Source organism: Pseudarthrobacter sp. SSS035 (assembly GCF_023273875.1).
GTDB lineage: Bacteria > Actinomycetota > Actinomycetes > Actinomycetales > Micrococcaceae > Arthrobacter.
Genome location: NZ_CP096882.1, coordinates 2,114,124 through 2,171,794, shown reverse-complemented (window position 1 = coordinate 2,171,794; position 57,671 = coordinate 2,114,124). Strand labels below are relative to the sequence as shown.

At 65.1% G+C, this 57,671-nt stretch carries 40 protein-coding genes and 5 rRNA genes (2 of these 45 cut by a window edge); 16 read left to right on the top strand and 29 right to left on the bottom strand.

Annotated features, from left to right (window positions below):
• Positions 1-3,099, bottom strand: the 5' portion of a protein-coding gene (locus MUN23_RS09940) for a bifunctional proline dehydrogenase/L-glutamate gamma-semialdehyde dehydrogenase (protein WP_248763636.1). The gene continues 399 nt to the left of window position 1, outside the view; 3,099 of the gene's 3,498 nt are visible here — the first part of the coding sequence; the start codon lies at positions 3,097-3,099; the stop codon falls past the left edge of the window.
• Positions 3,100-3,307: 208 nt separating this feature from the next.
• Positions 3,308-4,771, bottom strand: a complete 1,464-nt coding sequence (locus MUN23_RS09935; RefSeq protein ID WP_248763634.1) for an amino acid permease — start codon at positions 4,769-4,771, stop codon at positions 3,308-3,310.
• Positions 4,772-4,925: 154 nt separating this feature from the next.
• Here MUN23_RS09935 and MUN23_RS09930 point away from each other — a divergent pair, with 154 nt between their 5' ends.
• The 3 genes from MUN23_RS09930 (at position 4,926) to MUN23_RS09920 (ending at position 7,362) form a co-directional block, all read left to right on the top strand.
• Positions 4,926-5,852 (top strand): LysR substrate-binding domain-containing protein, encoded by a 927-nt coding sequence (locus MUN23_RS09930; protein ID WP_248763632.1) that lies wholly within the window; start codon positions 4,926-4,928, stop codon positions 5,850-5,852.
• A gap of 106 nt (positions 5,853-5,958) precedes the next feature.
• A complete protein-coding gene (gene panD / locus MUN23_RS09925; RefSeq protein ID WP_248763631.1) occupies positions 5,959-6,384 on the top strand; it encodes an aspartate 1-decarboxylase in 426 nt (141 codons plus the stop codon).
• Positions 6,385-6,435: 51 nt separating this feature from the next.
• Complete coding sequence (locus tag MUN23_RS09920) at positions 6,436-7,362, top strand: AEC family transporter (protein ID WP_248763629.1); 927 nt, start codon at positions 6,436-6,438, stop codon at positions 7,360-7,362.
• A 61-nt stretch (positions 7,363-7,423) separates the two neighbouring features.
• Here the strand turns inward: MUN23_RS09920 and MUN23_RS09915 are convergent, their stop codons facing one another.
• The 8 genes from MUN23_RS09915 to MUN23_RS09880 all read right to left on the bottom strand — a co-directional run bounded on the left by MUN23_RS09915 (position 7,424) and on the right by MUN23_RS09880 (position 19,200).
• Entirely contained in the window at positions 7,424-10,063 is a 2,640-nt protein-coding gene (locus MUN23_RS09915) for a trehalase-like domain-containing protein (RefSeq protein ID WP_248763627.1), read from the bottom strand.
• Positions 10,064-10,377: 314 nt separating this feature from the next.
• Positions 10,378-12,486, bottom strand: a complete 2,109-nt coding sequence (locus tag MUN23_RS09910; protein WP_248763625.1) for a hypothetical protein — start codon at positions 12,484-12,486, stop codon at positions 10,378-10,380.
• A gap of 2 nt (positions 12,487-12,488) precedes the next feature.
• The gene (locus tag MUN23_RS09905; protein WP_248763623.1) at positions 12,489-13,574 is read right to left on the bottom strand and encodes a glycosidase; all 1,086 of its coding nucleotides are present in this window, start codon (positions 13,572-13,574) and stop codon (positions 12,489-12,491) included.
• 3 nt (positions 13,575-13,577) lie between these two features.
• Positions 13,578-14,510, bottom strand: coding sequence for a carbohydrate ABC transporter permease (locus tag MUN23_RS09900; protein WP_371876011.1), 933 nt, complete (start codon positions 14,508-14,510; stop codon positions 13,578-13,580).
• A 2-nt stretch (positions 14,511-14,512) separates the two neighbouring features.
• Positions 14,513-15,478, bottom strand: coding sequence for a carbohydrate ABC transporter permease (locus MUN23_RS09895; RefSeq protein ID WP_248763622.1), 966 nt, complete (start codon positions 15,476-15,478; stop codon positions 14,513-14,515).
• Positions 15,479-15,490: 12 nt separating this feature from the next.
• The gene (locus MUN23_RS09890) at positions 15,491-16,792 is read right to left on the bottom strand and encodes an extracellular solute-binding protein (RefSeq protein WP_248763621.1); all 1,302 of its coding nucleotides are present in this window, start codon (positions 16,790-16,792) and stop codon (positions 15,491-15,493) included.
• 73 nt (positions 16,793-16,865) lie between these two features.
• A complete protein-coding gene (locus tag MUN23_RS09885; protein WP_248763620.1) occupies positions 16,866-17,903 on the bottom strand; it encodes a LacI family DNA-binding transcriptional regulator in 1,038 nt (345 codons plus the stop codon).
• 307 nt (positions 17,904-18,210) lie between these two features.
• Positions 18,211-19,200: an LLM class flavin-dependent oxidoreductase gene (locus MUN23_RS09880; protein WP_248763619.1), complete on the bottom strand. Its 990-nt coding sequence runs from the start codon at positions 19,198-19,200 to the stop codon at positions 18,211-18,213.
• A gap of 274 nt (positions 19,201-19,474) precedes the next feature.
• On the opposite strand from MUN23_RS09880, the gene MUN23_RS09875 reads away from it, so the two are divergent.
• The 6 genes from MUN23_RS09875 to MUN23_RS09850 all read left to right on the top strand — a co-directional run bounded on the left by MUN23_RS09875 (position 19,475) and on the right by MUN23_RS09850 (position 26,677).
• The gene (locus MUN23_RS09875) at positions 19,475-20,458 is read left to right on the top strand and encodes an ABC transporter substrate-binding protein (RefSeq protein ID WP_248763618.1); all 984 of its coding nucleotides are present in this window, start codon (positions 19,475-19,477) and stop codon (positions 20,456-20,458) included.
• 98 nt (positions 20,459-20,556) lie between these two features.
• Entirely contained in the window at positions 20,557-20,997 is a 441-nt protein-coding gene (locus MUN23_RS09870; RefSeq protein WP_248763617.1) for a GNAT family N-acetyltransferase, read from the top strand.
• Between the two features lie 101 nt (positions 20,998-21,098).
• Positions 21,099-21,725, top strand: coding sequence for a TetR/AcrR family transcriptional regulator (locus tag MUN23_RS09865; protein ID WP_248763616.1), 627 nt, complete (start codon positions 21,099-21,101; stop codon positions 21,723-21,725).
• Positions 21,726-21,823: 98 nt separating this feature from the next.
• Positions 21,824-23,341 (top strand): aldehyde dehydrogenase family protein, encoded by a 1,518-nt coding sequence (locus tag MUN23_RS09860; protein WP_248763615.1) that lies wholly within the window; start codon positions 21,824-21,826, stop codon positions 23,339-23,341.
• Positions 23,342-24,985: a GMC family oxidoreductase gene (locus tag MUN23_RS09855; RefSeq protein ID WP_248763614.1), complete on the top strand. Its 1,644-nt coding sequence runs from the start codon at positions 23,342-23,344 to the stop codon at positions 24,983-24,985.
• A 90-nt stretch (positions 24,986-25,075) separates the two neighbouring features.
• Complete coding sequence (locus MUN23_RS09850; protein WP_248763613.1) at positions 25,076-26,677, top strand: APC family permease; 1,602 nt, start codon at positions 25,076-25,078, stop codon at positions 26,675-26,677.
• On the opposite strand, the gene MUN23_RS09845 is transcribed toward MUN23_RS09850, so the two are convergent.
• Genes MUN23_RS09845 through MUN23_RS09810 form a run of 8 tightly spaced genes read right to left on the bottom strand, consistent with a single transcriptional unit; the run spans position 26,674 to position 34,191 of the window.
• Positions 26,674-26,832 (bottom strand): hypothetical protein, encoded by a 159-nt coding sequence (locus MUN23_RS09845; protein WP_248763612.1) that lies wholly within the window; start codon positions 26,830-26,832, stop codon positions 26,674-26,676. The genes MUN23_RS09850 and MUN23_RS09845 overlap by 4 nt on opposite strands.
• Complete coding sequence (locus MUN23_RS09840) at positions 26,829-28,205, bottom strand: NtaA/DmoA family FMN-dependent monooxygenase (RefSeq protein WP_248763610.1); 1,377 nt, start codon at positions 28,203-28,205, stop codon at positions 26,829-26,831. Before MUN23_RS09840 ends, MUN23_RS09845 begins: the two co-directional genes overlap by 4 nt.
• A gap of 10 nt (positions 28,206-28,215) precedes the next feature.
• Complete coding sequence (locus MUN23_RS09835) at positions 28,216-29,307, bottom strand: LLM class flavin-dependent oxidoreductase (protein WP_248763608.1); 1,092 nt, start codon at positions 29,305-29,307, stop codon at positions 28,216-28,218.
• Positions 29,304-30,137, bottom strand: a complete 834-nt coding sequence (locus MUN23_RS09830; protein ID WP_248763606.1) for a DUF1684 domain-containing protein — start codon at positions 30,135-30,137, stop codon at positions 29,304-29,306. The genes MUN23_RS09835 and MUN23_RS09830 overlap by 4 nt, the downstream gene beginning before the upstream one ends.
• Positions 30,121-31,254, bottom strand: a complete 1,134-nt coding sequence (locus MUN23_RS09825) for an LLM class flavin-dependent oxidoreductase (RefSeq protein WP_248763605.1) — start codon at positions 31,252-31,254, stop codon at positions 30,121-30,123. Before MUN23_RS09825 ends, MUN23_RS09830 begins: the two co-directional genes overlap by 17 nt.
• Positions 31,251-32,282 carry a transporter substrate-binding domain-containing protein gene (locus MUN23_RS09820; RefSeq protein WP_248763603.1) on the bottom strand — a complete coding sequence of 344 codons (1,032 nt, stop codon included), beginning with the start codon at positions 32,280-32,282 and terminating at the stop codon, positions 31,251-31,253. Before MUN23_RS09820 ends, MUN23_RS09825 begins: the two co-directional genes overlap by 4 nt.
• An 11-nt stretch (positions 32,283-32,293) precedes the next feature.
• Complete coding sequence (locus MUN23_RS09815) at positions 32,294-33,133, bottom strand: amino acid ABC transporter ATP-binding protein (RefSeq protein WP_305886585.1); 840 nt, start codon at positions 33,131-33,133, stop codon at positions 32,294-32,296.
• A complete protein-coding gene (locus tag MUN23_RS09810; protein WP_248763602.1) occupies positions 33,130-34,191 on the bottom strand; it encodes an amino acid ABC transporter permease in 1,062 nt (353 codons plus the stop codon). Before MUN23_RS09810 ends, MUN23_RS09815 begins: the two co-directional genes overlap by 4 nt.
• Positions 34,192-34,512: 321 nt before the next feature.
• On the opposite strand from MUN23_RS09810, the gene MUN23_RS09805 reads away from it, so the two are divergent.
• From MUN23_RS09805 to MUN23_RS09790, 4 genes are all read left to right on the top strand, one after another.
• A complete protein-coding gene (locus MUN23_RS09805) occupies positions 34,513-36,501 on the top strand; it encodes an FAD/NAD(P)-binding domain-containing protein (RefSeq protein ID WP_248763600.1) in 1,989 nt (662 codons plus the stop codon).
• Positions 36,502-36,504: 3 nt separating this feature from the next.
• Complete coding sequence (locus tag MUN23_RS09800) at positions 36,505-37,062, top strand: GNAT family N-acetyltransferase (protein WP_371876010.1); 558 nt, start codon at positions 36,505-36,507, stop codon at positions 37,060-37,062.
• Between the two features lie 4 nt (positions 37,063-37,066).
• The gene (locus tag MUN23_RS09795; protein ID WP_248763599.1) at positions 37,067-38,788 is read left to right on the top strand and encodes a helicase HerA-like domain-containing protein; all 1,722 of its coding nucleotides are present in this window, start codon (positions 37,067-37,069) and stop codon (positions 38,786-38,788) included.
• A 130-nt stretch (positions 38,789-38,918) separates the two neighbouring features.
• Positions 38,919-39,911: a hypothetical protein gene (locus MUN23_RS09790; protein WP_248764044.1), complete on the top strand. Its 993-nt coding sequence runs from the start codon at positions 38,919-38,921 to the stop codon at positions 39,909-39,911.
• Positions 39,912-40,019: 108 nt separating this feature from the next.
• Here MUN23_RS09790 and MUN23_RS09785 read toward each other — a convergent pair whose 3' ends face one another.
• The 9 genes from MUN23_RS09785 to MUN23_RS09745 all read right to left on the bottom strand — a co-directional run bounded on the left by MUN23_RS09785 (position 40,020) and on the right by MUN23_RS09745 (position 52,783).
• Positions 40,020-42,071: an NHL domain-containing thioredoxin family protein gene (locus MUN23_RS09785; protein WP_248763598.1), complete on the bottom strand. Its 2,052-nt coding sequence runs from the start codon at positions 42,069-42,071 to the stop codon at positions 40,020-40,022.
• Positions 42,071-44,221, bottom strand: a complete 2,151-nt coding sequence (locus MUN23_RS09780) for a cytochrome c oxidase assembly protein (RefSeq protein ID WP_248763597.1) — start codon at positions 44,219-44,221, stop codon at positions 42,071-42,073. Before MUN23_RS09780 ends, MUN23_RS09785 begins: the two co-directional genes overlap by 1 nt.
• 118 nt (positions 44,222-44,339) lie before the next feature.
• Positions 44,340-44,627, bottom strand: a complete 288-nt coding sequence (locus MUN23_RS09775; RefSeq protein WP_056341443.1) for an HU family DNA-binding protein — start codon at positions 44,625-44,627, stop codon at positions 44,340-44,342.
• Between the two features lie 385 nt (positions 44,628-45,012).
• Positions 45,013-45,129, bottom strand: a 5S ribosomal RNA gene (gene rrf / locus MUN23_RS09770).
• Between the two features lie 233 nt (positions 45,130-45,362).
• Positions 45,363-48,498: ribosomal RNA gene (locus MUN23_RS09765) — 23S ribosomal RNA — on the bottom strand.
• Between the two features lie 516 nt (positions 48,499-49,014).
• Positions 49,015-50,540, bottom strand: a 16S ribosomal RNA gene (locus tag MUN23_RS09760).
• Together the 16S, 23S and 5S rRNA genes form the textbook arrangement of a ribosomal RNA operon.
• A gap of 692 nt (positions 50,541-51,232) precedes the next feature.
• On the bottom strand, positions 51,233-51,838 hold the full coding sequence (locus MUN23_RS09755; RefSeq protein ID WP_248763596.1) for a class I SAM-dependent methyltransferase: 606 nt from the start codon (positions 51,836-51,838) through the stop codon (positions 51,233-51,235).
• Positions 51,839-51,888: 50 nt separating this feature from the next.
• Positions 51,889-52,014: a transposase gene (locus MUN23_RS09750; protein WP_371876037.1), complete on the bottom strand. Its 126-nt coding sequence runs from the start codon at positions 52,012-52,014 to the stop codon at positions 51,889-51,891.
• A gap of 184 nt (positions 52,015-52,198) precedes the next feature.
• A complete protein-coding gene (locus MUN23_RS09745; RefSeq protein WP_248763595.1) occupies positions 52,199-52,783 on the bottom strand; it encodes a dihydrofolate reductase family protein in 585 nt (194 codons plus the stop codon).
• A 95-nt stretch (positions 52,784-52,878) separates the two neighbouring features.
• On the opposite strand from MUN23_RS09745, the gene istA reads away from it, so the two are divergent.
• The 3 genes from istA (at position 52,879) to MUN23_RS09730 (ending at position 55,714) form a co-directional block, all read left to right on the top strand.
• Entirely contained in the window at positions 52,879-54,123 is a 1,245-nt protein-coding gene (istA, locus tag MUN23_RS09740; protein ID WP_248763594.1) for an IS21 family transposase, read from the top strand.
• Positions 54,120-54,878, top strand: a complete 759-nt coding sequence (gene istB / locus MUN23_RS09735; protein ID WP_248763593.1) for an IS21-like element helper ATPase IstB — start codon at positions 54,120-54,122, stop codon at positions 54,876-54,878. The genes istA and istB overlap by 4 nt, the downstream gene beginning before the upstream one ends.
• A 494-nt stretch (positions 54,879-55,372) precedes the next feature.
• The gene (locus MUN23_RS09730; RefSeq protein WP_248763592.1) at positions 55,373-55,714 is read left to right on the top strand and encodes a YciI family protein; all 342 of its coding nucleotides are present in this window, start codon (positions 55,373-55,375) and stop codon (positions 55,712-55,714) included.
• A 432-nt stretch (positions 55,715-56,146) separates the two neighbouring features.
• Here MUN23_RS09730 and rrf (MUN23_RS09725) read toward each other — a convergent pair.
• A 5S ribosomal RNA gene (gene rrf / locus MUN23_RS09725) occupies positions 56,147-56,263 on the bottom strand.
• 233 nt (positions 56,264-56,496) lie between these two features.
• Positions 56,497-57,671, bottom strand: a 23S ribosomal RNA gene (locus MUN23_RS09720); it runs 1,961 nt beyond the window's last position.

The window sequence follows — 57,671 nt, the reverse complement described above, 5'->3', positions numbered from 1 at the left end:
TTCGGAGAGCCGCACAGTGACCGGCAGCGCGCGGTAGCGGAAGATGTTCCGTTCCGCGCTCAGGCCGGAAACGTCCTTGGCGGTGCCGAACTCGTCGGCCCAGGCCAGGGCATCGGACCCGAGGGAGCGCTGCAGCGACTCAATCTCAGCCGGCTGCAGTTCGCCTGCGGCGGCGTTCTGGATGCGGCCCACGCCCGCGTTGGTGACGGCCCGCGTGACTGACGCGTCCGCGCTGACCCAGTCGCCGAGGCCGGCGAGGTAGTTGGGTCCGCCGGCCTTGGTTCCGGCGCCGACGGCGGATTTCTTCCAGCCGCCGAAGGGCTGGCGCTGCACGATGGCGCCGGTGATGCCGCGGTTCACGTAGAGGTTGCCGGCCTGGACGGAGTCCAGCCAGGTGCCGAGCTCGTCCGGGTTCAGGGAGTGCAGGCCGGCGGTGAGGCCGTATTCGATCTGGTTCTGGATGGAGATGGCCTCTTCGAGCGTGTCAGCGGTCATGACGCCGAGGACCGGTCCGAAGAATTCCGTGAGGTGGAAGTATGATCCGCGGCGGACGCCGTAGCGTACGCCGGGGCTCCACAGGCGGCCGGTTTCGTCGAGCTTCTTCGGTTCCACGGCCCAGGTTTCGCCTTCGCCCAGGGTGGTGAGCGCGTTCAGGAGCTTGCCGTTGGCGGGCTCGATGATGGGGCCCATCTGGCTGGTGGGGTCCTGCGGGTAACCCACCTTCAGCGAGGTGACGGCGTCGACGAGCTGGTTGTGGAAGCGCTTGGACTTGGCAACAGAGCCCACCAGGATCACCAGTGATGCTGCCGAGCACTTCTGGCCGGCATGGCCGAACGCGGAGTACGCCACGTCCTTGGCGGCCAGGTCCAGATCCGCGCTCGGCGTGACGATGATGGCGTTTTTGCCGCTCGTCTCGGCCAGCAGCGGCAGGTCCTTGCGGAAGGAGCGGAACAGCTCGGCGGTCTCGTAGCCGCCGGTCAGGATCACGCGGTCCACGGACGGGTGGGAGATCAGCTGCTGGCCGAGTTCACGCTCTCCGAGCTGGACCATGGTCAGCACGTCGCGCGGGACACCGGCTTCCCAGAGTGCTTCGATCATCACGGCACCGCTGCGGCGGGCCTGCTTCGCGGGTTTGATCACGACGGCGGAGCCGGCGGCGAGTGCCGCGAGGGTGGACCCTGCCGGGATGGCCACCGGGAAGTTCCACGGCGGGGTCACCACGGTGAGTTTGGCTGGGACGAACGTGGCGCCGTCGACCTTTTCCAGCTGCCGGGCGGACTCGGCGTAGTAGTGGGCGAAGTCCACGGCTTCGCTGACCTCGGGATCGCCCTGGTCGATGGTTTTGCCGGTTTCGCTGGCCATGACCTCCAGGAGGTCGGCGCGGCGGGCTTCGAGGACGTCGCCGGCGCGGTGCAGGATCTCGGCGCGCTCGTCGCCGGTCAGGGCGCCCCAGGCCTTGCCCTTCTCGACGGCGGTGGCGATGACGGTGTTGAGGGTATCCGCGTCACTGATGGTGGCGGCGTCGACGGCGGCGTTGCCCAGCGTGGAGGTCGGGACACGGTCCAGGATGGCCCGGCCCCAGGTGCGGTTGGCGGGCAGCGACGGGTCGGTGTCCGCGGTGTTCGCGAACGTGTCACGCGGCAGGGGCTGCGGCGGGAGGCTGCGGTTCTGCTGCCGGTTGGCCGGGGGGACCTCGTCGTCGAGCGTGTCCAGGGAGGCGAGGAAGCGCTGCTTCTCGCGCTCGAACAGCACTTCGTTTTCACTGAGTTCAAACACGGCGGACATGAAGTTGTCCTGGCTGGCGCCCTCTTCGAGGCGGCGGATCAGGTAGGCGATGGCGACGTCGAACTCGGCCGGGTGCACCACCGGGGTGTACAGCAGCAGCGAGCCGACGTCCTTCTTGACCGCTTCAGCCTGGCCCTGCGCCATGCCGAGCAGCATCTCGAATTCGATGCCGGACTCCACGCCGCGCTGCTTCGCGAGCAGCCAGGCGAAGGCGATGTCGAAGAGGTTGTGGCCGGCCACGCCGATCCGGACGTTGTTGATCCGGTCCGGGTGCAGCGAGTAGTTGATGACGCGCTTGTAGTTGGTGTCCGAATCCTGTTTGGTGTGCCAGGTGGCCAGCGGCCAGTCGTGCAGCGAGGATTCCACGTGTTCCATGGGCAGGTTGGCGCCCTTGACCACACGGACCTTGATCGCGGCTCCGCCGTTGGCGCGGCGTTCGGCGGCCCAGTCCTGCAGGCGGATCATGGCGGAAAGGGCGTCGGGCAGGTAGGCCTGCAGCACGATGCCGGCTTCCAGGTTCTTGAACTCGGGCTTCTCCAGGATCCTGGTGAAGACCGCGATGGTCATGTCCAGGTCCTTGTATTCCTCCATGTCCAGGTTGATGAACTTGGCCTTCTTCGCCGCGCCAGCGCCTGACGCAGCGCCCGCGAAGGACGCGGCCTTGGTGAACAGCGGGGTGAGCTTCTCGACCACGTGCTCCACGGCCTCCTCGAAAGCCCAGGCTGAGTGCGGGGCCACGGTGGAGGAAACCTTGATGGAGACGTAGTCCACGTCCGGGCGGGCCAGGAGCGTGTGCGTCCCCGCGAGCCGGCGGGAAGCCTCGTGTTCGCCGAGGACGGCCTCGCCGAGGAGGTTCACGTTGAGCTTGATGCCGTCCTTGCGGATCTTGGCGATGGCCGGGCCCAGCTTGGCGTCGGTGGCGTCGACGATCAGGTGGCCCACCATTTCGCGGAGCACGCGGCGGGCGATCGGGATGACCACCTGCGGCAGGACCGGGGCCATGGTGCCGCCGAGGCGGACGGCGCTGCGCATGTACCAGGGCAAGAACGCCGGGACCTTGGGCGCCAGGGCGGCGAGGTTGCGGGCAGCCACATGCAGGTCTTCGGGACGGACCACGCCGTCCACGAAGCCAACGGTGAAGTCCAGGCCGTTCGGGTCCTTCAGCACACCGGCGAGCTGCTCGGCCGAGGCGTCAACGGGAACTTTGGAAGCCTCGGTCAGCCAGCGGCGCACCAGGGTGATGGTGTCCGCCGCGAGGGCACGGGCCTGCGGGACGTCTGTCTGTCCGGTGGCTTCCGTTGCAGTGTGAGTCATGGTTTGCTCGTTCTTTCCTTGGTGTGGAAGGGGTCTTATCCACCAGTATGAGCTTGCAATCACATAAGATAAAGCGATGTTTTCTAAGCAATACAGGTTAGGAAAACCAATGCTTTGACCGCCCCCTAAACACGAGTTGCCCTATCACGTTTGGTTCCTAAAACGTGGGTTTAGGGACCAAAAGTGATAGGGCAACGTGCAAGGGGGGTCAGGTGAGGGGGCGGTGCATCTCCACGATCTCCTCGTGCCGCGGACTGTCCGGGTTCATCAGGGAGTGCTTGCGGCCGTAGAAGAAGTAGATGGCCAGGCCGATAACCAGCCAGACGCCGAAGCGCATCCAGGTCTCCCAGTGCAGCTGGAACATGAGGAAGGCGGACGCCAGCACACCGAAGGCCGGAATAACGGGCATCAGCGGCAGGCGGAAGGTGCGTGGAGCGTCCGGCTTCTTGTAGCGGAACACGATCACGGCGAAGCAGACGACGACGAACGCGGCCAGGATGCCAATGTTGGTGAGGTCCGCGACGGCCTTGATGGGGAACACGCCGGCCAGCAGGGCGGAGGCGACGCCGGCAATCCAGGTAACGCGCTGCGGGGTTCCGTGCCGGTCCGTCTTGGCGAACCAGCCTGGCAGCAGGCCATCGCGGCTCATGGAGAACCAGACACGCGTGACGCCCAGGAGGAAGGTCAGCATCACCGTGAGGATGGACAGGACAGCGAAGACCGAAATGATGGTGGCGATGACTGGCAGACCCACGCCGGTGAAGGCGGAAGCGAAGCCGGCCTTGGGGTCGATGTCCTTGTAGTTCTGCATGCCGGTCAGGACGAGGGTGGCAGCGACGTAGAGCAGCATGGCGATGATCAGCGAAAGGATGATGGCCTTCGGCATGTGCTTCTTGCCGTCGGTTGCCTCTTCCGCCGCGGTACTCATGGCGTCGTACCCGAACACCGCGAAGAAGACGGTCGCGGCACCGGCCAGGACCGGCCCAAAGCCGCTGGGCATAAACGGGTTGTAGTTGTTGGTGTCGATGTAGAAAACGCCGAGGCCGATAATGAACAGGATCAGGATGACCTTGATGGCCACGGCTACGAGTTCAAAACGGCCGAATGCCTTGGTGCCGCGGGACAGGATCCAGGTCACCAGGAGGCAGACCACGATGGCGGGAATGTTGACGATGCCGCCCTTGCCCTCATCCGGCGTGGACGTCATCCAGACAGGCATGTTAACGCCGATTCCCGACAGGAAGGCATCGAAGTACCCCGAAATGCCAATGGCCACCACGGCCACAATGGCAATGTATTCGAGCAGCAGGTCCCAGCCGATGAACCATCCAATCACCTCACCCAGAGCAACGTAGCCGTAGGTGTAGGCGGACCCTGCGCGCGGAATCATGCCTGCAAACTCGGCGTAGGACAGGGCAGCCGCGGCGGATGCGAGACCAGCGACAAGGAACGAGATCAGCACCGCTGGCCCCACCCCCGGGTTTCCTTCACTGCCCGCCGCCACCAGGCCCGCGAGGGAGAAGATTCCGACGCCGATGATGCCGCCGACACCAATGGCGGTGAGCTGCCAGAGCCCGAGGGACTTGAACAGCCCGCTGTGCTTGTTTTCTTCTTCGATGTCGTCGATGGGCTTGCGCCGCATAATCGACTGGGACATATCTCTTGTGCTCATCAGGAACTCCTGCGTGGGGTGCGGCCCCATCGCGGCGCCCCGGCGAGGGGCTGTGACGGGGGTAACTCAGGTACACCAGTATGCAAGCGCAATTGCATTAGATAAAGTGACTACTTCTAACCTATATTCATTAGATTCATCAAGGAATGTGGCCATGCTCGATGTCCGGCGCCTGCGGCTTCTCCGCGAACTGAAAATCCGGGGCACCTTGGCGGAGGTGGCGGAGGCACTGCAGTACAGCCCGTCGTCGGTCTCCCAGCAGCTTGCCCTGCTGGAAAAGGAAGTGGGCGTGGAGCTGCTCCGGAAGACGGGGCGGCGCGTGCAGCTGACGCCCCAAGCTGAAGTCCTGGTGGCCCACACCGCCCAGCTGCTCGAAACCATGGAGCAGGCGGAAGCAGACCTGGCGGCGTCGCTGACCACTGTCACGGGAACCGTCCGGATCGCGGTGTTCCAGTCCGCGGCCCTGGCGCTGATGCCGGACACGCTCTCGCGGATGACGGCGGAGTACCCGGAGGTCCGGATTGAAATGATCCAGCGCGAACCCGAAACGGCACTTCATGAGACGTGGGCGCGCGATTTTGACCTGGTCATCGCCGAACAGTATCCGGGCCACGCCGCCCCGCGTTACCCGGAGCTGGACCGCATCAAGCTGACCACTGACGCGATCCGGCTGGCCGTTCCGCCCGCCGCTCCCGGCCGGCCGCCCATCACGTCGCTGGAAGATACTGCCGCGCTGCCCTGGGTTATGGAGCCCCGCGGCGCGGCCTCCCGGCACTGGGCGGAGCAGGCCTGCCGGAGTGCCGGGTTCGAACCCGATGTGCGCTTCGAAACTGCCGATCTCCAGGCGCAGATCAGGCTGATCGAGTCCGGAAATGCCGTGGCGCTGATGCCGGACCTCGTCTGGACCGGCCGCGGCACCACCGCCCAGCTGCTGGACCTGCCGGGCAACCCGCACCGCACCGTGTTCACATCCGTGCGCCGCTCCAGCGCGCAGCGGCCGGCCATCCTCGCCGCCCGCGAGACGCTGGCCGCCACCGCCACCTCAGTAGCAAGGACGGACGACGGCGGCGCATCCAGTTAGGTGCCGGATCGCCCGGTCACGTGCGGGTAGGCGGGGAAACAGCTTCCGCCGGCATGTTTAGTGCGTCACAGCGCGATCCGGGTGCCGACGCTAGACTGGGCGGGTTATGAATCGCACAATGTTCAAGTCCAAAATCCACCGGGCCACCGTCACGCATGCCGACCTGCACTACGTAGGATCGGTCACCGTTGACCTGGACCTGCTGGATGCTGCCGATATCCTTCCTGGCGAGCTCGTGGCCATCGTGGACGTGACCAACGGTGCGCGCCTGGAGACCTACACCATCGCCGGCGAGCGCGGCTCCGGTGTCATCGGCATCAACGGGGCAGCAGCCCACCTGATGCACGAGAACGACATCGTTATCCTCATCACCTATGCCCAGATGACCACGGAAGAGGCCCATGCCTACACCCCGAAGGTCATCCATGTGGATGAGGACAACAAGATTGTCCAGATCGGAAACGACCCCGCCGAGTGCCACACGCCCGGCCTGATGCGTCCGCCGTTCGCCCTGAACAACGCCGCCCTGTAGCCGGAGCGTGAGTCCGGGCAGACCCCGCCGCCGCAGCCTTGGAGGCTTTTCTTGGTAGGCGTGCTGCAGGGCTTCTTTGTTGTCTGGTTCATCATCATGGTGGGCTGGTTTGTGGGCCGCCAACGGATCCTGGGCGACAACGCCCGCCAGGTCCTCAGTGGCCTGACCTTCTTTGTGGCCAGCCCTGCACTCCTCTTCGAGACGCTCAGCAAGGCGCAGCTGCGGGAAGTCTTCGCGGAACCGCTGCTGGTCACGGCGGTGTCCGCCGTCTGCACCGCCCTTGTCTTCTTCAGCATCGTGAAGTTCGTCCTCAAGCGCGCCTTGCCGGAAGCACTGATGTCCTCGATGGCCGCTTCCCTGGCCAACTCCGCGAACCTCGGTATTCCCATCGCGGTATATGTTCTGGGCGACGCCAGTTACGTGGCACCGCTGCTGATCTTCCAGCTGGCGTTCTTCACTCCGATTTTCCTGATGATCCTGGACGCCAGTACCAGCTCACACCGCACCACGCCCTGGGGATTCATTCTGATGATCCTGCGGAACCCGATGATTGTTGGCTCGGGCCTGGGCCTGCTGGTGGCGGGGACCGGTTGGGAGGTTCCGCCGCTGCTTCTGGAGCCGATCCACCTCATTGGCGGTGCCGCGATTCCGGCCATGCTGATCGCCTTCGGCATGAGCCTGAACGGCAGCCGGCCGTTGCAGGCCGCCGCCGGCAGGCGCGTGGACACCCTCCTGGCCAGTGCCTTCAAACTGGTGGTCCAGCCGGCCATCGCGTACGTTTTTGCCCGCTTCGCCCTGGGTATGGACGGCCCCGCCCTGTTCGCGGCCGTGGTGGTGGCATCCCTCCCCACGGCGCAGAACGTCTTTGTTGCGGCCAGCCGCTACCAGACCGGCCTCACCGTGGCCAAGGACACCGTCCTGATCACCACGGTGGTGGCGGTACCCGCCATGATCGGCGTCGCGCTGCTGCTCAACTGACCGGCGCGAACGGACAGTTGGGGCCCTCCCGGCCGGGCCTCAAGTGTACGTTCGCGCGCGGCTACGTCCTTTTGGCCTCTGGCTTGTGCCGGTCCAGGATCCGGGTGCAGCGGATGAACCCCAGGTGCGAGTAGGCCTGAGGGTGGTTCCCCAGGTGCGTCTCCGTGCTGGGATCGTATTCCTCGGGCAGCAGGCCGGTGGGCCCAAAAAGGTTCACCAACTGGTCGAACAAGTCCCAGGCCTCCTCGATCCTGCCCACCGCAACGTAAGCCTCAATCAGCCAGGTGGTGCAGATGTGGAAGCCGCCCTCCAAACCCGGCAGGCCGTCGTCGTACCTGTACCGGAACACGGTGGGGCCCACCCGCAGTTCCCTCTCCACGGCGGTGACGGTGTCCAGGAACCGCTGGTCAGTGACATCCAGCAGGCCGGAGAGCCCGATGTGGAGGACGGCTGCATCCAGGTCGGGGCTGTCGTAGGCCACCGTGTAGGACGCGGCCGAGTCATCCCAGCCTTCGCGCAGGACTTCCTCCCGGATGATCCGGGCCGTGGGTTCCCACGCCGGATCCGGCGTCCTGCCGTGCCGGTCGGCGGTCCGCAGTGCGCGGTCCAGCGTCACCCAGCACATCACCTTGGTGTAGACGTGGTGCCGCGGCGGCCGCCGGGCTTCCCAGATGCCGTGGTCAGGCTCGTGCCACCGGGCCAGGACGGCGGCCGCCATCTGCACCAACAGGTCCCAGTGGCCGCCCTCAAGGCCACCATTCCGTGAGCTGACGCCGTGGATCAGTTCGGCCACCGGTCCGAAGACGTCCAGCTGGACCTGGTGGTCCGCGGCGTTGCCGATCCGGACCGGCCGGGACCCCGCATACCCGGGCAGGCTGTCGATGACGGCCTCCGTGGACAGCGGCGCCCCCGTCACCGAGTACAGCGGATGCAGCCATTCCGGGCCCGGCGCATGTTCAAGGATCCGGCCCAGCCAGCTCAGGAAACCGGCCGCCTCGGCCGTGGAGCCCAGGTCCACCAGCGCGTTCACCGTCATGGACCCGTCCCGCAGCCAGCAGTAGCGGTAATCCCAGTTCCGTGTGCCGCCGATTCCTTCGGGCAGCGACGTGGTGGGCGCGGCCAGCACGGCACCCGTGGGCTCGTGCACGAGTGCCCGGAGTACCAGCGCCGAGCGGCGGACCAGCGATGGCTTCACCGAGGGCAGCTCCAGTTCCTGCACCCAGCGGCGGGAGTGGAGCGCCACCCCCGCCCGCCGTTCCGTCTCCCCGCCGGGGTCCGCCAACGCAGGCTCGGTGTCGCCGCAGCGCAGGTTGAGGACCACAGGCCCGTCCTGGAGGTTGACCGAAGCGGTGGCGGTGGCGTGGAGGCCGTCCGAGGTGATGGTGAAACTGACGCCTGGCGCAAACAGGAAAATGGGATCGGAGGTCCCCACCACATGGAGTTCATCGCCCCGGGCTTCCATGCTGAACGGCGCGTTGGCGTAATCCGGCCGGGGCGCGAAGACGATCTTGGCGCCGCCGGTGCCGGAGAGTACCCGGACCAGGCTGGTGATCCCGGCCGGTGCCGGCTCCAGGTAGTCCGTGACGGTCACGTCCGCCCAGCGCGTCTCCACGATCATGGTGCTGTCCACGTAGCGCTGGCCCAGAACCTGCGAAGACTTGAGCGGCTCAACGGAGAAATGCCCGGCGGCGTCGCCGCCCAGGATGTGGGCGAACAGCGACCCTGAATCCGGGAGCGGGTGGCTCATCCAGCAGACCTTGGCATCCGGCGTGACCAAAGCGGTGGAGGATCCGTTGCCAATCATCGTGTGGCGCTCGAGCCCCACGGCGTCCTCGCCGAAAAGCCAGGCCCGCCGCAGCTCGAACAGGAGGGCAAGGACGCGGGCGAAGGATTCCGGATCCCGCAGCCGGTGGGAAGCACGGGTCTCCCCCGGCCCCACGCGTAACCCCAGGTCCGGGCCGCGGAGCGTGGCGATGGCCAGTTCGTCGCTGTGGGCGTCCCCGGCGTACAGCGCAGCACTCGCGCCCAGCCGGGACCGGAGATTTTCCAGGGCGTCTGCCTTGGCCGGTTCCAATACCGAGAGGTCCAGGACCGAACCGTCCACGATGAAGAACAGCCCGTGGGCCCTGGCCATCTCCCGCGCCGTTTCCGTCACCACCTGCACCACAGCCGGCGAGGCCGGCCGGGTGTGCACGGACACGGCCACCGGCTTCCGCTCGATCCAGATGCCCTCCTGGAAACCCACGGCCTCAGAAAGCGCGATGCCTACCTTGTGGAGAGTGGCTTCGGTGGCGAGGTCCTGGACGTGGGCGAAGGCCATGTCCGACTCCGCGCCGTGCGATCCGATGAGATGCACCTCCGCGGGCAGCCGTGACACAGCGGCGAGGTCACGCAGCGAGCGCCCCGAGATGACGGCGGCATGGGTGTTGGGCAGGGCGGCCAGGGCGCGGAGCGCGATCGCGGCGCTCCCCAGGGGAAGGGTCTCGGTGGAGATTCCCTCCGCGTCGCACAGTGTTCCGCCGTAGTTGCAGGCCACCAGCAGCCCGGGGACACGGGCGAGGACCTTCAGTTCGGCCAGGAGGGTGGGGGTGAAACCTTCGTCCGCCAGGTCCGACTGGATGAACGTCCGCAGCAGGCCCAGCGGCAGCGATCCGGTCAGCAGGGCGGAATCCGCCACGCTCTGGTTCAACGGCGTAGCCATGCGTGCACTCCTTCAGCAGAGCCTGGCCCGGAAAGGCCGGAGGGGCCGTATCCCATGTTTCCGCCGGGTGGTTTCGCCTGAATGTCCCGGCTATTGCCACCATGTAAAGTCCGACGGCGGGACCCACCCGCCGCCGCCGGCGTCGCTTCACGTCGTGTCACGCAGCCTCGCGTCATGTCGTGTCACGCAGGGCGGGCTTTAACGCCCGACGACGGCGCCCCACCGCGCAAATCCGCGGCAGGGCGCCGTCGTGCTTTCCAAATGGCTGCCGTGCGTGACGCCGGTCCGTTGGCATCAGCGTCAGCCCGCCACGGTCACCCGGCGGTCAGCGTTACCATCGTGAAGCCGCCCGGGGCCACCGTGACGCGTCCGGACGTGCTGCCGGCGCTGTCGTTGGAGCCCTTGACCGGCTGGCCGGCGGAATCGTACTGGCGCTGGACCAGCACAAAGCCTTCCGGCACGGCCAACTCCTGGACCGTGACGGACTTGGCCGCGCTGACGTACAGCGTGGACTCGCCGCCGGAACCGGAGACCCGCACCGTGGAGATCAGCGGCTGGACCAGGAGTGCGTCCAGTGCCGCGTGGCCGTCGGTGCCGGCGGTGACCGACGTCAGTCCGGCAGCCAGGGAGCGCCTGAGCGTGAGCGGGATGAGGATGCCGGGGGCGTCGGTGATGCCCTGCGCCCCTGCCCCGCCGTTGGCCGTGGTGCCCAGCGGTCCCTTGGCCGAGGTCCAGGTGGTGGTGCCCGAGGGCGCAATTGCCTGGTTCACGATGGGGAAGATGTTGCTGGGCTGGTCCGTTGCCGGCAACGGGATGGAGAGGCTGCCGCCGGCGTTCAGGTCGACATATGCCCCGCCGGATATATTCGCTTCGCCGGTCCAGGACGACGGCGGGCGGACCACGGTGCCGTTGCCCGTGATGGTACCGGCTTCGGCTTCCACCACGTTGAGCCCGTTGGTCCCTTCGGTCACGCTGATCCCCAAGGCCTTGGCCCGGAGTTCCGGGTCGGCGTCGAGGGCCAGCATGGTCAGCAGGGCATGGATGGTGGATTCGGCGCCGGAGTTGGGGTTGATCCGGCCGTCCGTTTCGATCCCGTCGATGGCCGTGCCGGTGGCCGGGTTGTACGCGGGGGCGCCGTTGGGGTTGGCGCCGAAGAACCAGCCGGCAGCGATGGCCGCTACGTCCAGGAGGCCCGGGGCGTCAGCGGCTTCCGCCGTCGCCACCAGGCTTTGGACGCGGGAGTCCACGCCGTACGCGATCTGCGCCTCGCCGGGAGCGGGGCTCCAGGCGTTGTCCGGTCCGCCTGCTGCGAGCAGCTGCGGCGTGAACTGCGCGGTGTCCTTCACGGCTGCCGTCAGCAGGTCGGGCCGGTCCAGGACAGTGGACGCGGTGGCCACAGCGGCCGGGGCCATGCCGCCCCACGCATGCCAGAGGCTCTGGGACTTGTTCCACGGCATGATCGCGCCGAACGGCCATTGCGTGGCCGATCCGGAAGACATCGCCGCCACGCCCTCGCTCAGCCGGGACAGCGCCGTGGTGGCCACGGCATCGGACGGAACGGTCTCCACATAAGCGGCCAGGCCCAGCACGGCCTCGGCGGAGGCATCCGCGCCGCCGGCGATCAGCCAGGCCGGGACCTTGACGCCGTCGGCGGTGTCGAACGTGCCGTACTTGGCGAGGGACTGGCGGTTCAGGGCTCCCAGGGACAGGTGCAGCCGGTCCTGCAGGAACGCGGCGAACTCCGGATCGGACTCGGCAAACCCGGCGAAGCCTTCGCCGAGGGCCCACACCGTGCGGGCCAGCCAGTATGATTCCGCGGAGTCGGACGGATCCGGCAGTTCCACGGGAATGGCGCTGGGGTTCAGGCTGCCATCCGTCTGCTGCCAGAGGATGACGTTGCCGGCGTTCCGGCCGTCCACCGTTTGCAGGTAGGTGAGCGTACGGAGGTTCTGGAAGGCGTGCTCCTTGCTCGCCGGGTCCCCGGTCTGCTTCCAGTGCCGCAGGTATACAACGGCGGTGCGGGCAATATCGTCCGCGTTGTAGGCGCCCTGGGTCCAGTCACCCGTGGCCGGGTCCAGGTCCCCGCCGCCCACACGGTCATAACTGCCGTCGTCGTTCTTGTCGGCGTAGGTCCACGGCGCTTCCGCTTCGGGGTCCTGCTCCAGCTGGTAGGTGGTGTGCCCGGCCACCGGAGCCAGCGGAACCGTGTCCAGCAGGAAGTCCAGGTGGTCCAGGTTGGTCAGGCTCCCGCCGTCGGCCAATGCGGGTGCCAGGACGGGTGCCGCCGGTGCAGTGTGCGCAGTGGCGGACGACGGCGGCGCGGCAGGGGCCGCCGTGACGGCACCTGCCTGCAGCGAAACAGCCAGCAGGGAAACGGCCACCGCCGTCACCACCGGCCGTGTGGCCTTCGGTGAAGCCAGCACCGTCAGACCCGGTCCAGTTTGGCGACACCGATTTTGGAGTCCGCCATCCCGTAAAACACAAACAGCTGGTCGCCGATTTTTTCGATCGCGGTGGGGAACACCACGTTGGGCACGATCCCCGAAATCTCATCCTCGGTTTCCGGCGCCAACAACGGCTTGTCGCTGCGGGCGATGACCTTGGACGGGTCCTCGGCGGACAGGATCATGGCCGCCGCGGTGTAGTTGACGTTCTGCTGCTGCTCGAAGGCAGAAGCGGCCATCTTGCCGGCCACGCCGTGGTGGATCAGGAGCCAGCCTTCGTCCACGCGGATGGGGGGCGGGCCGCCACCGATCTTCAGTTCCTCGAACGGGAACTCGCTGAGGGCCACCAGCCGGTGCTTGCCCATGTGGACCAGGTTGCGCAGGTCGCGCTCGACGTCGGCCACAGCCACGTAGGAGATCCAGATGCCGGGGCGGTTGTCCGTTACGCCGGCGGGCAGGTGCTCGCCTTCGCCGGGACGGATCCAGCCCAGGTCCCACATGGGGCGGTGCAGCATGGCGTAGGAGGGCACGCCGTCGGGGTCGTTCACCGGCTCCGGGAAGAACACCGCGTCCTTGTTGGGAAACAGGTTCAGATCCATGGAGAGATCGGCCTGGTACTCAAAGAAGCACGGGCCCAGGCGGTCCCAGTTCCGGAGGTCCTCGGAGTGGGCGAAGGCGAGGCGGGGACCCAGCGGGCCGTAGGCCACGTAGGTCATGAGGTGCTTGCCCAGGGCGGGTACCCAGGTGGTGCGCGGATCCTCGGTACCGGCGTTGTTCATGCCGCGTTCCCAGCCCTCGTCCGGAGCCAGGACCACGCCCTCGCGCTCCACTCCGGTGGGCACGCCGTCGTCGTTGATGACCACTTTGGCGAGACCCACGCGGGACACGTTGCCCGTGGCCACAAGCCGCGGCAGCAGGTACAGCTCGCCGTCCGGGCCGCGGCCGCTGGCGGGGTTGAGGACACCCTCGGCCTCGAAGTCGTTGCCGGGCTCCGGGGTCATGATGACGCCGGCGCGGGTGAGGGTGAACGGGACAGTGGGGAGTGCTGAAGTGTGGGGGGAAGTCATTGATTAGCCCTTTACGCTGGAACCGATATTGGTGGAAATGAACTGGCGCTGGAAGAAAATGAACAGCGCGACGGCGGGCGCCGCCAGGACGCAGGCACCGGCAAGGATGGCGCCAAACGGGTTGCCGGCCTGGCCGGCGATGTTGGAGATGAAGTTGGCCAGGGACACGGCCAGGGGCTGCAGGGACTGCTCCTTGGTGACCAGGAACGGCCACAGGAACTCGTTCCACGGGCCGATGAAGGTCAGCAGCACCGCGGTGACAATGGCCGGACGGACCAGCGGGATGGCGATCTGCCACAGTATCCGCAGTTCCGAGGCGCCGTCGATCCGGGCCGCCTCAAACAGGGTTGAGGGCAGCTGGAGGAAGTACTGGCGGAACACAAACACCGCCGTGGAGTTGATGGCGAACGGCAGGATCATGCCCAGGAAGCTGTCCGCCAGGCCGTAATCGCGCACGATCATGACGTAGAGCGGGATGAGCAGCAGCTGGAACGGGATCATCTGCACCAGCAGCATCATGCCGAACACCACGCCGCGGCCACGGAACTTCATCTGCGCCAGGGCATAGCCCACCAGCAGCCCGAAAACCACCGTGAAGAAGATGACTCCGCCGGTGAAGATGCCGGAGTTGAGCAGGCCGCGGAACAGGTTGATGGACTCGTTGATCTGCACATAGTTCGCCCCGGTGATGTTGGCCGGATTGGGAAACGCGCCGAAAATTGACGTGTCCGGGGCTGTCTGGAGCGAACCGATGAGCATGTAGTAGAACGGGAAGAGGAACACGAAGGCGCCCACGCCCAGCAGGATGAAGCTGCCCACGCCCAGGTTGCGGCGCTTTTCGACGCCCGAGTCGGGACGAAGGACAGGTTCCGGTGGTTCCGGACGCCGGCTGGCGTCGTCGTCGTTCTTGGCGTTTTGTGCGTTGGTGACGGACATTCTCAGTCCTCCTTCCCGCCCACGAGGCGTTTCTGGATCAGGGCGATCAGCAGGACGCCGATCACCAGCACCACACCCAGTGCGGCCGCGACGTCGGGGTTCCCCTGCAGGAGGCCCCGCTGGTACATGATGAACACCGGGGAGGCCGAGGCCCCGTCCGGACCGCCGCCGCCGGTCAGCAGGTACGGCTCGGTGAAGAGGTTCGCGCCGGTGATGGTGGCCAGCAGCGTGACCAGGACGCTGGCGGGCCGGACGCCGGGAACGGTGATGTTCCAGAACTGGACCCACTTGTTGCCGCCGTCCACGGATGCTGATTCGTACAGCTCATCGGGGATGTTCTGCAGCGCCGCGAGGTAGAGCAGGATGAAGAATCCCAACTGTTTCCACGTCACGTACAGGGCCACGGTGGGCATGGCCAGCCACGAATTCACCAGCCAGGACGGGGCTGGGGCCAGGGGCCCCAGCCCCGTGTTCAGCAGCCCGTTTTGCTGGAACAGGAACAGCCAGACCCCGACGACGGCGACGCTCGCCGTCACGTACGGGACGTAGTAGCTGAGGCGGAAGAACGTCTTGAACCGGGTGATGCGGTTCAGTGCGTTGGCCAGCAGCAGGGACAGGCCCACCGTTAACGGGACGTTAATGATCATGAAAACGCCGATGTTCAGGAACGAACGCTGGACGGCGGGGTCTGAGAGGACGGTGATGTAGTTGTCGAACCCTACAAACGGCCGGTCCACCTTGACCCGTGGTGCCGTAAAGAAGAAATCGTGGAAGGAAATGTAGACGGCGTAGCCGAGAGGGAACGCCAGGACGGCCAGCACGTAGATGACGTAGGGGGCGCTGAACAGCAGGCCCAGCGGCTGGGGGCCCAGGAAGTTCTTACGCTTCCTGGGCACCAGCCGCCGGTCCGCCGTTCCACCAGCCGGTTTCCCCGTGACGGGGTTCCCACTAGAAGAGCGGAGTGACATTGGGGGTCACCGCTACTTCTGGGCTACCAGTTGGTTGATCTTGTCCGCCGCGTCCTTGAACGCGGTGTCGATGCTTTCGTTCCCGAAGATCACGGCCTTGGCGTAGGCGGTGCGGAAGGTCTGCCAGACTTCAACCGAGTTGGCGACGTTGGGGACCTCCACAGTCCGCGCAGCCTGCTCGGCGAACTGGGTGTACGCCGGGTTCTTGGCGAAGTAGTCCGCGTAGACCGTGGGAAGGTCCTTGCGCATGGGCATCTGGCCGGTGTCGGTCAGCAGCTTGCCGTCCTGCTCCTGGCTGGTGGCGAACTTCATGACCTCCCAGGCGGTGCCCTGGTTCTCGCAAGCCGAGTACATGGCCACATTCTTCGCGTCGGAGAAGGTTGAGGCATCAGCCTTGGCGGCGGCAGCGGGGACCGGGACTGCGCCCCAGTTCACCTTGTCCTTGTAGGCGGCAATGGCCCACGGACCGGCCATGGACATGGCCGCCTTGCCCTCGGCGAATGAATCGCCCTGGTAGACCTCCTTGGAGGCCAGGTTCTCCTTGTAGAGGGTCTCGAACATGGTGGCGACCTGCTTGCCCTCCTCGCTGTCGAACGTGGCCTTGCCGTCCTTCACCAGCGGCGCGCCGTCGGAGTTGGCTGCATAGAAGGAGTAGAAATCGAACCAGGCTTGGAAGAAGTCACTGGCCGGTGAGGGCCACATGGCGTTGGTGGCAGCGCCGGAGGACACCAGGGTCCGGGCGGTGTCCAGCAGTTCCTGGTGCGTCCCCAGCTTCGGGTTCTCCGGGTCCAGCCCGGCCTTGGCAAACATGTCCTTGTTGTAGAAGAGGACAACGGGATTGGACTTCCAGGGCAGCTGGTACATCTTGCCGTCCGCGGACTTGTACTGGTCCGCCAGGTCACCGGTGCGGTCCTTGATGTACTGGAGCCCGTCCGGGAATTCGTCCAGGGCCACCAAACCGCCCTGCTTCTGGAACTGCGGTACGGCCACGGGCGCGGTGTTGAAGACCAGGCAGGGGGCGTTGCCGGCCGTGATGGCTGCGCCGATGACCTCTTCGGAGCTTTTGCCGGCAGGGATCTCCTGCGCATCGATCTTCTCATCGGGGTGGGCGGAGTTCCAGGATTCCACCATGGCTTTGCCCCACTTAACCTCGAACTCGTTGTTGGCGTACCAGATCTTGATGGGGCCCTTGGCGGACGTGGCGGAACCGCCGTCGCCACCCCCTCCGCTGCCGCCGCAGGCAGCCAGGCCTGCCCCCATGACGGTCAGGGCGGCCACTGACAATATTCGCGTGGCTTTGGTAAAGCGCTTCATTGCGACTCCTTGGTACTGGTCCCGGTGGGGATCTGCGACTGGTTGGTGTGCTTTTTGCTTGCTTGGGGGCTTGCTACGGTGCTGGCTTGGTGGTTGTGGATGGGGCCGGGCCGGTGGAGGCGCGGACCAGCAGGGAAGGTGCCTGCAGGTCCGTGTCCTCACCGGAGTGGGTGCCGTTGAGCTGGTCCAGGAGGGCCTGCGCGGCAACTCTGCCCCAGCGCATGGGGTCAGTGGAGATAGTGGTGAGGGGTGGGTTGAGGTACTGGGTGAACTCTGCGTTGTCGTAGCCGGTGACTGACAGGTCACCCGGGACGTTCAGGCCCTGAGACTGTGCGAAGGACTGGCCGGACGTGGCCATGAGGTCGTTCGCATAGACAATCGCGGTGGGGCGGTCCGGCCGGCGGAGCAGTTCCGCGGTTGCAGCCACTCCCCCGGGCGCCGTGAAATCAGCCTCCGCGAACAGATCCGCTGCCAGGCCGGCAGCGGCCATGGCCGCTTCCCAGGCCCGGCGGCGGCTGCGGCCGTGGATGTATTCCTGGGCGCCGCCCACATGGCCGATCCGGACGTGGCCCAGGGCCAGAAGATGTTCGACGGCGGCCGTGATGCCGTCCGTGTCATCCATGGACACCGCGGGGAAGGGTGAGTCCGAATCCGGCCTGTTGAGCGTCACGGCCGGCAGCTTGAGCTCGCGCAGCAGGCCGATCCGGGAATCGTTGTGCCGCACATCGGTCAGGATCACGCCGTCCACGCGGCCGCCGTCGGCCAGTTTGCGGTAGGCCCGCTCTTCGGCGCCGGGGGCGGTGGCAACGCTCAGGACCAGCGTGTAATCGTGCTCGGCGAGGGTGGTTTCGATGCCCGCAATGAATGCCGGGAAGAACGGGTCCGTGCCGAGGAGCTTCGGGTCGCGGGCCACCACCAGGCCCAGCGCGTAGGCCTTCGCGGAGGACAGGCCCTTGGCGCGGAGGCTCGGCTTCCAGCCAAGCTCTTTGGCGACCTGGAGGATCCGGCCCCGGGTGGCGTCGCTGACGCCGGGCTGGTTGTTCAGCGCATACGAGACAGCACCTTTGCTGACGCCGGCCGCGTGGGCGACGTCGCTGATGGTTACTGCCATGATGTGGGGCCCTTCAGGTTTCGGGTCCCGTGACTCACGCCACTGAACCGGTTCAGTAGACTCTACTAAACCGGTTCAGTTGAGGGATGTCAAGGGCCCGCCGCCACATTGATGATTTCCGGCGGCCGCCTTGGTTCCGTCCTGGCCGGCTTCCGCCGTCACGCAGGGCACGCCTTTTGGACCACGACGGCGGCGCCCGCCGCGTTATTCCGGGGGACCCCGCCGTCGGGCTTTCCAAAAGGGTGCGTGGCGTGACGCGCGTGCGTCCCCCGCTTGCCGGTGGCGCCGGTCTGAACCTTTGCCGGACCTAGACCCGGGCCAGCCCGGCAACCCCCGCCAGCAGCTCTACGGAGCGGATCCTGGCCTCGGTGCCTGTGTTCTGGTGCGCCACGATAAGCTCGTCGGCGTCGGAGTGCTTGGCGAACTCCTCGAGGTAGTCGTTCACAACGTCCGGGGTGCCGATGGCCGAGTACGTCATCATCTGCGAGACGTGCTGGCCCTGCGGGGAGTCCAGGATCATGTCCGCTTCGTCGTCGGTGAACTCGCGCCCGCCGCCGAAGAACAGCGAGACGCGGGCGCGCAGGGTGGCCCGGAAAGCCGCCTGTGCTTCGGCAGCCGTATCGGCGGCCACCACGTTGACGCCGGCGATCACGTGCGGGGCATCGAGCTGGGCCGACGGCTTGAATTCGCTGCGGTAGAGCGCCACGGCCTCCTGCAGGGCGTTGGGGGCGAAGTGCGAGGCGAAGGCGTACGGCAGGCCCAGTTGGGCGGCGAGGCGGGCGCCGAACAGCGACGATCCGAGGATGTACAGCGGGACGTTGGTGCCCTTACCGGGCGTGGCCTCCACGCCCTGGATCCGCGTGGGACCGGTCAGGTAGCCCTGCAGCTCCAGGACGTCCTGCGGGAAAGTGTCCGCGGACATGGGGTCCCGGCGCAGCGCGCGCATGGTGTTCTGGTCGCTGCCGGGGGCGCGGCCCAGGCCGAGGTCGATCCGGCCGGGGTGCAGCGTTTCCAGGGTGCCGAACTGCTCGGCGATGGTCAGCGGCGAGTGGTTGGGCAGCATGACGCCGCCGGCGCCGAGCCTGATGGTCTTGGTGTGGGCGGCCACGTGGGCGATCAGCACGCTGGTGGCCGACGACGCGATGGCGGACATGTTGTGGTGCTCGGCGTACCAGATCCGCCGGTAGCCCAGCTCCTCCGCCCGCTGTGCCATTGCCACACTGCCTGCGAAACTTTCCGCCGCCGTCTGGCCTTTGCCGATGGTTGCCAGGTCAAGGATGGAGAGGGGAAGCGTCACGTCGGTGCCGGCCTTTCAATGCGTTGCGTAGGGTGGCCGGCCGGGTCGCGGCGGGCACATTGTGGACAACGACGGCGGCACCCGGGTTATTTCTGCGGCCTGCGGTGGGGTGGCCCACAGTCTCGTTTGTGACCGCCGCGGTCGCCCGGTGAACTGCCGTTACTCCCGGTATCGCACCGTTTCGGCGGCCTTTGATCCCGCACCAGCGGTCCCGGATAGTTGCTGCCAAGAACACCGTTCCGTTCCGAAAATCAGCAACTTGCAAGGGGAAATCATGGCGAAAATCAAGACAAGACAGGCTGCGGGTGCAGCACTCGCAGCAGTCACGCTGCTGGCGCTTGCCGCCTGCTCGGACCCGGGCGCAACAGCGGCGACGGCACCGTCGTCGGGCTCTACGGCGAGCGCGGCAGGCAAGACGTTCAACCTGGCCCCGGAGCAGAACCGCGTCAAGGTGGCCGTGGATGCGCAGGCTGCCGCGCTGGTCCCGGAGGCCATCAAGGCGGACGGCAAACTGACCGTGGTCACCACCGGCGGCACAGCCCCGCTGAGCCTGTTCGCCACCGACAACAAAACGCTCATCGGCAGCGAAGTGGACATCGCCTACGCGGTGGGCGAGACCCTGGGATTGACTGTGGAGGTCCTGCCGGTGGCCTGGGCCGACTGGCCGCTGGGCGTTGAATCCGGCAAGTACGAGGCCGTGCTCTCCAACGTCACCGTCACCGAGGCGCGCAAGGAGAAGTTCGACTTCGCCAGCTACCGCAACGACCTCCTGGGCTTCTACGCCAAGACCGATTCCACCATCGGCGACATCAAGGAAGCCAAGGACGTCGCCGGCAAGCGCATCATCGTCGGCTCGGGCACCAACCAGGAAGCGATCCTGGTGCGCTGGGACGAAGAGAACAAGGCCAAGGGGCTCGCGCCGGTTGAGTTCCAGTATTACGACGACGACTCCGCCTCCACGCTGGCACTCCAGTCCGGCCGTGCGGAGCTGACGTTCGGGCCCAACGCCGGGGCGGCCTACAAGGCCGCGAAGGACGGCAAGACCAAGGAAGTGGGCACGCTCAACGGCGGCTGGCCGCTGACCGCCGAAATCGCCTTCACCACACAGAAGGGCAACGGCCTGGCCGTTGCTGCCCAGGCTGCGCTGAACACTCTCATCAAGGACGGCAGCTACGCCGAGATCCTGGACCGGTGGGGCCTGTCCTCGGAGGCCATCAAGACCTCCGAACTGAACCCGCCCGGCCTGCCCAAGAAGTAGGGCCGCCGCCAATGCATCGATTGCTCCCCACCGGCCCCCTTTTGGGACCTCAAAACGGCGTTTACGGAGCACTCGATGCATTGTGGGTTAATGGTCCGGTGAGTGCCGAATTCTCCCTTCATCCCAGCCAGACTTCCGACGCCGCGTGGATCGCCGAGCTCCGCGCCGTCGTCATGCGTCCGGACCTTGAGCGGCTGGGCCGCTTTGACCCGGTTCGCGTGCGCGAGCGCTTCCTCAACGGGTTCCAGCCGGAGCACACCTTCGTCGTCGAGATGGCGGGGCAGACTGCGGGCGTGATCGCTGTCCGCCCGGAGCCCGACGCGCAGTGGATCGAACACTTTTACCTGGCCCCGGAGCATCAGGGAAAGGGCCTCGGCGGCGCCGTGCTCCGGCAGGCCATGGACGGGTCCCGGGACCACCGGCCCTTCCGCCTGAACGTCCTCCAGGGAAGTGCTGCTCGGCGGCTGTATGAGCGGCACGGCTTTGCGGTGGAATCGGAGGACGCTGTGGACGTCTTTATGGCGGCACCGGTCCCTTAACAGATGCCGCGTTCCTGGAGTTCCGGGACGAGGTGGTTGACGATGTCGTCCGCCTGTTCCGGAAAGTGCACTAACGGCGGGTTTGGCAATAGTCTGGCCAGATGGGGACAAAGACCGTGAACTCCGGCGAACAGATCGACAGGCAGTCGCGCATTCTCGAGGCGGCGCTCGATCTGCTGTCGCGCCACGGCATCTCCGGCGTGAGCATGCGTGCCGTGGCGCGCGAAGCCGGAGTCGCACTGGGCCTGGTGAACTACTACTACGACGATAAAACGAGCCTGATCCGGGCAGCCCTGCACCGGGTGGACGAGCATGACCTTCAACTGGTGGCCCAGGACCCTTCGTTGCCGCCGGACGAACAGCTCCGCAAGGCCCTGCGGCGGGTTGCCGGCGCCGAGCTACTGACCACCCGGTACCTGTCCCTGCGCCTGCACCTGTGGGCCCTCGCCCAGGCCGACGAAGGTTATGCAGAGATCAACGCTGCAGCCTTCGACCGGTACCTCGACGGCGTTGCCGCACTCGTATCCAACGCCAAACCCGAACTCTCCTGGGAGGAATGCCGGGAGCGGGCAGCGGACATCGTCGTCATACAGAACGGCATGTGGCTGACGTCGCTTCTGGGCGTGGACAACGCCTCCATCCAGCGCAGCATCGCCCGCACGGAGGAGATCGCCTTCGCCCCGAGCCGCAGAAGAACCAGCGGGGAAGCAGCACTCAGGGAGCTCTAAAGCACACGCCGCGCGGCGATGCAGTAGCGCGCGTCACACTTGAACGAGTGTTCAAGAAAGTATTGAACACTCGTTCAACGTGCGTTAGTGTCCTCCGTATGACTTACGCCACACCGTCTTCTGACATGACAGCATCCACTCTGTTCATCAACGGCTCGTGGGAGCCGGCGGCGTCGGGCGCCGTACGCCACATCCGTAACCCCGCCGACGGCGAGCTGGCCGCCACAGTGTCCGAGGCCGGCCGGGAAGATGCCGAGCGGGCCATCGCTGCAGCCCGGGCGGCCTTCGACTCCGGCGTCTGGGCTTCGGTACCGGCACCCGAGCGCGGCACTTTTCTACTCAAGGTCGCCTCCGAACTGCGCCAACGCCGGGAAAAGTTCGCCCGCGCTGAATCCCTGGACACCGGGAAGCGGATCGCCGAAAGCCGCATCGACATGGACGACATTGCCGCCTGCTTCGAATATTTCGGACGGCTGGCCGGGCAGCAGGCGGGCCGCATGGTCGACGCCGGGGACGCCGCCGTCGTCAGCAAAATCGTCTACGAACCGGTGGGCGTCTGCGGCCTGATCACACCGTGGAACTACCCCCTGCTCCAGGCCGCCTGGAAGATCGCACCCGCTCTGGCCGCGGGCTGCACCTTCGTTCTTAAACCGTCCGAGCTGACGCCGTCCACCGCCATCCTGGCCATGCAGCTGCTGCAGGACCTCGGCCTGCCGGACGGCGTCGCCAACCTCGTGACCGGAGTCGGCGCGGAGGCCGGGGCGCCGCTCTCCGAACACCCCGCCGTCGACCTCGTTTCCTTCACCGGCGGGCTGGAAACCGGCAAGCGCATCGCCGCGGCCGCCGCCGGCACCGTGAAAAAGGTGGCCCTGGAACTAGGCGGCAAGAACCCCAACGTGGTGTTCGCCGACGCGGACTTCGACGCCGCCGTCGACAATGCCCTGAACGGCGCCTTCGTCCACTCCGGGCAGGTCTGCTCCGCCGGAGCCCGGCTGGTGGTGGAGGAATCGATCGCCGAGCGTTTCGTGGACGAGCTGGTCCGACGCGCTCAGGAGATCAGGCTTGGCGGCCCGTTTGACGATGCCGCCGAAACCGGGCCGCTCATTTCCGCGGCCCACCGCGACAAAGTCGACGCGTATGTCCAGCGCGGCATCCAGGAGGGCGCGCGGCTGCGGTGCGGTGGCGCGGCACCTGTTGGGGAAAAGTTCGACGCCGGGTTCTACTACCAGCCGACAGTCCTGGACCGCGTCCAGAGGGGAATGTCCGTGGTAGTGGATGAGGCGTTCGGCCCGGTGGTGACCGTGGAGACCTTCCGCACCGAGGACGAGGCCGTGGCCACGGCCAACGACACCATCTACGGCCTGGCCGGCGCGGTCTGGACCCAGGATGCCGGCAAGGCGCAGCGTGTGGCATCACGGCTGCGGCACGGCACGGTCTGGATCAACGACTACCACCCTTACCTCCCGCAGGCCGAGTGGGGCGGCTTCGGCCAGTCCGGCGTCGGCCGCGAGCTGGGCCCCACGGGCCTGGCCGAATACCAGGAAGCCAAGCACATCTACCACAACACCAGCCCGCAGGTCACCGGCTGGTTTGCTGACCACGGCAAGGAGAACTAGATGCACTACGACAATATCGACGACGTCACCGAGCGCGGGTTCGACTATGTCGTCATCGGCGGCGGATCCGCGGGTGCCGCCGTCGCCGCCCGGCTGAGCGAGGATCCGGACGTGACCGTTGCCCTGGTGGAGGCCGGCCCGGATGACCGGAACCTTCCCGAGATCCTGCAGCTGGACCGCTGGATGGAGCTGCTGGAATCCGGCTATGACTGGGACTACCCGGTGGAGCCGCAGGAGAACGGCAACTCCTTTATGCGCCACGCCCGGGCAAAGGTCATGGGCGGCTGCTCGAGCCACAATTCCTGCATCGCCTTCTGGGCCCCGCGCGAAGACCTGGACGAGTGGGAATCCAAATACGGCGCCACCGGCTGGAACGCCGACGCCGCCTGGCCGCTGTACCAGCGGCTGGAGACCAACGAGGACGCCGGGCCGGACGCACCGCTCCACGGCGGCTCTGGCCCCGTGCACCTGATGAACGTGCCCCCGGTGGATCCTGCCGGCGTCGCGCTCCTGGACGCCTGCGAACAGACCGGCATCCCGCGGGCAAAGTTCAACACCGGAACCACCGTGGTCAACGGCGCAAACTTCTTCCAGATCAACCGCCGCGCGGACGGCACCCGGTCCTCCAGCTCCGTCTCCTACATCCACCCCATCATTGCGCGCGAAAACTTCACCCTGCTGACGGGCCTGCGCGCCCGCCAACTGGTGTTCGACACGGACAAGCGCTGCACCGGCGTGGACGTGGTGGACTCCGCGTTCGGCCGGACCCACCGGCTCACCGCCCGCCGGGAGGTCATCCTGTCCACCGGCGCCATCGACTCCCCGAAGCTGCTGATGCTGTCCGGCATCGGCCCGGCCGCGCACCTGGCCCAGCACGGCATCGAGGTGCTGGTGGACTCCCCCGGAGTGGGTGAGCACCTGCAGGACCACCCCGAAGGCGTGGTGCAGTTCGAGGCCCGGCAGCCGATGGTCCAGGCCTCGACGCAATGGTGGGAAATCGGCATCTTCACCCCCACCGAGGACGGCCTTGACCGCCCGGACCTGATGATGCATTACGGCTCCGTCCCGTTCGACATGAACACCCTGCGGCACGGCTACCCCACTACGGAGAATGGCTTCAGCCTCACCCCGAACGTCACGCACGCCCGCTCCCGCGGCACCGTCCGGCTGCGCAGCCGCGACTTCCGCGACAAGCCCATGGTGGACCCGCGCTACTTCACGGATCCGGACGGCCACGACATGCGGGTCATGGTGGCCGGCATCCGCAAGGCGCGCGAAATCGCCGCCCAGCCGGCAATGGCCGAATGGACCGGCCGCGAGCTTTCGCCCGGCGTCGAGGCGCAGACGGACGAGGAACTGCGGGACTACATCCGCAAGACCCACAACACCGTGTACCACCCCGTCGGCACCGTCCGGATGGGCCCGGCCGACGACGACATGTCGCCCCTCGATCCCGAGCTGCGGGTCAAGGGCGTCACCGGCCTGCGCGTGGCGGATGCGTCCGTCATGCCTGAACACGTCACCGTCAACCCCAACATCACCGTCATGATGATCGGCGAGCGCTGCGCGGACCTGATCCGCGACGGACGGTCCGGCGAAACCATGACCTCAGGAGAAATGGAGCTCACCGCGTCCCTCGCCTAAGCGGCAAGGTCCCGGCGGCAGGGCATCGACCTTCCATGCGCCACGGCCGGCCGGTCATCACTATCGTGCTTTTCTGATTTAGGAGTCCACATGGCGGAACCCAGCAAGAGTATTGATTCAAGCGGCATGGACGAGTTTGGTTATTCGCAGACCCTGGACCGGAGCATCGGCAAGTTTGCCAGCTTCGCGGCAGGTGTCAGCTACATCTCCATCCTCACTGGTGTTTTTCAACTGTTCTACTTTGGCTTTTCCATGGCCGGCCCGGCGTACGCGTGGTCCTGGCCCCTCGTCTTCGCCGGCCAGCTGATGGTGGCGCTGTGCTTTGCCGAGCTGGCCGGCCGCTACCCCGTGGCGGGGTCAGTCTACAACTGGGCCAAGCGGCTCTCTTCGGGGACCTCGTCCTGGCTGGCCGGCTGGCTGCTGATGCTCTCCTCCATCGTGGCGCTGGGCTCCGTGGCACTCGCCCTGCAGCTCACCCTGCCCCAGCTCTGGTCCGGTTTCCAGTTCGTCGGTGACGGCACCGGCCCCTACGACTTCGCCATGAACGGCGTGGTGCTGGCCACCATCATGATCACCATCTCCACCTTCATCAACGCCTTCGGTGTGAAGCTGATGACTAGGATCAACAGCATCGGCGTCTTCGTGGAGCTGACCGCGGCCGTGCTGCTGATCCTCGCGCTGGGCTGGCACGTGGTGCGGGGGCCCGAGGTCTTCTTCGACACCGCCGGCTTCGGCGAGGGGCACGACCTTGGCTTCTTCGGCGTCTTCCTCATCGGCGCCATGGCGTCCGGCTACGTTATGTACGGCTTCGACACCGCCAGCTCCCTCGGCGAGGAAACGAAGGACCCCAAGCGCACGGCACCCAAAGCCATCCTGCGGGCCATTACGGCCTCGTTCGTGCTGGGCGGCCTGATCCTGCTGTTTGGCATCCTGGCCGCACCGGACCTGGCCGATCCCAAGGTGGGAGCTGCCGACGGTGGCCTGCAGTACATTGTGCTCTCCGTCCTGGGCGGACCTTTCGGCAAGGCCTTCCTGGCCTGCATCGTGGTGGCCGTGGTGGTCTGTACCCTGGCTGTCCATGCCGCCGCCATCCGCATGATGTTCGCCATGGCCCGGGACAACAACCTGCCGTTCAGCCGGCAGCTCAGCAAGGTGGATCCGGTCCGCAGGACCCCCAAGATCGCGGCGATCGTGATCGGCGTTATGGCCGTCATTCCGCTGCTGGTCAACGTGATGCAGCCGGCCATCTTCACCATCATGTCCAGCATCAGCATCGTCCTGATTTACCTGTCCTACCTCCTGGTCACTGTTCCGTTGCTGCGCAACCGGCTCCTGAAGAAGTGGCCGCTCGCCGCGGACGGCAGCGAGCCCGGATTCAGCCTGGGCAAATGGGGTCTGCCGGTGAACATCCTCGCGGTCTTCTGGGGCGGCGCCATGACGTTGAACCTGATCTGGCCGCGCCAGGAGATCTACAACTCCGTGCCGCCGTTCGAGTGGTACCTGCAGTGGGGCGGCGTGATCTTCGTGGCCGCCGTGATCATTGGCGGAACCCTGCTCTACCGTCTGAAGATCCGCCACCAGACCGGGGTGCTGGCAGAGCACGCCGCGGCAGTCGCAGCACATCCGTCGTCGGACTCCGCGCTGCAGTTAACATCGGCTGAAACCGGTGTGGCGGACGCCAAAGTACCCTAGAGGCGCTGTTCCCACACCGTCAGCTGCAGCTGCACGTTCCCCAAGGAAGGGTCGACGACGGCACTCTCCTTTCCGCCCTCGGCCCCTCCGAGGAAGCTGCGGCGTGCGGTAAGGAACCAGCGCCGCAGCCACCCGACGGGGCGGTCCGTGCTCATAAAGCGCGGACCGCCTCAGCGGCTTCGTCAGCAGTACGCACGGGCGTTTCCAGGCCGAGGTTGTCGCGCAGGGTGCTACCCCGGTACTCCGTCGGGTAGACGCCGCGTTCCTGCAGTTCCGGCACCAGATGGTTCACGATGTCATCCAGGCCGGAAGGGATCAGCCACGGCGAGATGTTGAAGCCGTCCACCGCGCCGACCCGCGCATATTCAGCCAGCTGGTCCGCCACTGCGGAGTACGAGCCTGTGAACGTGGCGTCCATGCGGGCTGTGCGGGAGGTGACGAACTGGCGGATGGAGAGGCCCTTGTCCTTGGCCTCTGCCCGCCACTGGTCCGCCAGCTGCCGGGCTTTGGCGCCGTGGAAGCCGCTGCCGCGGGTCTCCGAGGTCTCCTCCACCACAGGGTCAATCTCCGGCAGCGGCCCGTCAGGATCGTATTCGGAGAGCTCGCGGCCCCAGAACTGCTCCAGGTATGCCACTGCCTGCTGCGGACCGATTTGGAGGCTGCGCACCCATTCCTTCTTCGCCGCAGCCTCGTCAGCTGTGGGTGCCAGGATGAATTCGCTGGCTGGCATGATCTGTACCGCATTCGCTCCGCGGCCTGCGTTCAGCGAGCGTGCCACAAGGTCCTTGCGGAATTCGACCGCGGCATCAAACTTCGGGTGGGCCGAGAAGATGACGTCCGCTTGGCGGGCAGCAAAGTCACGGCCTTCCGGGGAGTCCCCGGCCTGGAAGAGCACGGGCCGGTATTGGGCGCTGCGAGGCAGCCGCGGAGTCACGTCCACCGTGTAGTGCTGCCCTTCGTGCAGCACATTGCGCGCGGGTCCTTCCGCGGTTTCCCAGGAGTCCCAGATGCGCTTGGCCGTCTCCACGAATGCTTCGGCGTGCCTGTAACGGTCGGCGTGGTCCAGGTATCCCCCGCGCCGGAAGTTGGCACCGGTCCAGGCGTTGTCCGTGGTCACGATGTTCCACGCGGCACGGCCACGGGAAATCAGGTCAAGGGACGAGAGGCGGTGTGCCAGGTCGGCGGGGTCGTTGTACGTGGTGTTCTGGGTGGCCACCAGGCCGATGTTGGTGGTCACGGAAGCCAACGCCGCAAGCATGGTCTGCGCGTCCGGCCGGCCTACGACGTCCAGCGCGTGAGGCCTGCCGAGGTGTTCGCGCAGGCGGAGGCCCTCGCCCAGGAAGAACGCGGCAAACAGTCCCCGCTCGGCCGTCTGCACAATACGGCGGAACGATTCGAAGTCGGTCTGCGAACCGGATTCGGCTGCCTTCCAGATTGTTCCGGAGTTGACGCCCTGGAAAAAGACGCCGAACTGCAGCTGGCCCGTCGGCACAAAAACGTCGGATTGGGCTCTGCTCTGCTGTGTCATGGTCTTCCCCTTAGTTTCCGGCGGCAGTGGCCGCGGATGAGTCTGCGTAACGGCTGGCCGGGCGCGTCAGTCCCAGGACGTCCCGGAACGTGCCGTCAAGGAGCGGGGCACGCAGTGCGCCGCGGCGCCGTAGTTCGGGCAGGACCAGCCGTGAAAGTTCGTCCAGTTCCAAGGCGAGCGACGCCGGGTGGAGGCGCACGCCGTCGGCCTCCGCCAGGAGTGCCTGAAGGAGGTCAGCGAGGCCGGCAGCGGTGCCGGCGTAGCGCGCGCGGCCACTCTCGGAGCCGGCCGAGCGCTCGGCGGCGGCCAGCCCGCGGGCGTCCAGGACGACGTCGAGCTCGGCGATGACCGCCACGGACACTCCCAGCCGGCTTCGAACATCCCGGATTTCGGCGGCGAGCAGTTCGGCCGTCGGTGCGGTGACGAGCACGGCGTCAACGGCGTCCGCCGAAACCTGCCCCTCGCCCACCAGCGACGCGGCAGCAAGCACCGGCAGCTGCCCCTGCAACGGCCTGGGAATGATGGACGGGCCCTTGACCGAGTATCCGGCCCCGGCAAAATCCGCCGGTGTTTCATAGTCCGCATAGTGCAGCTTGTCCACGTCGATGTACCGGCCGGTGGCGACGTCGCGGATGACGGCGTCGTCCTCCCAGGAGTCCCACAGCCGGCGGGAAACCTCAATCGAGGCGGCTGCCTCCTGTGCAAGCGCGGCGCCGGTGACGTTGCGGCGCCCGACGGCGGCTGCGGCCTCCGGTGATTCCGCTGCGGTTGCGATCCACCCGGCACGGCCGCCGGAGACGTAGTCCAGGCTCGCGAGCTGGGTAGAGACGTGGAACGGCTCGGTGTGCACCGTGTCCACTTCGGGAACCAGGGCGATGGTCCGGGTTAACGGCCCGGCGTAGGCGGCGCGCTGCAGGGCGTTGGTCCGCCCCGCAACGGGCGCGTCGGTGAAGGTGACTGCGTGGAAACCCGCGGATTCAGCGGCGAGGACGGCTTCGGCGAGGCTCGCGAAGTCCCCGCCATCCCACCCTGCTCCGTCGAGTTCGATGGCCAGGAATCCGGCGTGTCCCGCTTCGGTGGTGTGCTCTTCTGGGGTGCTCACTGCTGGTCCTGACGTTCGTAGGGGATCTTCTCGCCGGCCTCGATGGCCACCGGCAGCCGGTTTTCCGCAGGCGGCAGCGGGCAGGTGGCGAGGTCGGTGTAGGCGCACGGCAGGTTCACCGCGCGGTTGAAGTCCAGCAGCACTGTCCCGTCCGCGGCAGGGACCACCGACAGCGAGCGGTTGGCCGCGTACGTGGTCTTGCCGGAGGTCTGGTCCGTGAACAGCACCGAGAGGGAGCCCGGGGCGTGGCCGTTGAACGCGGTCAGCGCCAGCTCCTGGCCAGCCAGCTTGAAGCGGATCTCGCCCGGCGCCTCGTAGACATGCTGGATGCCTTCGACGGCGGCACCCACTGTGGTGGCGCGCGGCTCCTCGAACGGCACGAACGTACCGGTGACTGCGAAGGCCTGTTCCGGTTCGTAGGCGGGTGTCCCGGTGTAGCCGGTCAGCAGCGCGTTTTCAGGGTGACGAGGGCGGACTATGTACTCTCCGCCGCGTTTGGCCAGTTCGACGACGGTGTCTCGGGAGGCCAGGTTGATGCCGCCGCGCTCCTCGATGGGCCCGAACTCCAGAGTGGCCCCCGACGCGCCGTTCAGTTCCTTGCCGTCCCGCTGCAGGCTTTCGCCCGACTCCAGGACCACGCGGACGACGTCGGCATCCGTACTCCAGGTGCCCGGGGCACCTTCCAGACGCGTGGCTTCGCTGCCCAGCCAATGCAGGTGGGTCACGGCCAGGAAGCCATGCGGATGGGCGCGGTGGCGCTCATGGGCAGCGTGCCAGTCTTGCCAGTCAGCTTCAAAGGATTCAAGGGCGGTGTCAGTGTGCGTGGGCATGAGTGCTCCTGCTCGTGTTGTCGGTGGCGCCAGTGCAGGCTAATTTGGGCCGGCTGCCGTAGGGATCTTCGGCCTCCCACAGGGTGGTGGGGGCGGCGGCCCGGACGGCGGGAATCACTTCCAGCGCGAACCGTTCCAGGATCTCCAGCTGCTGTTCGAAGGGCAGCGTGGTGGGCAGCGAGATGGACTGCAGGTCGTGGCCGTAGTGCGAGTGGTAGCTGAGGATCTTGTCGATCACCTGTTCCGAGCTGCCCACCAGGGCCGGTCCCTCGGCGACGGCGTGCTGGATGTCGCGGAAGGGGGAGTTGTTCCCGGGGACGTTGCGGTTGGCCGTCAGTGCCTCGTAAACCGGGCCGAACTGGCGGATGGCTTCCTGCGTGGTGTCGGCAATAAAAACGCCGCCGGCGCCGCTGCCTGATCCCAGGAATTGCTGCTTGGAATCGTGGCCGTGACGCTCGTACTCGGCACGGTAGTGATCGATCAGGACCTGGTAGTTTTCCCGGGGCTGGATGGCGTTGGCGGTGAAGAGCGGGTCGCCCCATTTTGCGGCCAGCGCGGCGGACGTCAGGGTTGTAGCAGACCCGTGCCAAATCCGGGGCGGCCCGAAAAACGGCCGCGGCGTGGTGGTGGTCGGCTCGGTCAACGGCTCACGGAAGCGGCCGGACCAGGTAACGCCTTCCTCGCGCCAGAGCCGCCGCAGCAGCCCGTACTTCTCGGCCAGGAGGTCCCACTGGTCTGCCAGGTCCAGGCCGAAGAGGGGGTACTGCAGCACTTCGTTGCCCTTGCCGATCACCAGTTCCAACCGGCCGCGGCTCAACTGGTCGATCGTCGCGTAGTCCTCGGCCACCCGGACGGGATCCAACACAGCCAGGACTGTGACGCCGCTCTGCAACCGGATCCGGTCCGTGACGGCGGCGATGGCCGCCAGAACGGTGGTGGGCGAGGAGGAAATGAATTCACCGGCGTGCCGCTCCCCTACCGAGAAGCTGTCGAAGCCCAGTTCCTCTGCCCGGCGCGCCGTTTCCACCACCTGGTTGAGCCGGTCCGCCGTGGAGACAATCTCTCCGGTCAGGGGATTCTCGAGGTGCGGGATGATGTCCAGGACCTGGAACTTCACTTTTTAGCCCCGGTCTGGGCAGCGGCGAAGGTTTCCTCTGTGACGGTCTTGGACTCCGGCAGCGCCTCCTCGGAGAGCCCCCAGCGTTCCAGCACCTCGGCGTAGGATCCGTCCTTGATGGCGGAGTTCAGCGCGTCGGTGAGCACGGGTGCCAGGCCGTTGCCGCGGAGCGTGGTGGCGGCCACGAGCGTTTCGGAGGGCCAGCCGGCGTTGACCTTGCCCACGATCTTCAGGTCGTCACGGGTGTTTTCGCGGTACACCGTGGACGGGTACGGGGCGATGTTCAGGTCGGTCCGGCCGGAGGAGAGCGCCAGGATGGTGTCCGCGTCCGAGGAGTAGTACTGCAGGACCGCGGGCGCCCTGCCCTTGCCTTCCAGCTCCGCGTTCCACGCCAGCAGGATCTTTTCCTGGTTGGTGCCCGAGCCCACGGAGATTCTCAGGCCGGAGATGTCGTCCGCGCCCTTGATGTCATAGCTGGCGGATTTCTTGGCCTCGAAGCCCATAAACGCGGCCCGGTACGTGGCGAAGTCGAACAGCTTCACCCGGTCCTTATTGACGCCAACGTTGGAGAACCCGGCCTCGAAGTCCCCGGACTGGGTCTTCAGCGGCCAGTTTTCCCAGGACGTCACCTGGATATCAAGTTCCAGCCCCAGTTTGTCCGCCACCAGCTGGGCGATGTCCAGCTCCGAGCCGATGGCCGTCTTGTCGTCCGTGGCATGGAAGGACAGCGGGATGGAGCCCGCCGTGGTGGCCACGGTCAGCTTGCCGTCCTTCCCGATCAGCTCCGGCACCTTGGCCGCGAGCGCCGCGTCCTTCTCCGCCCGGACCCGCTGCTGGTCCGGCGAGGTGTTGTAGACAACACCGTTGCGGGCCGCCGTCGTGGACGTATCGCCGGACGCGCTGGAAGCGGAGGCACCGGGATCTGAGCAGGCGGACAGCGCTGCGGTGCCAAGAAGTACGACGGCGGGCAGGGCCACCAGGGGGCGCACCCGGCCACCGCGGCGGTTAAGGTCTGTGAAGAAGGCCATGGGAAGTTCCTTTAGATGTTGAAGGCCGGTTCGAGCACCTTGGAGAGGAAGCTCCGGGTGCGCGGTTCCTGCGGGTTGGTGAAAATCTGTTCCGGACTGCCCTGTTCCACGATCTGGCCCTCGTCCATAAACACCACGGTGTCCGCCACGTCGCGGGCGAACCCCATCTCGTGGGTGACGATGATCAGGGTGGTGCCGGACTTCGCCAGTTCGCGGATGACGTCGAGGACCTCGTTCACCAGCTCGGGGTCCAGGGCGGAGGTGGGCTCGTCGAACAGCAGGATTTTCGGGTTCAGCGCCAGTGCACGGGCAATGGCCACGCGTTGCTGCTGGCCACCCGACAGCTGCCGGGGGTATGCGCCGGCACGGTCTTTGAGGCCAACGCGGTCCAGGAGTTCCAGGCCTCGGCGGCGGGCCTCCTCCTTGGACCGGCCCTGCGCGACGACGGGCGCCTCTGCCACGTTCTCCAGCGCGGTGAGGTGCGGGAAGAGGTTGAAATTCTGGAACACCATGCCGATTTCGGTACGCTGCTTCAGGATCGCCTTTTCGCGCAGCTCGTGCAGGCGCTTGCCCCGGACCTCATACCCCACCAGCTTTCCGTCGATGACGATGTGGCCGCCGTCGACTTTTTCCAGGTGGTTGATGGTGCGCAGCAGGGTGGATTTGCCGGAGCCGGACGGACCCACAATCACGGCCACTCCCCCGGGCTCGACGGTCAGGGTGATGCCCTTGAGGACCTCGGTGGCTCCGAAGGATTTCCGGACTTTGGTGATTTCCACGAGGCCGCGGGTGGGTGCCGAAGCAGCATCGGGTGCAGTGATGGAGGTCTGGCCGGCGATTACGGTGCTCAACGGGGGCTCCTTGCACGGTTGGGTGCCACGGCGTGGGTGGCGAAGAATTTGCGGGCCTTCTGGAGCGGCGTCAGCGGCAGGATCCGGACGGCGCCTTTGGAGTAGTGCCGTTCGATGTAGTACTGGAAGACGCTGAGGACGGAGGTGATCACCACGTACCAGAGCGTGGCCACCAGAAGCAGCGGCAGGACCTGCTGGGTGCGGTTGTAAATGACCTGCACGGTGTAGAACAGCTCGGAATAGGCCAGGACGTACACAATGGAGGTGCCCTTGACCAGGCCGATGATCTCGTTGAAGGCCGTGGGCAGGATGGCCCGCATGGCCTGCGGCAGGACAATCCGGGTGGACCGGCGCCAGGCGGGAATGCCCAGCGCGGCGGCGGCCTCGAGCTGCCCCTGGTCCACGGACAGGATGCCGCCACGGATGATTTCAGCCGAGTAGGCAGCCTGGTTCAGGGTCAGTCCCAACACTGCTGCCGCAAACTGGCTGATCAGGGTGGTGGTCTGCACCTCGAAGAAGCGGACGTCCGTGAACGGGATCCCTAAGCTGATTTTCTCGTAAAGGTAGCCCAGGTTGTACCAGAGGAGCATCTGCACCAGCAGCGGAGTGGAGCGGAAGATCCAGGAGAACGTCCAGGCGACAGAAACCAGCAGCGGCGAGGCGGAGAGCCGCATCAGCGCCAGGATGAAGCCCAGGACAAACCCCAGCAGGCCGGAAATGGCCGTCAGCTTGAGCGTCTCCAGAAGCCCGTTGACCACGGACTGGGCGGTGAACCACTGCGCCACCACGCCCCACTCCCAGCGCGGATTGGTGGCCAGCGACCACGCAATGGCAACGATGCCGAGGGCTACCGCTGCCGTCCCCACCCAGCGCCACGGATGCTTCGCGCCCACCAGGGGGAAACCGGAGTAGTCGGTGGCCGGCCCACGGGATCCCGGGTTCGGTCCGGACGGACCGGAAGTCAGGGCCCCGGTGGACGCCGGTTCGGAGGACGGCCGTGCTTTTGCTGACTGTGCTGACTCTGCCGGCTGGGCCACGTCGGTTGCTGCTGAACTCATGCGCCACCTCGCTTCTGATGCGTCGGGATTTTCGGTGCCGGATCGGGTTGCTCCGGGCTGCTGGCTGCAAATCTAGGGCGGCCAGGAAAGGGGCAGCAAGGCAGCAGGTTGCATAACTTCACCCGGCTTCGCACAGCGTCATGAGTCGGTTTTTTGCGTCTCTTGACCTGCTGTGACGCGGAGTTAACGGGCATTACCGGCCCGTCGACCGCCGCCTTCAACGCTGCCTAGCATGGGCACTCAGCCACCCGTCCAGGCGGCCCCGCCCACACCGTCCCATTCCCGACCACACCGACCACCCCGACCCGATCAGGAGCCACCATGCCAGCGAATGCCCCCTCGGTTGTCTTCATCGGCGGCGGTCCGCGGGCGGCAGGGGTGCTGGAGCGGCTGGCCGCCAACCGCGACGAACTGTTTCCCGGACCGCTGGACCTCCACGTGGTGGAACCGTTTGAGCCGGGTTCGGGGCGGATCTGGCGCTACGACCAGCACCCCGGCCTCATGCTCAACTCGGCCGCCGCGGACGTTACCATGTTCACCGATTCCTCCGTGGCGTGCGAAGGCCCCGCCATCGACGGGCCTGGGCTCGCCGGCTGGGCCGCCGGCGTCCTCGACGGGTCCATCACGGACGTACCGGACTTCCCCCTCGCCATCCGCCAGCAGCTCCGTGCCCTCACGGGCGCCACTTTCCCCACCCGCCAACTCCACAGCCAGTACCTCGAGTGGTTCTTCCGCCGGGCTGTTGCGAAACTCGGCGGAACGGTCACCGTCCACCGCACCACCGCCGTGGCCGTCGAGCGTGCCGGTGACTTCTCCTTCCCAACCGCGGACGACGCCGGCACGCACCTCGTGCGGCTGGCCAACGGCGGGACGTTGCGGGCCGACGTCGTGGTCACCGCACTCGGCCACACGGACTCGCAGCCGGACGCCGCGTCCGCCGGCTGGTCCGGCTTCGCCGCCCGGCACGGCGCCTTCCATGCGGCACCCAGCTACACCACCGACGTCGACTATTCAGCCCTTGCGCCCGGCCAGGACGTCATCGTTGCCGGGATGGGCCTGGCGTTTGTGGACCTGACGGTGCTGCTGATGGAAGGGCGCGGCGGCAGATTCGAGGAAGCGCCCGACGGCGGCCTGCGGTACCGCGCGTCCGGCAGGGAGCCGCGGCTGTGGGCCGGGTCGCGGCGCGGGGTGCCCTACCACTCCAAGATTTCCGCGGCCCTGCGCGGCGAGGCTCCCGGTGGCCTGCGCTTCTTCACCGCCGCAGCCGTGGACGCACTGCTGGAGCAGCACGCCGAGCTCGATTTCCAAGCCCACCTGTGGCCGCTCATCGCCAAGGAAGCCGGCTACGGGTACTACCGGGAGCTGTTCACCGGCAGCCCGGACCGTGTGCGCGCCGGCTGGCCGGAGTTTTCGGCCCGCTTCGCCGGGCTGGAGTGGTACAGCACCGCACGGGAGGAACTGGTGGCAGCAGCCGTCCCGGACCCCGCCCTGCGCCTGGACCTCGAAGCCCTGGACCGGCCCTTCGTCGGGGCGTTGTTTGGCGGATCCGCCGACGTCCAGCAGGCCGTGGCCCGGTACATCGAGCAGGATCTCGCCCTCCGCGACAGCCCGGACCATCCTGAGACGCTGGCCCTCTTTGTGGCGCTGCTGATGGTGTACATGGAATTGGGCCGTCTGGTCCCGGCCGAGCGGCTCAACGCCCTGTCCCAGCAGACCGTCCACGGCTGGTGGCACGGATTCTTCAGCTTTGTGGACTCCGGGCCGCCCCCGCGGCGGCTGCGCGAGATGCTGGCCCTGCACCGGGCCGGGCTGCTGCGGTTCCTGGGCCCGGGCCTTAGCGTCACGGCGGATGAGTCCACCGGCGAGTTTGTGGCTACGTCCCCGCAGGCAGGATTTACCGTCCGGACCGCAGCGTTCATCGAAGCGCGCCTGCCGGCTACATCGGTGGCCCGGTCGCTCAACCCGCTGCTGGCGTCGCTGCACCTGTCCGGGCTGGCAAGCGAACAGCTGCTGCTCACGGCGGACGGCATCCACTCCACCGGAAAGCTGCTCGTCTCGGACCGGCACGAGCTGCTGGACGGGCACGGCCGGGCAGCCGGCCGGCTCTTCGGCGTGGGGCAGGGAACGTCCGGCTGGGGCGCCGGCGCCTTTGCCAGGCCCGGCACCAACGCCGCCCCGTTCCGCGAGAACGACGCCCTGGCCAGGACAGTCCTTGGCGTCGCGGCGGACCTGGCTTCGTCCCGCCCGGCTTCCTCCCGCACAGCCGGCCAGACCGCACCTGCCGAACCCGCCGCCGTCGGAAGGGCCTGAACAATGAACGTGAAAACCAGCATCGCCAGCCCGGCAGCCCTGAACCGGGCAGCACTGGACAGGTCCGACCTCACCGTCCTGAACCTGCCCATGCACGATCCGCGGGTCCGCCCGCTCCTGGATGAACTGGCCGTGGAATACGATTCCCGCTACGGTGACCTCTTTGGCCGCGGCGCCGCGGCCGACGAACTCAACCGCTACCCGGCGTCGGAATTCAAGGGACCGGGCGGTGCGCTGCTGGTGGTCCAGGAAAACGGCGAGTCCATAGCCGGCGGCGCGTTCCGCCGGTACGACAACGAGACGGCGGAGTTCAAGCGGATCTGGACCCACTCGGCGCACCGCCGCCGCGGCCTCGCCCGTTTCGTCCTGGCGGAACTGGAGGCCCTGGCGGCCCGCCGGGGCTACCGTCGCGTCTTCCTGACCACCGGTCCGCGCCAGCCTGAAGCCAAGCACCTGTACCTCACCTCGGGTTATGAGCCGCAGTTCGACCTGGACCAGGATCCGGAGATCATCAGGTCGCTCGCGTTCACCAAGAATCTCCCGGCGGCCCCGCTAAGCTAGCGGCATGGCCAACAAAACCACTGCAGAAAAGCTCGCCACCATCCAGAAGGGCTACACCCTGGAGGGTGCCACCATCGAGTTGGGTGCCGCCATTGTTGACGGCGAACTCCACAAGGAAGCCCAGGTCCGCCTGCCGCTGGCCATGATGAACAGGCACGGCCTGGTAGCCGGCGCCACCGGCACCGGCAAGACCGTCACGCTGCACATGATGGCCGAGCAGCTGTCCTCGGCCGGAGTTCCCGTGTTCCTCGCGGACATCAAGGGTGACCTGTCCGGCCTGGCCACTGCGGCCGCCGGCAGTGACAAGCTGAAGGCGCGCACCGACAGCATCGGCCAGGACTGGGCCAGCAAGACATTCCCGGTGGAGTTCCTGGCCCTGGGCGGCGACGGCAACGGCATTCCCGTCCGTGCCACCATCACCTCGTTTGGCCCCATCCTGCTCTCGCGTGTGATGGAGCTCAACGACACCCAGGAATCCAGCCTGCAGCTGGTCTTCCACTTTGCGGACAAGAACAACCTTGAGCTGATCGATCTCAAGGACCTCCGCGCGGTCATCCAGTTCCTCACCTCGGACGAGGGCAAGGACGAGCTGGAGGAACTGGGCGGCCTGTCCAAGGCCACCGCCGGCGTCATCCTCCGCGAACTGGTGAACCTCGAAGCGCAGGGCCTGGAACGGTTCTTCGGCGAGCCTGAGTTCGACACCGCCGAGCTGCTCCGGACCGCCCCGGACGGGCGCGGCGTCATCACCTGCCTGGAGCTGCCCACGCTGCAGACCAAGCCGATGCTGTTCTCGACCTTCCTGATGTGGCTGCTGGCGGACCTGTTCGAGGACCTCCCCGAAGCCGGCGACCTGGACAAGCCCAAACTGGTGTTCTTCCTCGATGAGGCCCACCTGCTTTTCAACGGCGCATCCAAGGCCTTCCTCAACGCCATCACCACCACGGTCCGGCTGATCCGCTCCAAGGGTGTGGGGATCTTCTTCGTCACCCAGACCCCCAAAGACGTCCCCGCCGACGTCCTGGGCCAGCTGGCCAACCGCATCCAGCACGCCCTCCGCGCCTTCACCCCGGAGGACGCCAAGGCCCTGAAAGCCACCGTGTCCACCTTCCCGATGAGCGACTACGACCTTGAGGAAACACTCACGTCCTCGGGGATCGGCGAGGCCGTCATTACCGTCATGAATGAGAAGGGCGCCCCGACGCCGGTCGCGCACACTCGCCTGCGCGCCCCGGAATCCGTCATGGGCCCCAGCACCGACGAGCTCATCAAAAGCACCGTGGGCGGGTCCGCCCTGCTCGCCAAGTACGGGACCGCGGTGGACAATGTGTCCGCGTACGAGAAGCTCACGGGCAAGGCCGCTGCGCCCACCGGCGGGGCAGCACCGGGTCAGCCCCCGGTCCCGGGGACTTCCGGGCAGCCAGGTCCGGGGCAGGCAGGTTCGGACCAGGCCGACGTCGACGCCGAGGCCCGCAGGATCGAAGAGGAAATCCTGGGCCGGCCCAGCAGCCGTCCCGCGCCGGATCGTGGTGCCGGCACTGATGCGCCTGCGCGGCGCGCACCGGAGCCTGCGGCCCCGGCCGGCGGCGGGATGGTGGGCGACATCGCCGGTGCGCTCGGCGGGGCACTGGGCGGCGGGCTGAAGAGTATGGTCCGTTCCCTGGGCACGCAGCTTGGCCGGGAGCTCCTCCGCGGCGTCTTCGGCACCTCGTCCCGGCGCCGCCGGTAGGCAAAACCGGACGATGTCCCGCCCTGGACTTCCCGCCGTCGGGCATCAGGAAAGCCGCCGCACCCCGCTACACGGGGCGACGGCGACACCTGTGTTCAGCGGGCTTGCAGGTAACGTAAGTGAAGTGCAGATGAGTCAGGCGTTGGTGAGGATGGCAGCAGGGTGGCTGCTTGGCCTCATGCTTGCCGTGGCCGCGGCCGTCGTTGGGGTCAACGTCGTGAACAATACTGTGGCGAGTCCACAGCAGCCTGTCCGGGAGTATCTGGACGCCCTCCACGAGGGCGACGGCGGCAAGGCGCTCGGTCTGTTGCGGGCCACTGTGCCGCCCAGCAACGCCGCCATGCTCGACGGCACAGCGCTGCAGACGGCCTCTTCCCGGCTGGCGAACGTCAGCATCGGCGATGCCGAGGAACGCTCGGGCAACCAGGTCATGGTGCCCGTGCAGTACACGATCGATGGCAGCAGGCTTCGCACCGAGTTCCTGCTGGAGAAGACCGGCACCGAATGGCTGTTCTTTAACACGTGGGCGTTTGTGCCGTCGCGACTGCCCACAGTGGGCCTGACGGTGGTCAACGCCAGCGAAGCCAACCTCAACGGCGTGCCGGTGAACATGCCCCAAGGCAGGAATTCGTTCGCCGTGTTCTATCCGGGAGAATACGAAGCCTCTCTGAACGGTGAATACTTCGCCGCGCCCGCCACACGCGCCACGGTGACATCCCGCGATGTCCCGGCGGCTCCGTTGAACCTGCTGACCGAGGCCACCGACCAGCTGCGGAAGGATGTGGGCGCGAAGGTCCAGGAGTTCCTGGACACCTGCGCCGCCGAAGCCGTGAAGCAGCAAAAGCTGCAGCCGGACTGCCCCTTCTACTTCGCCAGCACCAACAACGTGGACGATGGCACCATCAAGTGGACCATCACGGAGTACCCGGAGATTTCCATCGAGCCCTTTGGCGGCCGCTGGGTGGTTGCCCCCCTCGACGGGAAGGCCAAGGTGGAGGCGGTCCAGCAGAGTTCCTTCACCGGCGCCTGGTCCCCGCTCAACGCAGAGGTGGACTTCAGCTTCACCACCCGCCTGGACGTCGCCGGCGACACCATCAGGGTCACCCCGCTCCTGAGCTACTAGCGTCAGGGCCAGCGGGCGGCCTGGCCCCGGGCCTGGCGCGCAAAAGGCTGCCTCCCGTGACGCGAAGTCTCGGGAGGCAGCCTTTTGTCTAAACCACGACGGCGGTGATCAGTCCATGCCGCGCAGGTCCAGGACCAACTCGGTGTCGCCGTCGTCCGTCAGGAGAACCGGGATGCCCCAGTCCTGCTGGTACAGGTGGCAGGCGGCGTGGTCCGGGATCTCGCCGTCCGCATCCTCCGGGCCGTCGCAGGCCGCGGCGCGGGCGGTGATGTGCAGGATGCCCTCCGGAATGTCGGAAGCCAGTTCCAGCGTGCGGAGGAGCCCCACCGAGGTTCCTCCGCCGGCCACAAGCAGCTCCGGCGGGGTGGAGGAGATCTTCAGCTGCGTGGGGTCGCCCCAGCGGTCGTCGAGCTTCTGCCCGGTGGGCGCGGTGAAGCGCACGGTCAGCTCGAGCAGCCCGGGGGCGACCGGGCTCTTGGGCCGGTGAGTCTGCGAGGCGCCCTCGTCCACCTGCTGGGCTTCCTTGGGGATGGGCACGTAGACCAGCTGGTGCTTGTTGGCCTCAACCACCACCAGCAGCGGCTCGGAGCCAGCGGCGTGCGTGTGGTCCACAATCACGTCGGAGGGTTCCGAAAGTCCGCGGGCCAGCGTGGACACGGTCCCCGCGGCGGGGTCGTAGCGCCGCACAGCACCGTTGTAGGTGTCGGCGATGGCAATGGAGCCGTCGGGCAGGACGGTGACGCCGAGGGGGTGCTGGAGGCGTGCCTCGGAGGCGGGGCCGTCGCGGAAGCCGAAGTCGAACAGGCCCTTGCCCACGGCAGTCACGACGGTGACCGTGCCGCCGTCGTCAATGACCAGCTTGCGGATGGCGGAGGTTTCGGAGTCCGCCACCCAGATGTTGCCGTCGGCGTCCTCGGCCAGGCCGGAGGGCTGAGCGAACCAGGCTTCGTGGGCGGGCCCGTCCAGCAAACCCTCCAGGCCGTTGCCGGCAATAATTGCCACGGCGCCGGTGAGGGGGTCGAAGCTGAAGATCTGGTGCGTGCCGGCCATGGCGATCACCACCGCGTTGAGCTTGGTGGACCAGACGACGTCCCACGGCGAGCTGAGGGACACTTCCAGCGGGTGCTCGCTGAGCTGGCCCGTGAAACCGGCAGCGTCTTCGTCCACGCGCGCGGGGCCGGTTTCCAGCAGGCGCTGCACACCGTTGCCAACAATCGTCGTGGCCTTGCCGTCCGTGAGCGAGAGCCCCCGGAGGCGGTGGTTGACGGAGTCTGCAATCACGACGTCGTAGCCCGCCTTCGCTGCCACCTCTTCCGGAAGCAGCACGAGGCCCTGCGGCTCGTTGAACCGTGCGGTCGGCTGGACGGAGTCGACGGCGGCCGCCGGGCCGTCAGCGTGTCCCTTGGTTCCGGAGCCGTAGGTGCGCAGCACCGTCTGGAAGTCGTTGCCCAGCTCCACGAGACGGTGGTGGCCCGTGTCGGTTACCAGCCAGGAACCCCCGGTGGCGGTATCCGCGGCAGCCGGAGTCCCGCCGTCGGACGCTTCCTGCACGCCTGAACCCTGGGCGCCTGAACCGGGTCCGGCGGAACCGCGCCTGGCGGGCAGGAACAGAGCCTTGCCGGGGAAGCGCAGCGTGCCCGAGGTCGCTTCCGGCGCCACGTACGGGCCGGAGCCGCGGTGCAGTGTGCCTTTGGCCTCGTGCTCGGCGATCAGCTCGGGGACGAGCACGGCCAGGCCGTCAGCGTGGCCTTCGCCGGACAGGTGCGCCACGATGTAGCCCTCGGGGTCGATGACCACCAGGGTGGGCCAGGCGCGCGCCGTGTACGCCTTCCAGGTCTCCAGCTCGGGGTCGTCCAGGACGGGGTGGTGGATCTCGTAGCGTTCCACGGCGGCGGCCAGGGCCACGGGATCTGCTTCGTGCTCAAACTTGGGCGAGTGGACGCCCACGGTGACCAGGACGTCGGAGTACTGTTCCTCGAGCGGGCGCAGCTCATCGAGGACGTGCAGGCAGTTGATGCAGCAGAAGGTCCAGAAGTCGAGCAGCACGATCTTGCCGCGCAGGGCTTCGAGGTCCAGCGACTTGCCGCCGGTGTTGAGCCAGTTGCGGCCCACCAGTTCGGAGGCGCGGACCCGGTGTTGGGTGCGTACGGTTTCGCTCATCAGCGTCCTTCCAGCTTTGAGTTGCGTTCAGCCAATCTGGCATCGCGTTCAGCCAATTTGGCAAACATATCGTTGTAAGCAGTGAGATCGGCGTCGTTATTCCTGTCCGCCGCCCGATCGGTCCGCTTGGACTCCCGGGCATCGGAGCGGGACCACATGATCGCGACGCCGATGGCCACCAAGAGCGTGGGCACCTCGCCGATGCCCCAGGCCACGGCCCCGCCCATCTGCTGGTCCAGGAGAGCGGACGGCCCCCAGGCGCGGCCAAGGTTGCCGAAGTAGTCGGCCGCCAGCAGGCTGGTGCCGCCCATGATGGCGACGCCGAAGAACGCGTGGAAGCCCATGGTCGCCAGCAGCAGGAGCAGGCGCATGGGATACGGTGCGCGGCGGGGCAGCGGGTCAGTGCCGATCATGGTCAGGATGAAGATGTAACCCGTGAGCGTGAAGTGCAGGATCATGAGCTCGTGGCCCACGTGGTCCCGCATGGCAAAGCCGAACGCGTCCGAGTAGTAGAACAGCACGATGGAGCCCGCGAAATTGGCCGCCGCGAAGATGGGGTGCGTGACCAGTTGGGAGAACTTGGAGTGGATAAACACGAGCAGCCACTCGCGCGCCCCACGGGTGCCGTCGCCGCGGGCAGGCAAGGCCCGCAGGGCCAGCGTCGCCGGGGCGCCGAGCACCAGGAAGATGGGTGCCACCATGGTCAGCGCCATGTGGTCCACCATGTGCGCGGAGAAAAGGATCCTGCCATAGACCGACGGCGGCCCTGATGTGATGTAGGTCAGCACCAGGAGGCCGATCACCCAGTTCACGGCGCGGAACCACTGCCACTTGTCGCCGCGTCGAACCACCTTGGCGACGCCCAGGAAGTAGGCCACCAGCCCGAAGAGCACTACGGCCACCCAGAGCCAGTCAAAGCGCCATTCCGTCAGCCAGCGTTCCGGCGTCAGTTCAGGCGGCAGCTCGTAACCGGTGAGGATGAAGGCCGGCGACGCGTCCGGTGCAAACGTGGTGGGCTGCGGCGGGGCCGACCGGCTCAGGGCCACGGCGACGCCGGAGGTGGCTCCCATAACCAGGAGTTCCACGAGCACCAGCTGCCACAGCACACGGCGTGAGGACATGGCCGAGCCTTTGCGGCCGAGCTGGGGGATGACCCATTGCCGGTGCATCAAACCGATGCCGCCAAGGACCAGGGTGGCTGCCGATTTCGCGAGGATCAGCTGTCCGTAGGGGGAACCAAAAAGGTCACCCCAGTTGGTGATGCGGATGCTGGCATTGATGACGCCGGAGGCAAAGACGAGCACAAACGCAAAGCCGGCCAGGGAGGAGAAACGCCGCAGCGTCGGTTCGGTGATGTCAGCGGCGGCCGCGGGCTTCGAGCCAGTCAGGATTCCCGACAGCAGCGCCAGGACGACGATGCCGCCAACCCACGCGCTGACGCCCACAAGGTGCAGGCCCAGGGAGTTGATGGCGCCTTCATGGTCCGACGAGCTTGAGGAGTGGCCGATCAGCGCGGCGGGAACCAGCCCGGCGAGCGCCAGGATCAGCGTGAGGGCAAGGCCGCCAAGGGATCTGACACCGAAGAGCGCCGTGGTCACCACGGCCGCGATGATGGTCACGCTCAACCATGCCCGGCCGGTCTCGATGTCCGTCATGAAGTACACCAGGGCGCGGGTGAACTCCGCGTCCCCGCCAACGGCCTGTCCGGCAACGTCTGAGTAGGTAAGGACCAGCACGGCCACCGCTGACAGCGTCCAGGCAGCACCCGCAGCGGCAGCAATGGCCAGGGCCCGGGCGAACGCCGGATGTTCCTGAGCGTCGCCGGTGTGGGTCCGCGACCGGGGACCCGCAGTTCTGGGGAGGATGCCGACGGCGAAGATCAGTCCGCCGATCACCGTCGCCAGTGCCACGTTGTGGATGGCCTTGCTGACGGGCAGCCCCCAGCGGACCAGTGCCCCGGGGTCAGAGACCTCACGGGCCGCGGCGGCGCCGGAGAAAAGGAGCGCCGCCGTCAGTCCCAGGAAGAGGGCCGCAAGGCCCGCGAGCTGCCACGGACGGGAAATCCCCACGACGCCGCCGGCCCTGGCCGAGGCGCCCCTGTCGGGGCCTGGCTGGGGTGCTGCGGGACTGGATTTTGCTGCAGAAGGCACCTATCCATTGTCCGCTACGGGTGCCCGCGCGGCGAATCGGATTAAAGCAGAATCGGCTTAAAGCAAAGGAGCGGCAACCCTGAGGTTGCCGCTCCTTTGCTGCTGTTGCTGAAGAAGACTACTTCTTCTTGGCGACTGCAGCCTTCAGCTTGGAGCCGGCGGTCAGCTTGACGCTGTGGCCTGCCGCGATCTGGATGGTCTCGCCGGTCTGCGGGTTGCGGCCGGTGCGTGCTGCACGGTCGGTGCGCTCAACTGCGAGCCAGCCCGGGATGGTGATCTTCTCGCCGGCGGCGACGGAAGTCTCGAATACCTCGAACAGTGCATCGAGGACGGAGTTGACGGCTGCCTGGCTGGTGCCGGCCTTGCCTGCTACCTCTGAAACAAGTTCACTACGGTTCTTAGCCATTGATGTCCTCCTGGACGGTCACGATTTCTGGAGCCTGAACGCGGCATGCGTGCAAGCCACTCTTCGAAAACTTACCAGCTTGGGCCCCCGAGGTCCGCAAATTCCGCGTGTTTCCGCCCTTTTTTGACTAAAATCACCGGATTTCCGGGAAATTGCCGGGGAATTGCGCCCACAGCGGACGCTCTCTCAGTTCGTGCGACGTTCAGCCGGACGCTGTGTCACTTCGGGTGCCGGGGTGTGTGGTGCACGACGGCGGAGCGTGTGGTGGGGTGCCGGGTCGGGGTGCCGGGGGTGGTGCCGTGTTTTCGGTCGGGGTGTGGGGTTTGTGTGTTAAATGGGAGAGCCCCCCAACCTGGTGGTTGGGGGGCTCTCGACCGTAATGATGTTCCGGCGGTGACCTACTCTCCCACACCCTCCCGGGTGCAGTACCATCGGCGCTGTGGGTCTTAGCTTCCGGGTTCGGAATGGGACCGGGCGTTTCCCCCACGCTATGACCGCCGTAACCCTTGCTCCGCACCCGTTGGCTGTGCCGTGGGGTGGGAAATCTGTGGTTACAACATGCTTCCTGCCGGTTAAGGCAGGTGTGGTGTTGTTATTGTGTTGTGTTTTTGTTCCCTGCAACAAGCCGGTGTCGGGTTTGTTGTTTGGGAACCACATAGTGGACGCAAGCAGTCTTGTTATCTTCGTACCACCCCTGGGTGTAAACCTCTTTTGAATAGGTTTACGGGGTGGTGTGTGGTGTAAGTTATCGGCCTATTAGTACCGGTCAGCTTCACGAGTCGTTAGTCCTCGCTTCCACATCCGGCCTATCAACCCAGTGGTCTGGCTGGGGGCCTCTCACACACAAGGTGTATGGAAATCTCATCTCGAAGCGAGCTTCCCGCTTAGATGCTTTCAGCGGTTATCCCATCCGAACGTAGCTAATCAGCGGTGCACTTGGCAGTACAACTGACACACCAGAGGTTCGTCCGTCCCGGTCCTCTCGTACTAAGGACAGCCCTTCTCAAATTTCCTGCGCGCGCAGCGGATAGGGACCGAACTGTCTCACGACGTTCTAAACCCAGCTCGCGTACCGCTTTAATGGGCGAACAGCCCAACCCTTGGGACCTACTCCAGCCCCAGGATGCGACGAGCCGACATCGAGGTGCCAAACCATGCCGTCGATATGGACTCTTGGGCAAGATCAGCCTGTTATCCCCGAGGTACCTTTTATCCGTTGAGCGACGGCCATTCCACAATGTACCGCCGGATCACTAGTCCCGACTTTCGTCCCTGCTCGAGATGTCTCTCTCACAGTCAAGCTCCCTTGTGCACTTACACTCGACACCTGATTGCCAACCAGGCTGAGGGAACCTTTGGGCGCCTCCGTTACTTTTTAGGAGGCAACCGCCCCAGTTAAACTACCCATCAGGCACTGTCCCTGACCCGGATTACGGGCCGAAGTTAGATGTCCAAAGTGACCAGAGTGGTATTTCAACGATGACTCCACCCGAACTGGCGTCCGGGCTTCAACGTCTCCCACCTATCCTACACAAGCCACTCCGAACACCAATACCAAACTATAGTAAAGGTCTCGGGGTCTTTCCGTCCTGCTGCGCGTAACGAGCATCTTTACTCGTACTGCAATTTCGCCGAGTTTATGGTTGAGACAGCGGGGAAGTCGTTACTCCATTCGTGCAGGTCGGAACTTACCCGACAAGGAATTTCGCTACCTTAGGATGGTTATAGTTACCACCGCCGTTTACTGGGGCTTGAATTCTCAGCTTCGCCGTAAGGCTAACCGGTCCTCTTAACCTTCCAGCACCGGGCAGGAGTCAGTCCGTATACATCGTCTTGCGACTTCGCACGGACCTGTGTTTTTAGTAAACAGTCGCTTCCCCCTGGTCTCTGCGGCCCCGATCCCCTCCCACCAGCAAGTGGTGTTCAAGGTTGGGGCCCCCCTTCTCCCGAAGTTACGGGGGCATTTTGCCGAGTTCCTTAACCATAATTCTCTCGATCGCCTTAGTATTCTCTACCTGATCACCTGTGTCGGTTTGGGGTACGGGCGGCTAAAACCTCGCGTCGATGCTTTTCTCGGCAGCATAGGATCACCAAATCCCCCCGTGAGGGGGTCCCATCAGATCTCAGGCATCATGAACGGCGGATTTGCCTACCGTTCGCCCTACATCCTTAGACCGGGACAACCATCGCCCGGCTTGGCTACCTTCCTGCGTCACACCTGTTAATACGCTTGCCTCCCAGGATCAGGTCCCGCGCTCCACCAAAACCCACATCACCCCGAAGGGTGGGCGGGCAGGCATCGGGCGGTTAGTATCCCCTGTTCAACATGGACGGTTTTTCGCCGGTACGGGAATATCAACCCGTTGTCCATCGACTACGCCTGTCGGCCTCGCCTTAGGTCCCGACTTACCCAGGGCAGATTAGCTTGACCCTGGAACCCTTGATCATTCGGCGGACGGGTTTCTCACCCGTCTTTCGCTACTCATGCCTGCATTCTCACTCGTGTAGGCTCCACCGCTGGTTTACACCGCGACTTCACTGCCCACACGACGCTCCCCTACCACTCCAGACGCCTGAACCAACCCACAAGGGGCGGCTTAGCTAATATCTGAAATCCACAACTTCGGCGGTGTACTTGAGCCCCGCTACATTGTCGGCGCGGAATCACTTGACCAGTGAGCTATTACGCACTCTTTTAAGGATGGCTGCTTCTAAGCCAACCTCCTGGTTGTCTTCGCAACTCCACATCCTTTCCCACTTAGCACACGCTTAGGGGCCTTAGTTGGTGGTCTGGGCTGTTTCCCTCTCGACTATGAAGCTTATCCCCCACAGTCTCACTGCTGCGCTCTCACTTACCGGCATTCGGAGTTTGGCTGACGTCAGTAACCTTGTAGGGCCCATTAGCCATCCAGTAGCTCTACCTCCAGCAAGAAACACGCAACGCTGCACCTAAATGCATTTCGGGGAGAACCAGCTATCACGAAGTTTGATTGGCCTTTCACCCCTACCCACAGCTCATCCCCTCCATTTTCAACTGAAGTGGGTTCGGTCCTCCACGACGTCTTACCGTCGCTTCAACCTGGCCATGGGTAGATCACTTCGCTTCGGGTCTAGATCACGCCACTGCAACGCCCTATTCAGACTCGCTTTCGCTACGGCTTCCCCACACGGGTTAACCTCGCGACGTAACACTAACTCGCAGGCTCATTCTTCAAAAGGCACGCCGTCACAACTACAAGGTTGCTCCGACGGATTGTAAGCACACGGTTTCAGGTACTGTTTCACTCCCCTCCCGGGGTACTTTTCACCTTTCCCTCACGGTACTGGTCCGCTATCGGTCATTAGGGAGTATTTAGGCTTATCAGGTGGTCCTGACAGATTCACACGGGATTTCTCGGGCCCCGTGCTACTTGGGATACTCTCCAGGCGGCACAAAACATTTCGGTTACGGGGCTCACACCCTCTCTGGCCGGCCTTTCAAGACCGTTCACCTATGCCTGCACATCACACCTCACCAGTCCGGCAGAACTGGTATGGAAAGTCCCACAACCCCGACCATGCAACGCCCGCCGGCTATCACACATGGAACGGTTTAGCCTGATCCGCGTTCGCTCGCCACTACTGACGGAATCACTATTGTTTTCTCTTCCTGCGGGTACTGAGATGTTTCACTTCCCCGCGTTCCCTCCACGCACCCTATGTGTTCAGATGCGGGTCACCAGGCAGCTCGCGCCCCTGGCGGGGTTTCCCCATTCGGACACCCTGGGATCACAGTCCGGTTATCGACTCCCCCAGGCTTATCGCAGATTCCTACGTCCTTCTTCGGCTCCTAATGCCAAGGCATCCACCGTGTGCTCTTAAAAACTTGACCACAAAAGATCAAAAAAACTAATTTACGAGAGAACCATGAAAACCACCCACACCCAAAAGAGTGCGGACAGATCCAGGTTCATAATTCTTGGAAATTGCTTCTTATAAAAGATGCTCGCGTCCACTATGTAGTTCTCAAACAACAACCCCAAACCACACACCCCACACACAACCCCAAAAGGTCAACCGTGTGATCGGTGCAGCCAGGAAACCAGAAACAAACAAACCCGACAAAACACACCACAACCCGTAAGCTGCAGCCCATCCTCCCGGCCCTGTTGCCTCAGGACCCAACAGTGTGCCAAACACTAAACCACCCATACCCGCACCCACACCGTTCCAGGACACCCTCAAGAGGGGATCCGTACTGGGCGAGGCACAAAACAAGCGGCCGCTATTCGTTGATATTCCACCCTTGAGCACCCGCCGCAGAACAATCGTCTGCGCAACGGGCATATACTCCTGACAAACCCCCACACCACATACATGGCATGAACAATCCGTAGGTGCTCCTTAGAAAGGAGGTGATCCAGCCGCACCTTCCGGTACGGCTACCTTGTTACGACTTAGTCCCAATCGCCAGTCCCACCTTCGACAGCTCCCTCCCACAAGGGGTTAGGCCACCGGCTTCGGGTGTTACCAACTTTCGTGACTTGACGGGCGGTGTGTACAAGGCCCGGGAACGTATTCACCGCAGCGTTGCTGATCTGCGATTACTAGCGACTCCGACTTCATGGGGTCGAGTTGCAGACCCCAATCCGAACTGAGACCGGCTTTTTGGGATTAGCTCCACCTCACAGTATCGCAACCCTTTGTACCGGCCATTGTAGCATGCGTGAAGCCCAAGACATAAGGGGCATGATGATTTGACGTCGTCCCCACCTTCCTCCGAGTTGACCCCGGCAGTCTCCTATGAGTCCCCGCCATAACGCGCTGGCAACATAGAACGAGGGTTGCGCTCGTTGCGGGACTTAACCCAACATCTCACGACACGAGCTGACGACAACCATGCACCACCTGTAAACCGACCGCAAGCGGGGCACCTGTTTCCAGGTATTTCCGGTTCATGTCAAGCCTTGGTAAGGTTCTTCGCGTTGCATCGAATTAATCCGCATGCTCCGCCGCTTGTGCGGGCCCCCGTCAATTCCTTTGAGTTTTAGCCTTGCGGCCGTACTCCCCAGGCGGGGCACTTAATGCGTTAGCTACGGCGCGGAAAACGTGGAATGTCCCCCACACCTAGTGCCCAACGTTTACGGCATGGACTACCAGGGTATCTAATCCTGTTCGCTCCCCATGCTTTCGCTCCTCAGCGTCAGTTAATGCCCAGAGACCTGCCTTCGCCATCGGTGTTCCTCCTGATATCTGCGCATTTCACCGCTACACCAGGAATTCCAGTCTCCCCTACATCACTCTAGTCTGCCCGTACCCACCGCAGATCCGGAGTTGAGCCCCGGACTTTCACGGCAGACGCGACAAACCGCCTACGAGCTCTTTACGCCCAATAATTCCGGATAACGCTTGCGCCCTACGTATTACCGCGGCTGCTGGCACGTAGTTAGCCGGCGCTTCTTCTGCAGGTACCGTCACTTTCGCTTCTTCCCTACTGAAAGAGGTTTACAACCCGAAGGCCGTCATCCCTCACGCGGCGTCGCTGCATCAGGCTTTCGCCCATTGTGCAATATTCCCCACTGCTGCCTCCCGTAGGAGTCTGGGCCGTGTCTCAGTCCCAGTGTGGCCGGTCACCCTCTCAGGCCGGCTACCCGTCGTCGCCTTGGTGAGCCATTACCTCACCAACAAGCTGATAGGCCGCGAGTCCATCCAAAACCACAATAAAGCTTTCCACCCCCCACCATGCGATGAGGAGTCATATCCGGTATTAGACCCAGTTTCCCAGGCTTATCCCAGAGTTAAGGGCAGGTTACTCACGTGTTACTCACCCGTTCGCCACTAATCACCGGTGCAAGCACCGGGTCATCGTTCGACTTGCATGTGTTAAGCACGCCGCCAGCGTTCATCCTGAGCCAGGATCAAACTCTCCGTTGAAGTAAAACAGACACAACCACCAACCCCGGAAATAACAGGATAAAATGGCTGCACAAAATTTGAAACCAGCTGTAAAAACCAGACCACACCACGGGGTGGCATAATCCAGTCAATTCAACCAATTCAATACAATAAATTGGTATCAACAAACTTGGCACACTATTGAGTTCTCAAACAACAGACACACCCGGCACCACCACAACCAATCGGCCGTGGATCGCTCCGGAGCAACTTTTCAAACTTACCCGGTTTCCCGCCCCGATGCAAATCCATATTCCAGGACCCGCACCAGCAGAAAACACATCCCCACCAAACAAAGGCGCTCAAAAGAACAACCAACATTTGGTCTTGAATTAGGGGGTTTGGCCGCCCGCGGTAACCAGCTCTTCGCTGTTCCCCTCGCGGCGACTTAGAAAACAATACACCCACCCAACCCCCACCGCAAATCCACCCCCACAAAGGGACCCATACCCCCAGGATCCGCGTCGTGGCGGGGAATCTGAGGCGCTCACCGGAGTCCCGGTGCAGTATTCGGCCGGAACGGGTTTCTGTTGACTGGATCACATCACGCGAGGATTGGCCCACGGCCGATTCGACCCAGGCCGGCGCCCTTTCCGGTTACAGGTCAGCCCAAGCCTTGTTGTAGTTTCGGTTTACCTTTCGCCTGCTCGCATTCCTCCGGTTGCTGTCTCTTATGAATGGCTCAGGCGTGCACTGATAGCGGCATGCGGCCGATGACCAGGATCAGTTCGTCGCTGATGGGAGATGGTTTCGAAGCCGGCTACACTAAGGATCCTGCTGAGGTCTCCCACAGGCCAGGAGTACGCAGGCGTCACCGCATGTGGAAATCTCGCAATTTCGTCTCCTTCAAACAGACCTATGAGGAGAAGTCCGCCAGGAGTCAGGCGCCGTGCCAGTTCCCGCAGAACGGAGGGAACCTGGTCGGGTTCAAAGTGGATTAGCGAGTACCAAGCCAGGATGCCGGATGCATATCCTTCGGGAACACCGAGACTCGTGAGGGAGGCGACGCGGAATGGGATGCCGGGGAAGGATGCTTGTGCCTGCTTGATGAACGCCGGCACCAAATCAATTCCTTCGACCGCCGCCCCTTGGTCCGCGAGGAACTTGGTCCAATGGCCGGGCCCGCATCCCACATCCAGCACTGGCCCCACCAGAGGTGCGACCCAGTCAGCTACGAGCTTCCGGTCAGCTGGATGAGAGGACTCGACCGACCCAAATCTGGCAGTGTACTCGGCAGCTCTCTTTGAGTACGCGGTCTCGACCTCTGCATCTGTCATTCAGCCACCTTATGGTGGGCACAGGAATCGATGCTTCCGGGCAGAGTTGCCTATTTCATTTGACGTGCCCTCCACAGACCGGTACGGCCGCGGTGGCCACGGATGGCATGCTGGCCCCGACGCCGGCACTCATCGAGCGCCTTGCCGGCCAGGAGCGCCACGTGGAAGTGATCCAGGACCGCGACCGCCTCGGGGAGCTCGTCGGCGGCGGCAGTCTTGAATCGGCTCTTCAGAGTTGAGGGTGTAATCGCTGGCTGGATGTTGGCTAGCGCGTCGGTCCCGGGGCAGCGATGCGCAGCCGGAGGCCCGATCTTGTGTCACCGTTCGCAGCGGACTTCTTCGCGTACCCGCTCAGATCGGTCAACGGCGTACCCGATAGCGCAGGTGAAGCACCCGGTTGCCCTGAATCACCACGTCGGGATCCTCCAACAACAGGTGCTGTGCGTGGACCGACCCGAAGTAGCGCTTGCCGGACCCGAACACGACGGGTACAACGTCCATGCGCACCTCGTCGACCAGGCCCGCGGCAAGGACCTGGCCACCGACGTCGCCAGCGGCGACCTCGACGATGCGGTCACCCGCGAGCTCCTGCGCCTTGGCCACGGCTGCCTCGACGCCGTCCACGAAGTGAAACCGCGCCCCGAGGTCCCAGCCCTCGGGCTTCGGCCGGTGCGTCACGACGACCACGTGGTCGACACCGCCCGGAGGCTTCCCGTCCCAGCCGTCCGTCATGTCTAAGACGTGGCGGCCGACGATTGTCGCCCCGATCTGGTCCCAGTACGGCCGGGTGTAGTCGTAGGACGTCTGCGACACCTTCACCTCGCCGCTCTCGTCCAACGGCACGTCACCGCTGGTCAACCAGTCGAACAGAGGTCCGGGCTGGTCGTTCTCGTCCGCGAGGACGCCGTCCACCGACACCGAGCCGTACATGACCACCTTGCCCACGGGGCTCTCCTCTGCCTTGGGATGCCCTGTTAACGCCAACCGAAAACAGGACCACTTCTGCCATTTGAAAACAGGGCCACCGACCATTATGGAAGGTGATCAATTTGGATGATTGGGCGGAGATACGCCACCTGTTTTCGACAGGCAAGCACTCGAAGCGTGAGATCGGCAGGATCGTGGGGGTTTCCCGCGGAACGGTGGAGCGTGCGCTGGAGTCGGACCGGGCACCGAAGTATCAGCGGGCGGCCGGGGTATCGAGTTTTGATGCGTTTGCTCCCAGGGTGCGGGAGCTTTTGGTGAAGACGCCGACGATGCCGGCCGCGACGCTGGCGGAGCGGGTGGGCTGGTCAGGTTCCGCGTCACTGTTCCGGGCGAAGGTCGCCGCGATCCGGCCGGAATACGCGCCGCCGGACCCGGCCGACCGCCTGGTCCACGAGCCGGGGTTCCAGGTCCAGTGCGATCTCTGGTTCCCGCACGAGCCGCTGCCCGTCGGTGAGGGCCAGAACGACACGCCCCCGGTGCTGGTGATGACTTCAGCGTTCTCGGGATTCATCCAGGCACGGATGCTGCCGTCGCGGACGACGCCGGATCTTTTGGGCGGAATGTGGACGCTGCTGCAGGACGCGCAGGCGGTTCCGTCGCGGCTGTTGTGGGACAACGAGTCCGGCATTGGCAGGCGCAAACCGACGGAGCCGGTGGCCGCGTTCGCCGGGTCTTTGGGGTTGGAGATCAAGCTGCTTCCGCCGCGGGATCCGGAGTCCAAGGGCATGGTCGAGCGGATGAACAGGTTCTTCCGGCAACGCTTCATGCCGGGCCGGGACTTCCGCTCCCCGGCGGACTTCAACGGCCAGCTGGAGGACTGGCTGCCCAAGGCCAATCACCGGTATTCGCGGTCCCGCCACGGCCGCCCGGACGAGCTGATCGTCCTGGACCGGGAGAGGATGCGGGAGCTGCCGCCGGTGTCCCCGGAGTCGGTGTTCCGGAACGCGGTGCGCCTGCCGCGGGATTACTACGTGCGGGTGTTCTCCAACGACTATTCCGTGGACCCTTCATTCATTGGGCGGATCGTGGACGTCGTCGCTGATCTGGACACCGTGTGGGTCACGCACGAGGGTGTCATCATTGCCACGCACGTCCGTGCGTGGGCCCGGCATCTGGTCCTGACTGATCCGGTCCATGTGGCCCGCGCTGCGGTGATGCGCCGGGACTTCCGGACCCAAAGAGTCCACCGCCCCGAACCCGAAGAAGCGGTCCAGGTGCGGGATCTGGCCGCCTACGACGAGATCTTCGGCATCGACCTCGGCCCGCAGCCGGATCTGGTCCTGGAGGTGGCCTCATGAGCGGGACACCGTCACAGATCGAGTACTACGCCCGGGCCCTGCGCGCACCGCGGATCAGTGATGGGTTCCGCCGGCTCGGGGACCAGGCCCGGGACGCCGGCTGGTCCCATGAGGAGTACTTGGCCGCGGTCCTCTCCCGGGAAGTCTCCGAACGTGAAGCTTCGGGAGCGGCGACGCGGATCAAGGCCGCGAGGTTCCCGGCCCACAAGGATCTCGAAGAGTTCAACTTCGACCATCAGCCCTCCGCGGACCGGAACCTCATCGCGCATCTGGGCACCGGGGTGTTCCTCTCTGAGGCCAAAAACGTGGTCCTGCTCGGACCTCCCGGCACGGGCAAAACCCATCTCGCGGTCGGCATTGGCATCAAGGCAGCCAAGGCCGGGCACCGGGTTCTCTTCGACTCCGCCACTGGCTGGGTCGCCCGGCTCCAGGAGGCGCACTCCCGCGGGAAACTCGCCCAGGAACTGGTCAAACTCCGCCGCTACAGTCTCCTGGTGGTCGACGAAGTCGGCTATATCCCGTTCGATCAGGACGCGGCGAACCTGTTCTTCCAGCTCGTCTCCAGCCGCTACGAACATGCGTCCATGATCCTGACGTCGAACCTCCCGTTTGCCCGCTGGGGTGACGTCTTCGGAGACCTGACCATCGCCTCGGCCATGATCGACCGGATCGTCCACCACGCCGAGGTCATCAGCCTCAAAGGCAACAGCTACCGGCTCAAAAAACACCAACCCGACGCCAGTACGGCACAATAGAACCACAACCTCGTGGCCCCGTTTTCAATTGGCACTAATGGCCCCATTTTCGGTTGGCGTTAACATGCCCCCATGTTAGCAAGTCGTGAGTTGTCGCTCCTGTAAGAATTCAATCGGCCGGCAGCGGCCAACCGTCCAGCGCGTGGCCGGGATGTTCCCGCAGGAACCGCCGCCTGACTTCGACGTACCGGGTCGGCGTGAGCCGGTGAAGGCCCGGAACTCGTGGCCGAAGTGGGCCTGGTCGAAGTAGCCTGCGCCACGCTCAGGTCGCCGATCACGATCGTGTCGAAGTGATCCATGGCTGACCGTTCTTCGCGGGCGCACGCTTAAGAACGTGCTCCCAGACGGTACCGCCCGAACAGTTTCAGCGGGTCGGTCGCGACGCATACCTTGACCATATGTCGGGCGCCGGAGCCATAATCGGTCTGGGCACCAGAGCGGTGCCGCAGAGAAGAGACCGTCGGTTGGCGCCGCCGGAGCAGAGGAGTCCTCGAATGACGAAGTACCTGATCTCGTTCCCCGGTGAAGCCATGGTGTTCCCCGAGGAGGACTTCGAGGCGGTAGTCGAAGCCTCGCATGCCGTCATCGACGAGGCCAAGGCGGCGGGGGTGTACGTCTTCGGCGGCGGGATTGATGAGGACGTTGACCCGGTGCTCGTGGCCGGTGACGGCACCGTCACCGAGGGCACGTACCCAGGCCACAAGGTGCCCAACGGCGGCTACACCGTTCTCGAGCTACCCTCGCGGGAGGCGGCACTTGAATGGGCCGCGAAGATCGCCGTCGCCTGCCGCTGCTCGCAAGAGGTCCGGCAGTTCCTGTACGACCCGGCAAGCTGACGAGGGCGACGTCAGCCAGAGCCGTTCGTGCGTCAGGGGCCCATGGTGAGAGGCGTGCACCAGCGCAAAGGGCGGCCGAGGGATGTCGGCGCTTAGTATACGACCGGGAATTCAGACAGATGCGGGCCGGCAGGTCAGCGGGCAAGGCTCTTTGAGGAACTCGCCAGGGAACGTGCCGCGGCAACGGGAAGACATATTCGACCCGAGGGTCGTTGTTGATGCACCAGCGCTGGCCGACCGCCGTTGATAATGTGACCTTCGGGTGTCCAAATTCACTGCATTAAGTGAGAGAGCGTCCCGGGTTTTCGGTGGGGTGCCGGGCCGGGGTGTGTGCGGGGGTGGTGCCGTGTTTTCGGTCGGGGTGTGGGGTTTGTGTGTTAAATGGGAGAGCCCCCCAACCTGGTGGTTGGGGGGCTCTCGACCGTAATGATGTTCCGGCGGTGACCTACTCTCCCACACCCTCCCGGGTGCAGTACCATCGGCGCTGTGGGTCTTAGCTTCCGGGTTCGGAATGGGACCGGGCGTTTCCCCCACGCTATGACCGCCGTAACCCTTGCTCCGCACCCGTTGGCTGTGCCGTGGGGTGGGAAATCTGTGGTTACAACATGCTTCCTGCCGGTTAAGGCAGGTGTGGTGTTGTTATTGTGTTGTGTTTTTGTTCCCTGCAACAAGCCGGTGTCGGGTTTGTTGTTTGGGAACCACATAGTGGACGCAAGCAGTCTTGTTATCTTCGTACCACCCCTGGGTGTAAACCTCTTTTGAATAGGTTTACGGGGTGGTGTGTGGTGTAAGTTATCGGCCTATTAGTACCGGTCAGCTTCACGAGTCGTTAGTCCTCGCTTCCACATCCGGCCTATCAACCCAGTGGTCTGGCTGGGGGCCTCTCACACACAAGGTGTATGGAAATCTCATCTCGAAGCGAGCTTCCCGCTTAGATGCTTTCAGCGGTTATCCCATCCGAACGTAGCTAATCAGCGGTGCACTTGGCAGTACAACTGACACACCAGAGGTTCGTCCGTCCCGGTCCTCTCGTACTAAGGACAGCCCTTCTCAAATTTCCTGCGCGCGCAGCGGATAGGGACCGAACTGTCTCACGACGTTCTAAACCCAGCTCGCGTACCGCTTTAATGGGCGAACAGCCCAACCCTTGGGACCTACTCCAGCCCCAGGATGCGACGAGCCGACATCGAGGTGCCAAACCATGCCGTCGATATGGACTCTTGGGCAAGATCAGCCTGTTATCCCCGAGGTACCTTTTATCCGTTGAGCGACGGCCATTCCACAATGTACCGCCGGATCACTAGTCCCGACTTTCGTCCCTGCTCGAGATGTCTCTCTCACAGTCAAGCTCCCTTGTGCACTTACACTCGACACCTGATTGCCAACCAGGCTGAGGGAACCTTTGGGCGCCTCCGTTACTTTTTAGGAGGCAACCGCCCCAGTTAAACTACCCATCAGGCACTGTCCCTGACCCGGATTACGGGCCGAAGTTAGATGTCCAAAGTGACCAGAGTGGTATTTCAACGATGACTCCACCCGAACTGGCGTCCGGGCTTCAACGTCTCCCACCTATCCTACACAAGCCACTCCGAACACCAATACCAAACTATAGTAAAGGTCTCGGGGTCTTTCCGTCCTGCTGCGCGTAACGAGCATCTTTACTCGTACTGCAATTTCGCCGAGTTTATGGTTGAGACAGCGGGGAAGTCGTTACTCCATTCGTGCAGGTCGGAACTTACCCGACAAGGAATTTCGCTACCTTAGGATGGTTATAGTTACCACCGCCGTTTACTGGGGCTTGAATTCTCAGCTTCGCCGTAAGGCTAACCGGTCCTCTTAACCTTCCAGCACCGGGCAGGAGTCAGTCCGTATACATCGTCTTGCGACTTCGCACGGACCTGTGTTTTTAGTAAACAGTCGCTTCCCCCTGGTCTCTGCGGCCCCGATCCCCTCCCAC

Bases quoted from the DNA above. Each gene is read 5' to 3' on its own strand.
- MUN23_RS09935 (WP_248763634.1), bottom strand. From the start codon at position 4,771: ATGAGCACAAGAGATATGTCCCAGTCGATTATGCGGCGCAAGCCCATC.
- MUN23_RS09930 (WP_248763632.1), top strand. From the start codon at position 4,926: ATGCTCGATGTCCGGCGCCTGCGGCTTCTCCGCGAACTGAAAATCCGG.
- panD (WP_248763631.1), top strand. From the start codon at position 5,959: ATGAATCGCACAATGTTCAAGTCCAAAATCCACCGGGCCACCGTCACG.
- MUN23_RS09915 (WP_248763627.1), bottom strand. From the start codon at position 10,063: ATGGCTACGCCGTTGAACCAGAGCGTGGCGGATTCCGCCCTGCTGACC.
- MUN23_RS09905 (WP_248763623.1), bottom strand. From the start codon at position 13,574: ATGACTTCCCCCCACACTTCAGCACTCCCCACTGTCCCGTTCACCCTC.
- MUN23_RS09900 (WP_371876011.1), bottom strand. From the start codon at position 14,510: ATGTCCGTCACCAACGCACAAAACGCCAAGAACGACGACGACGCCAGC.
- MUN23_RS09895 (WP_248763622.1), bottom strand. From the start codon at position 15,478: ATGTCACTCCGCTCTTCTAGTGGGAACCCCGTCACGGGGAAACCGGCT.
- MUN23_RS09890 (WP_248763621.1), bottom strand. From the start codon at position 16,792: ATGAAGCGCTTTACCAAAGCCACGCGAATATTGTCAGTGGCCGCCCTG.
- MUN23_RS09885 (WP_248763620.1), bottom strand. From the start codon at position 17,903: ATGGCAGTAACCATCAGCGACGTCGCCCACGCGGCCGGCGTCAGCAAA.
- MUN23_RS09875 (WP_248763618.1), top strand. From the start codon at position 19,475: ATGGCGAAAATCAAGACAAGACAGGCTGCGGGTGCAGCACTCGCAGCA.
- MUN23_RS09865 (WP_248763616.1), top strand. From the start codon at position 21,099: ATGGGGACAAAGACCGTGAACTCCGGCGAACAGATCGACAGGCAGTCG.
- MUN23_RS09860 (WP_248763615.1), top strand. From the start codon at position 21,824: ATGACTTACGCCACACCGTCTTCTGACATGACAGCATCCACTCTGTTC.
- MUN23_RS09855 (WP_248763614.1), top strand. From the start codon at position 23,342: ATGCACTACGACAATATCGACGACGTCACCGAGCGCGGGTTCGACTAT.
- MUN23_RS09850 (WP_248763613.1), top strand. From the start codon at position 25,076: ATGGCGGAACCCAGCAAGAGTATTGATTCAAGCGGCATGGACGAGTTT.
- MUN23_RS09845 (WP_248763612.1), bottom strand. From the start codon at position 26,832: ATGAGCACGGACCGCCCCGTCGGGTGGCTGCGGCGCTGGTTCCTTACC.
- MUN23_RS09840 (WP_248763610.1), bottom strand. From the start codon at position 28,205: ATGACACAGCAGAGCAGAGCCCAATCCGACGTTTTTGTGCCGACGGGC.
- MUN23_RS09830 (WP_248763606.1), bottom strand. From the start codon at position 30,137: ATGCCCACGCACACTGACACCGCCCTTGAATCCTTTGAAGCTGACTGG.
- MUN23_RS09820 (WP_248763603.1), bottom strand. From the start codon at position 32,282: ATGGCCTTCTTCACAGACCTTAACCGCCGCGGTGGCCGGGTGCGCCCC.
- MUN23_RS09810 (WP_248763602.1), bottom strand. From the start codon at position 34,191: ATGAGTTCAGCAGCAACCGACGTGGCCCAGCCGGCAGAGTCAGCACAG.
- MUN23_RS09805 (WP_248763600.1), top strand. From the start codon at position 34,513: ATGCCAGCGAATGCCCCCTCGGTTGTCTTCATCGGCGGCGGTCCGCGG.
- MUN23_RS09800 (WP_371876010.1), top strand. From the start codon at position 36,505: ATGAACGTGAAAACCAGCATCGCCAGCCCGGCAGCCCTGAACCGGGCA.
- MUN23_RS09795 (WP_248763599.1), top strand. From the start codon at position 37,067: ATGGCCAACAAAACCACTGCAGAAAAGCTCGCCACCATCCAGAAGGGC.
- MUN23_RS09790 (WP_248764044.1), top strand. From the start codon at position 38,919: ATGAGTCAGGCGTTGGTGAGGATGGCAGCAGGGTGGCTGCTTGGCCTC.
- MUN23_RS09785 (WP_248763598.1), bottom strand. From the start codon at position 42,071: ATGAGCGAAACCGTACGCACCCAACACCGGGTCCGCGCCTCCGAACTG.
- MUN23_RS09775 (WP_056341443.1), bottom strand. From the start codon at position 44,627: ATGGCTAAGAACCGTAGTGAACTTGTTTCAGAGGTAGCAGGCAAGGCC.
- MUN23_RS09755 (WP_248763596.1), bottom strand. From the start codon at position 51,838: ATGACAGATGCAGAGGTCGAGACCGCGTACTCAAAGAGAGCTGCCGAG.
- istB (WP_248763593.1), top strand. From the start codon at position 54,120: ATGAGCGGGACACCGTCACAGATCGAGTACTACGCCCGGGCCCTGCGC.
- MUN23_RS09730 (WP_248763592.1), top strand. From the start codon at position 55,373: ATGACGAAGTACCTGATCTCGTTCCCCGGTGAAGCCATGGTGTTCCCC.